The sequence below is a fragment of the bacterium genome, from assembly GCA_028821235.1.
Taxonomy (GTDB): Bacteria; Actinomycetota; Acidimicrobiia; order Spongiisociales; family Spongiisociaceae; genus Spongiisocius.
In genome coordinates this window covers 1-57,671 of record JAPPGV010000011.1, presented here as the reverse complement: position 1 = coordinate 57,671, position 57,671 = coordinate 1, and the positions used below count along the sequence as shown (strand labels likewise).

Sequence of the window (57,671 nt, the reverse complement as noted above, 5' to 3'; positions counted from 1 at the left end):
CCGGCAACGGACGAGGCCATGCGCTATATCGTGATGGAAGCCGCTGAACCCGTGTATGTGAACCCGCGCCTATCGTTCGGCATCCCGACCGTGAGGGGAGTCCGTACCGAAGTCATAGCGGAGCTGTCACTCGCCGGCGAACCGCGCTCGGCGATCATCGACATCTACAGGGACTATGGAGTCACGGGGCAGGACATCGACACGGCAGTCGACTTCGAGACGCAGTTTCTCAGGGCTGCGTGAATTGAGCGCTGGAACTGCCCCAACGGGCGCGCCGAGACGGGCCCATCCGATTCTTCTTCGACGAGAGCGCCCTTGGAATCGGTCAGGCGATGGCCGGCGGCCCGCAGCGACTGCGTGTTTCCGGGCCACCCGCGGTCGCCGATCGGGACGGGCACCGACGACGTGGACTGGATTCCGGAAGCCTCTTCACGAGGGTGGATCGTCGTCGCGCGTGACAAGAAGATTCGCTCGAGGCCGGCGGAGTGGGCAGTCTTCGCCGCATACCCGCTTCGCATGCTCGTACTCACCACGGTCGGAAACCCCGACGTGTGGGAACAGCTGCGGGTGTTCGTGGCGCGGTGGGATCGGATCGAGGAACTGTTGACGACGCCGGAGCCATGGGTGTACGCCGTAACGAAGAATGGACTTCGAGAGATGGAGTACCCGCGGTTGTAGTGGCGACGTGTGGCCAGTGGCTGGCTGGCTAGCATCAACGCCCGGTATTCAAGGTGTTCGGGTGCCCGCAGCACCCACCTGACAGCTATCCGAATAGGGGGTTCGAGATGGAGAGAGTCCACGTTGGCAGTCCTGGCGCGCACCGGTTGGGGCGGGCCTTCATCGCCCTCACCCTGGTGGCGAGCGTCCTCGCCCTGCCGGGGCCGGGAGCCGTGCTGGGGCAGGAATCGGCGGACTGCGAGGTCACAGACCTCGGGACGCTGGGCGACAACAGGTTGGAGGCGGCCGGGCACTGGACGACCGAGGATTGCGACTCACGGTTCCGCGCCGGCAGCGACGCCCGCACCTATAGGTTCGAGGTCACTACGGCAGGACGGGTCAGGATCGAGCTGACATCCGCCGGGGCGGACCCCTACCTCTACCTGCTCGCCGAGGACGGTACCCGCATCGTCGGCAACGACGACGGCGGCGCCGGGCTGGACAGCCGCGTCGAGAGAGACCTGCTGCCCGGCGTGTACATGATCGAGGCCACGACGGTCGGCGGGCGGAGCCGGGGACCGGCGGACTTCGCCGTCGCGGTCAGCTACGTATCCGGTTGCGAGCCGGTGCATCTCGGCACGCTGGAAGCGGGCGCCGATCTGACCGCATCCGGATCCTGGACGCTTGACACGTGCGGGTCGCGTTTCGTCGTCGAGCATCCGGCGCACGGTTACACGTTCAGCCTCGAGCAGGCCGGTCGCGTTCGTATCGACCTGGCATCGGAGGATGGCGACTCTGTCCTGTCCCTGGCTTCGCTGGCGGGCGGCGTGATCGGGGCCAACGACGATGGCGGGGAGGGTCGCAACGCCCGCATAGACCAGTTCCTGCCGGCCGGTGGCTACTTCATCGAGGCGACCACCTACCTCGAGCGCGATTACCAACCCCTGCGCGCCGATTTCGACCTCATCGTCCACCTGGTGGACGAGCAGGCGGAACAGGAACGAGCCCGGTTGAAGATCGAGGAAGTACGGGTCCCGGCGGAGGTCGTGGCGGGCGATCCCTTCCCCGTCCACTACCGCGCCGGGAACGTAGGCGGCGATCTCGACCCCGGCGGCTACGCCGTTCTATACGTGGTCGGCCCCCGCGTGTTCAAGCGCCACAGATCTGTTGCGGGGCATTGGCAAGCCGGAGTCTCGTATCACTCCGGGTCGGAAACGGCTAGCCCGGGCAGCACTTCGATCAGCGAAGTTTCTCCGTTCGAGGTCAGTTTCTTCCGGTCCGGCCCCACCTGGCTGTTCGTGGGAATCGTCACCTACGACCGCGCGGGCAACGAGATCGGGTTCCACGGTCAGTGGCAGAACCTGTTCGTTCTGAGCGGTCCCACGTTCGAAGCCGTAGACGTGCGTGTTGACGGCGCCCGGTACACGGTGGCCGCGGGAGCCGACAGCGACGGGGAGGTTACGACCGAGGTGAAGTCCGCTATGGACCCGGCCGGAGAGGTTGATGCGGAGGTTCGGCTCAGGGCGATCTATGCGGCCGGCGTGCGAACCCAGTTGCTGGATGGCCTATTCGAGCGGCCGGAGATAGCCGCGCTGCCAGAGGAGGCACACCCGACCGCGGTCACGGTGGCGAACCTGTCGACCAACACGCTCCGTGAGGCGTTCGCACAGCGATACACGTCCGTCGTCGGGGCATCGGGGATGCTCGACTCGCTGGAAGCCGGAGAAGCGCTCAACCCGATCACGGTCGAGGAGTCGGTGCTGCAGGTAGCCGATGCGGCCTCTTCCGAGTTCGCGTGGATGGCGTCCTCGTGGCGCTCGCTCCTGAGGCGGCTCGAGAACGGAGCGGCGCTGTCGTTCGAGGATGCGCTGGAGGTCCACTCCCAGGTCGCCTACGCCGAGAGCGTGGTGGCGGCGGCGGTGACGGCGGGAGGGATCGTCACCGCGGCCCGGGCCGCCGAAGAGGGATGGAGGGATCCCGGCGTCCGGGAGATGATGGCGGAGGCGCGCTGCCATCCGGGCTCGAAGGCCCTGCGCGACGCGCTCGAAGCGGCTGACATCGCCGACCTTGAAGGGCTAGTAGCTCTCGACGCCGAGATGCGGGCCCTCCGGCCCGTCCATGGACTGTCCGTCGACAGCGCGTTGTGCGCGGTCACGGCGTCCGGCACAGCGAACCAACGGTTCCTGCGACGCCTGTCGATATCTCACAGTCCCGAGCTTCGCTCGATGCTCGGTCTGGAGACGCCTTCCGTAACGGCGTCGAGTCCGGATCCCCATCGGCTGCGCATCATCGCGCGGTTGGGCGAGGACGGGAGCCTGGAGCACGGCGTCGAGTTTGCCGGCGGCCGCCAAGTCCTACCGCCCGAGCGCTTCCTGCGCGAAGACGTACCTACCGGCCGATGGCAGGTCAGCGGTGACGTGGAGGTGCGAGGGGACTCGATCGGGAGGATCCGGGCCCGGCGCGTTGCCGGTGGCCGGACCGAGTTGGGATTCATCGGCACCGATGGGGAGACCATCATCCCCGACATTCGCTACCTGCCGGCCGACCCACCGGTGGGTGTCTGGTTCCGCAGCAGCGAGATCGAGGTACCGGTGGCGTCGTCGATGGTTCCGGCCCCCTCTACCGAGGAGTCGGAGGAGTAGGCGGTTCGCCGGTGGGTGGCCACTAGCTCCCGGCCACCGGCCACTAGTGGTCTTGCCTGCGGAACAACCGGGTGCTCCGGCGGCCATACCACACCGCCATTACACAGACAGATCACTAGAAGTCGATGCCGCGGATGGCGCTGATGCCCTGGTCGTAGGCGTGCTTGACGGGGCGCATCTCGGTGACGGTGTCGGCGATCTCGATCAGGCCGGCGGGGGCGTCACGTCCGGTGACTACCACATTGACGTTGGCAGGCCGGTTGGCGATCGTGGAGACCACCTCCTCCTCGTCGATCCAGCCCCAGTTGATGGGGTAGGTTATCTCGTCAAGGACAACGAGGCGGTGCTTGCCCTCCTCGATTCGCATCCTGGCCAGGCGCCAGACATCGCGGTTCAGCTCGGCGGACCGTTCTAGATCCTCGCTGTCCCAGGAGAAGCCGTCGCCGCCTACGTCCCAGTCGACGCCGAGGTGGCGGCCCATCTTCTCCTCGCCCACCTTCCAGTCGCCCGACTTGATGAACTGGACTACGGCGACCTTCCATCCACGCGCCACCGATCGCATGACCATGCCCATGGCGGCGGTGCTCTTTCCCTTTCCGTCCCCGGTGTTGACAATCAACACGGAGCGGGCCCGGCGGGTGTCGGGACGGCGCGGGTCGTCGGCGAGCGGGGCGCTGGTCATCGAGTCCCGGTCCTCATGGGAACCACGGCGAGTCCTCCGTTGACGTTCACCACTTCCACGCTAGCCCGGTAGATGGCCCGGATGTGTTCGGGGGTGAGCACCTGGGCAGGAGGCCCGTCCGCCACCACCCGGCCCTCCGCCAGCAGTGTCAGGCGGTCCGGGAACTGTCCGGCCAGGGTGAGGTCGTGCATGGCCGTGATGATGGTCATCGGCCGGCGGCTGCGCAGGTGGGCGATTAACTCCAAGGCCTTCTGGCCCTGGCCGATGTCGAGCGCTCCGGTCGGCTCGTCCAGGAGCAGGACGTCCGCCTGCTGGCAGATGGCACGGGCCAGAGCGACGCGCCGCCGCTCGCCGCCGCTCAACTGCGAGAGCATGCGGCCCGCCAGGGGCTCGAGGTCGAGCATGTCCATGGCCAGCCGCGCCTGCGCCAGATCGGCGGCGCCTTCCGATCCCAGGTAGGGGAGGTGCGGGGTGCGTCCCAGCAACACGTACTCGATCACCGTCATTCCCCCCGGCATGACCGGTTCCTGCGGCACCAGGGCCACCGACCGGGCCCGGTCCCGGCGCCGGAGCGAGCCGTTGTCCGCGCCATCGAACCGGATAATGCCCCGATAGGGGAGGAGCCCGGCAATCGCCCTCAGCAGGGTGGACTTCCCGGCGCCGTTCGGCCCCAGCAGGCCCAACCACTCCCCTTCCTCCACGGTGAGCCCCACGTCCCGGAGCACCGGTTGTCCAGCCTGGTAGGTGATGGAGAGGGCCTCCACGGAGATCATGTCACGTACCGCCGGCTGGTCCGGAGAACCACCATGAAGAAAGGGGCGCCGATGAAGGCGGTGATCACGCCGATGGGGAGTTCCAGCGGGCTCAGCACCGTTCTGGCGGCCATGTCGGCGAGAATGAGGAACGCCCCGCCCGCCACGGCGGAGATCGGAATCAGGGAGCGGTAACTCGTACCCACGAGCAGCCGTACGGTGTGGGGAACCACGAGCCCGACGAACGCGATCAACCCGCTGACCGCGACCGCCGCGGCGGTGGCCAGCGTGGCCAGCACCACCACGGTGGTGCGCACCCGCGACGAGGAGACACCGAGGCTCTCGGCCTCCTCGTCGCCCACGCTCAGCACGTCGAGCAACCGCCGGTGCAGCATCAGCCCGGCGCCGCACGCCAGCGCGTACGGGACCATCACCAGCACCTCCTGCCAGCCGGTGGTGGCCAGCCGTCCGAGAATCCAGGAGTAGACCTGGCGGATGGTCTCGGAGTTCCGCTGCAGGACGAACGTCTGGAGGGCGGTGAAGAAAGCGGCCACCGCCACACCCGCGAGGATGAGCGACACCGCGCTGCGGCCGCCCACGGAACGCCCCACCGCATAGGTCAGCGCCGCCGCGGCCAGCGCCCCGGCAAAGGCCGCCAGGGGAAGGAGCCGGGTGTCGGCGGAAGGCCAGAGGACGATGACGGCGGTGGCGCCGAGGCCTCCGCCGGCCGCGACACCCAGGAGATAGGGGTCGGCGAGGGGGTTGCGGAAAACGCCCTGGTAGGAGGCCCCGGCCAGGGAGAGAAGGCTCCCCACCAGCCCGCCCAGAACGACCCGGGGCAGCCGGATGTCCCAGATGATCGCTTGCTGGGTGCCGGACAGTCCCGATCCGCCGCCGACCAGTTCGCCGATCACCTGCCCGGGCGTCAACCCGGCCGGCCCGACGGTGATACCGGCCACGGCCGAGGCGATCAACAACGCACAGGCGGCCAGGAACCAGCCCCACCGGAGCCGGGTGGGATCGCGGAGCCGGGGGGTCACGGTCGCCATGCGCTCTGTCAACCTTGCTCGAACATGGTGGCCAGCGTGCCCGCGATCAGCCGGACGAACTCGATCAGGCGGGGCCCCCACCGGCTGCTGATGTCGTCATCCACCTCGATCAGCAGACCATCTTGAACGGCGGTCAGGCCGCTCCACCCGGGGCGCCCGGCCAGGCTCTCGGCCGAGGTGCCGCACCAGACGGCGCACCCGTAGAAGATGATGTCCGGATCGGACTCCAGGATGTACTCGACCGACAGCTGCGGGTAGCCCCAGCCCTCGGTGTCGGCCGGGTCGGCGATGTTCTCGAGGCCGAACAGGGAGTAGACCTGGCCGATGAACGTGGCGGATGTAGCCGTGTAGAAGGTGTTGTCCACCTCGTGGTAGTAGGTGACGTCCTCGGCGCCGCTCTCGAACCCGGCCACCGCCCGATCGATCTCCGATCGCAGCGCCGCCACCAGGTCCGCGGCAGCCTCGGCGTGTCCGGTAGCCACGCCTAGCTCGGCCATCTGCGAGTAGGCCGTATCGATGTCGGGCGCGGCAGGATGCAGGACCACCGGGATGCCGAGAGTGCCGAGCCCGGAAACCAGCTCGCCCGGATCGAATGCGATCACCACCAGGTCGGGGTTGTGGGAGGTGATGGCCTCCAGGTTGGGGTTGAAACCGTCCAACTCCGTGACCGGTGCCTCCTCCGGGTAGCTCGATGTCCAGTCCACCGCGACCACCTGGTCACCTGCGCCGATTGCGAAGAGCGTCTCGGTGGCGGTCGGCGACAGGGACACGATCGCCACCGGACGCTCCGCGATCTCGGCGCCCGCCACCGTCACGGGGAAGGTCGGCTCCGGGGCCTCCTCCGGGGGCGGAGCGGTGGTAGTCGATGCCGCCGTCGGGGGCGGGCTGGTGGCCGGGGCCGCCGCGGTGCTCGTGGTGACCGCGCCGGGGGTGGTGGTCGTGCCCAGGGTGGTACTCGCCTGGGTGGTTGCCGTTTCCTGCCCGCCGCACGCCGTGGCGAGCAGCAGGATTACAAGTAGCAGCTGTGTCCGCCGCATAAGAAAACATCCTCCTGGTCGGAGGATGAAGAGAGATCGGCTGGGTTCTCGATTCCGAGCCCCTGCACGACCAACCCTTCCTCCGAGAGCTGATTCGTGACCATGGGGTCAGGCGTCCTGGCTCGTCCTCCCTACGCGGGAGGCATGACAGTTGCGGGACAGCGCCGGGCTTCCACCGGACTTCGCTGTTCCCCATGGCGCCCGGTTGTCTCTCCGGGCCGGCGCCTACTATAACCGGCCCGCTCTCCGGAGGCTTCCAATGACCGCCCGACCCCGAACCCTGGCCGGGGTGACGGCGCGGATCGGTCCGGCGGACCAGGCGGCAATGCGCCGGGCGGCCACCCGGCAGGACATACTGACCAAGCCCCCTGGAAGCCTGGGCCGGCTCGAGGAAGTCGCCACGCGCCTGGCCGGTATGTTCGGTACGGCGCGGCCGGTGATCCGGGGGAAGGCGGTCATCGTGGCGGCCGCCGACCATGGGGTGGTGGCACAGGGAGTCACGGGGTATCCGCAGTCCGTCACCGGCCAGATGGTGCGCAACTTCCTCGACGGGGGGGCTGCGATCAACGTGCTGTGCCGGCTGGGCGGGGTACACCGGATCGTGGTCGATGCCGGGATCGCCTCGGCTCCGCCGCCCGAGCATCCTGACCTCCGCTCCCTACGAATCGGACCCGGAACCGGCGATATCACCCTGGGCCCCGCCATGACCCGCCGCCAGGCCGTCCGGTGCATCGAGTTCGGCGCAGGCCTGGCCTCCGAGGTGATCGCCGACGGCGCCGACCTGGTCGCTACCGGCGACATGGGGATCGGCAACACCACGCCGTCCAGCGCGATCGCTGCCGCGATGACCGGTAGACCCCCCACCGAGACAACCGGGAAAGGCACCGGTCGCAGCGCCGAGGAACTGCTTCGCAAGACCGCCGTGGTGGAAGAGGCCCTCGAGGTCAACTCGCCCGATCCGGACGACCCGGTCGACGTGCTTGCCAAGGTGGGCGGGTTCGAGATCGGGGTGCTGGCCGGCGTCGTGCTGGGAACGGCCGCCGAGCGGCGGGCGGTGGTGCTGGACGGGTTCATCTCGGGTGCGGCCGCCCTCATCGCCCACCGTCTGAGCCCGGCGGTCAGCGACTACCTGATCGCCTCTCACCGCTCCGCCGAGACGGGCCACCGGGCCGTGCTGGCCTATATGCAACTCGACCCCCTCCTGGACCTGGCGATGCGGCTCGGGGAGGGAACCGGCGCGGTCCTGGCCATGGGCATCGTGGAAGCGGCCGCGTCCTGTCTCACCGAGATGGCCACATTCGAGGAGGCAGGTGTCTCGGACCGTAAGGCCCAAGGCGCACTGATGGAAGCGCCGGCGGAATGAGGGGACTGCGCGCCGCCATCGGTTTCCTGACGATCCTTCCGGCGGGACGACGGGGTCCTGCCACCGACCTGTCGAGGGCGCCCGCCTGGTTCCCGGTCGTGGGCCTCCTGCTGGGGGCGATCGTCGCCGGGGTGGACGTGCTGATTCGCCTGGCTTACGTGATTCCCTGGATCCCGGCGCGCGGCGGTGAACTCGAGTTCCTGCTGACCGGGTTCCGGGAGTTTCCGTTCTTCCTGGAGGGAGTGGTGCTCGTAGCCGTCCTGGCGCTGCTGACGCGCGGCCTCCACCTGGATGGCTTGGCGGATACCTACGATGCCCTGGCGGGTGGGCACGACCACGAGCGACGGCTGGAGATTCTGAGGGATCCCCACGTTGGCGCCTTCGGGGTCGTCGCCGTCGTCCTCCTCCTGCTCGCCAAGGTCTCCGCGCTGGTCGCGCTACCCGGGGAGAGCCGTCTCTGGACGATCGCGCTGGTTCCGTGCCTGTCGCGATGGGCCATCCTGGTCGTGATGGACCGGTTCCCATACGTACGTCGCGAGGGCCTGGGCGCGCCGTTCCTCCACGGCAGCGGCCCGCGGAGGCTGCTGGCCGGCTCCGCTGTCGCCGTGGTGGCGACCGTGGTCCTGACCGGTCCCGTGGGCCTCGTGCTCATGGCGGCGGCCGGCCTCGCCGCCGGAGCGGTCGGCATGTGGGCGAAGCAACGTATCGGCGGCGTGACCGGTGACATCTACGGAGCGGCCTGCGAGACGAGCGAGGCCGCGGTGCTCGTGCTCGCGGTGGCAATAACGCTGGGTGATCCGGGGGCACTCGCTTCACCCCTGCTCGCTCTGCTTGATGCCTACGCGTAGGTGGTTCCTCGTGCGTCACGGTGAGACGGAGTGGAACCGGGTCGGGCGGGCCCAGGGCCAAGCCGACCCGCCTCTGAACCGGGAGGGCCGGGAGCAGGCGGAGGCGGTGGCGGCCCGACTGGCCCCGGTCGTCTTCGAGGCGGCCTACTCGAGCGACCTGCGCCGGGCGGCGGAGACGGCCGCGCCCGTCATGCGTGGCCGGGACATCCCGATCGTCTACCGGCGCGACCTGAGGGAGCAGAGCTTCGGCGAGTGGGAGGGGATGACCTACGAGGAGCTGCAACTCCGGTACCCCGCCATGTTGGAGGAGTTGTTCGACGAGAGGCCGGCATTCGCTCCGCCGGGAGGGGAGAGCGACCTGGAGTTGTTCGCGCGGGCAGCCGGCGCCGCGGCCCGAATCGCGGAGCGGCACGCCGGAACCGATGGGAACATCCTGGTGGTTTCCCACGGAGGCACCCTGCGCGCCATGATGGTCTCGATGCTCGGGCTGCCGGTCGAATCGATGTGGAGGCTCCGGTTGTCGAACGCCGGGCTGTCCGTCATCACCACGTTCGACGAGGGCGGAGCGACCATCGACCTGCTCAACGACACCAGCCATCTGGGGCCGGGCTTCGATGCCTGACGGCTCGGACCGCACCGCAGCTCGCCCCGGCGAGCTGCTACTCATCCTCGGCGGGGCTCGCTCCGGAAAGAGCACCACGGCGGAACGCTTGGCGCGGGACGGGGGCAGGGTGCTCTTCATCGCCACCGCCGAAGCGCTTGACGAGGCGATGCAGAAGCGCATCGCCGCTCACCGGCGCTACCGGCCGGAGCATTGGGACACCCTCGAGGAGCCGATCCATGTCACCAGGGCGGTCCGGCCCCTCATCGATCGCTACGACACGTTCGTCCTCGACTGCCTGACCCTGTGGGTGAGCAACCTCCTCCTCCAGGATGAGGAGGCCTCCGATACCGAGGGCGCGGTCCTCGAGACGGTGGGGCGCCTGCTCGACCTGATAGACGCCGCGGACGGCAGGTGGATCCTGGTCAGCAACGAGGTCGGCCAAGGCATCGTGCCCGCATCACCGCTCGGAAGGGAGTACCGGGACGTGCTGGGCCGAGTGAACCAACTGGTCGCGTCAAGGGCGGACAAGGCCTACCTGATGGTGGCCGGCCTGGGCTTGGAGCTCAAGTCCCTCGCGCATCGCTCATCAGGTCCGGCCCAAGGGGATTCTCGCCTCGAAGCCGGGTGAAGGGCGGTCGCTTGCATATGATGTGGCTGAATAAGCCTGATCAGCGTCCGTGTGGTCAGAACATGAACGATCGGAGCTGGACGCAGACGAACCGATTGCTTCGTTCTCAGATTGTGAGGGATGGTGTTGGGTAGGCGCTGCCTTCAAGTCATCGTTGTCATGGCTATAGCTCTCTGGATCGGTTCTGGTGGTCTCCAGACCGTGGACGGGTTCGTGCCCGGGTTGGCCCCACCTGATGGTTTCCGGGTGCATCCCCCCGGCTTCAGCCCGGGTCGTATGTATGCGATCGTGTCGGGGATCGTGGAGATCGATATGGATGCCGGTTGCGTATGGCTGTCAAGTCCGAATGGGAACCGATACCCGGTGGTATGGCCGGCCGGGACTACGGCGCGGTCCGATCCATTCGAGATCAGGATCCGGAAGGGTCATCAAGTGGTGCGGCCCGGCGACTATGTGGAGGGCGGAGGCGGATACCTCCAAGCCGACTCCGAACCGCAACGTATCGGGCTGGAACCGTTCCCAAACGAGTGCCTCCAAGGAAGAGAGGCGGCCGTGTTCAATGCCGGTTCGCCGATCGACGTCACTCGGGCAGTCGGGTTGGAAGTCGTGGAGACGCTCGCGGGTTGATTCCGCTGCGGGAGTCGATGGGGTTCGACTTCGTACCAGTGGATCCCGATACCCCCAGTGACCTGAACGATGGCAGTTGGTCGGTTCGATGACTGTACGACTGCTTTCCGGCCTGCCCGACAGGAGTTCCTGCAAGTACCGAGGCAGGTTCGGGCGACACTCCTTGGAGGTCGGGCCAAGCATGCTGGGAAGCCATACCGGGCGGGTGTTCGGATAGGGTGGGGCATACCGAGCGGTGCGTCGCGCATCCGAGGAGGGACATGCAGATCACGACGTTTCGGACCGACGGATTGGGGGACAGCACCTACCTGCTGACCCACGACGGGGGTGGCGTGGTCGTCGATCCGCAGCGGGACGTGGAGCGGTTCGAGCGAGCCGTCCTCGATGCGGGCATCCGCCTCACCCATGTCCTCGAGACCCATATCCACAACGACTACGTGTCGGGCGGGCGCGACCTCGCCCACCGGACGGGCGCCCGGCTCGTGTTGCCGGCGGCCGCGGGCGTAGCGTTCGGCCACCTACCGGCCTTCCACAACGAGGAACTCCCCGGCGGCCCGGTGGCGATCCGGCCCTTGCATACGCCCGGCCATACGCCTGAGCACATGAGCTACGCGATCCTGTTGGAAGGGGAGATCGTGGCGGTGTTCTCCGGGGGGAGCCTCCTGGTGGGTTCCGCAGGGCGGACCGACCTGCTCGGGGAGGACCGGGCGTGCCAGCTCGCCCGGCTCCAGTACCTGTCGGTCCACCGGCTGGCCGGGCTTCCCGAGGAGACCGGCTTGTATCCGACCCACGGGGAGGGATCGTTCTGTACCGCGTCGGGCGCCGGGCGGACCGTCTCGACCATCGGGACGGAGCGGCGGACCAATCCGGTGCTGGCATACCCGGACGCGGAAGCCTTCGTGGCGGGGCAACTGTCCGGGCTGCAGCCATTCCCGGCCTACTACGCACACATGGGTCCGATCAACCTCATGGGACCCGAGCCCATGATGGTCTCGGAACTCGACGTGTTGGACCCATCCGATCTGCCCGACGAAGCCAGGCTGGTCGACATCCGGCCCCGCGCCGCGTACGCGGCCGGACACATCCCGGGATCGCTGGGATTGGAGATGAGCGATCAGGTGGCGGTGTGGGCCGGTTGGCTCCTGCCCTTCGACAGCCCGGTGGTCCTGGTGGCCGAGCCGGGCCAGGACGTGGAGGAAGCGGCTCGCCAGTTCGGACGGATCGGCTTCGACCACGTGCTGGGCGTCGTCTACGGAGTCTCCGGCTGGGTGGAGGCTGGAAGCCCCCTGGCGTCGTTCGAGACCAGGACCACGGGCGACTTGGCGGCGGCTATAGCGGCTGGCGAGGACCTACAGGTGCTGGATGTGCGGTCTCCGGGGGAGCGGGCGGAGTGCCACCTCGAGGGATCCGTCTACCGCTACGCGCCCCACCTCAAGGACGGCCTTCCCGGAGGCTTGGACCGGTCGAAGGAGCTATGGGTGACATGCGGGAGCGGCTACCGGGCCTTTGCCGGCAGCGCCTTCCTGGAAGCAGCGGGCCTGCAAATAGTCGTGGTGACCCCGGGCGGCGTGCCCGACGTGCTGGAGAAGCTGTCCTGGGTGGAGGCCTGACAGACCGCTCGCTAGCCCTGATTCGTCATATTCCCTTCACGCCGACGTACACAGGCACGTCAACGCCATGAATTGATGCCTGCCACTCCAACACGGGACATGTTTCAGTACCCCCCCAGCGCCGGTCCGATCTGCGAAGGCGTGTCGAGAACGAGCGCCCCTGCCTCCGCCAGCGCCCGCCTCTTCGACGCGTACGAGCCCCGGTTTCCCTGGAAGATCGCCCCGGCATGACCCATCCTTCGATCGGGGGGCGCGGCCCGGCCGGCGATGAACGCAACCACCGGCTTGCTCATACGCCGCACGTAACCCGCCCCTTCCTCCTCCATGTCGCCGCCGATCTCGCCGATCAGGACCACGGCTTGGGTGCGTTCGTCCTGCTCCAGAACCTCTAGGGCCGCACGGGTGCGGGTTCCGAGCACCGGGTCGCCTCCGATGCCGATGAACGCCGACTGGCCGGACCCGGCGCGGACGACGTTGAGGCAGGCGAGGGTTCCGAGGCTGCCGCTGCGTGAGACCACCCCGATGGGACCCGGCCGGAAGATCGACGGATCGAAGGCGGGCATGAAGCCGACGAAGCACTCGCCAGGCGTGACCAGCCCGGCCGTGTTGGGGCCGACCACCTCGGTCCCGGCCGCCCGGGCGGCAGAGACCAGGTTCATCACGTCCCGAACCGGAACATGCTCGGTGAGGATCACCAGCTTGGATGCGCCCGCCTCGATTGCGTCGAGGGCCGCCACCTCCACGCTGAGCGGGGGAACGAACAGGACCGAGACGTCGAAGCCGGTCTCCTCCATCGCCTGGCGTGCGGTCCCGTGAACCGGAACACCGCAGTGGGTGATCCCCGCCTTGCGGGGGTTCACGCCCGCCACGATCCGGGTGCCGTACTCCTGCATGCGGCCGGTCCAGTAGGTCGCCTGGCGTCCTGTGATCCCCTGGACGAGCACGCGCTCGTGGCCCCGGATGATCATGCGGCCCCGCCTTCGGCTGCCCGGATGGCCGCCTCGATCGCCTCATCCATGGTCGGGTACGGTTCGAGGCCCAGCCGGCGGCGCAGCATCCTCCTCGCCTCGGAGGAACCGGTGCCGTCGACGGTGAAGAAGGCGGGGACGCTTGGCCGGAGCTCCAGCCACGCCCCGGTCAAGCCGTCGATCATCACGTCGGTGCGGGCGAAGGCCCCGCAGAAGTTGACCACCAGGCTCCGTACCCCGTCATGGGCGAGCACGAGCTCGAGCGCCGGGCGGGCCTTCGTGTACGCGTCGCCGCCGATCTCGAGAAAGTTGGCGGGTCGCCCGCCCAGGTGAGCGATCACGTCCATGGTGGTCATGGTGAGACCGGCGCCGTTGGCGAGCACGCCGATGTCGCCGCCCAGCTCGACGAACTGGAGGCCGAGTTCCCTGGCTGCCCGCTCCCGCCCGGTAAGCGGCTCCGGCGCGGCAGCCGCGGCGAGCGAAGGCCGGCGCGGGGCGGCGGCGCCGTCCAGGACGAGCTTGCAGTCCAGCGCCACCACTCCGCCCGAACCGGTGACGGCCAGGGGGTTGACCTCCAGTAGCTCGGCATCCGAGTCCCGCTGCAGCCGGTACATCCGCACCAGGACATCGGCGACCGCCGGGGCAGCCGCACCTACTCCCGCCTCGACGGCGAAGCCCAGGGCGGTCTCCGGGTGGAGATCGGCACGGGGATCGACGTCCAGGGTCCGGATCAGTTCGGGGTCGGTACGGGCCGTGTCCTCGATGTCGACCCCGCCACGCTCCGAGAGCACCACCCGCCGCGCCGGACCGGCCGGATGGTTGAGGACCGCGGCGTAGAGCTCAGCGGCGACGGGGATCCGCTCCTCCACCAGCACACCGGCAACCCGGTGTCCTCCGAGGCGGCTCCCCAGCAGGTCGACGGCGGCCGAGAAGGCATCGTCAGGATTCCGGGAGGACCTGATGCCGCCCGCCTTCCCGCGGCCTCCCATCGGTACCTGTGCCTTGACCATCACGGGCCCGAGCCGGGAGGCAACCGGGAGCACGGCCTCCGGCGTGGTCGCCACTTCGCCGCCCGGTACCTCTACGCCCGCCTCCGCCAGTCGGGCTTTTGCTGCGTGTTCGGGGATGTTGAGGGCCATCGGTCAATGTTGGTTGGGATCGCCGCCGACCATAACGCGAACGCAAGCCCTTTCCGCGTCATGGGTCGTGTTGGCGACCCTCGCTACCCTGACGAGGCCGACGCGGGACCGCCCCAGGGAGTATCGGACCGGCAGCTCAGCCGAACGACGGTGCTGCGGGCGGCTGTTACGCGGATCCTCATGGAGACAAGGAGGTGGTTGATGGCGCAGGTGTGCAAGATCATGACCCCGGAGGAGTGGGAGGAGTCGATCGCCGCCGGTAAGGCGTACGTTGCGGTGTCCGAGGCCGATCTGAGAGACGGGTACCTTCACTGCTCGTCGGCGGAACAGGTCCCCGGCACCTTGGCCAAGTGGTACGGCGCCATGGACAGCGTGGTGGTGGCCACCTTGGACATCGCCAAGTTGGACAGTGAAGTGAAGTGGGAGCCGAATGCCGTGGGCGAGCTGTTCCCCCATATCTACGGTCCCATCGCCCCCGAGGCTGTCGCGGGTGTGGAGAAGCTGCAGCGTGATAGCACGGGCGGGCTCGTGCCGGCAGAAGGAGGAGTGTAAATGGCGTTCTACGAGTATCGGCGTTACCAGGTAGTGCATGGACGGATGGAAGAACTCAAGGAGCGCTTCGCCGAAGCCACCATTCCCATGTGGAAGAAGGCCGGGATCGAGCCGGTGGCCTTCTTCGAGCCCAGAATCGGGGACCCCAACGTTCTCCACTACCTGCTCAAGTGGGACGATCTCGGTCGCCGCGAGGATGTCTGGGAGGGGTTCCGGGTGTACCCGGAATGGGTTGCCGCCCGCACGAAGAGTGAGGAGAAAGGTCCGCTGCTCGAGGGAATGACCAACGAGATCTGGGTACCCACGGACTTCTCGCCCCTGCAGTGACAGCCCCCGTCTTAGCGCTCGTAGGCACGCTGGACACCAAGGGCGAGGAGTACGCGTACCTTCGCGACCGGATACGGGAGGCGGGGGCGTCGGCGCTACTGATCGACGCGGGGGTGTTGGGCCGTCCTGGCGTGACCCCCGACATTACCCGCCAAGCAGTGGCCGAAGCGGCCGGTCGGAAGATCGCGGACCTGGCAGCAGCCGGAGACCGGGCCGCGGCCTTGGGAGCCATGGGTGAGGGGGCCCGGGTCATCCTTGCGGATCTGGTCGAATCGGGAAGTTGCTCGGGCGTGCTGGCCGTCGGAGGTTCTGGGGGCACCTCCGTAGCGGTGCGAGCCTTCTCGCGGCTTCCGTTCGGATTCCCCAAGATGATCGTGTCTACACAGGTGGCGTCCGCCGGCGGAGCCCTCGCCGGGGGCTCGGATGTCCTGCTCATGTCGTCCGTCGCCGACATCGCCGGCTTGAATCGTCTCACTCGACGGGTCTTGTCAAACGCGGCCGCGGCCATCGTGGGCGCGGTCGGGGCCCCTCCGGTGCCGGGCGGCGCCCGGAGCCTGGCCTTCGCGACCATGCTCGGGCTCACCACCGCCGGCGTCACCGCGGCCGGGGCCCGGCTACAGGAGTCCGGCTACGAGGTGGTGACCTTCCATGCCACCGGGGAGGGGGGGCGGACCATGGAGGAGCTGATCGGGCCCATGGGGGTGAGGGCCATGCTCGACCTGACCACCGTGGAGATAGCCGACGAGGTGGTGGGCGGGACGAAGTCGGCGGGAGATGACCGGCTGAGGACGGCCGGCCGCCTCGGCGTCCCCCAGGTCGTGTCCACCGGAGGGACCGACATGGTGCGCTTCGGACCGCGGGACTCGGTTCCGGAGCATTTCGACAACCGGTTATTCCACGTTCACAACGACCTCGTCACGCTGATGCGGACCTCTCCGGAGGAGTGCCTCGAGATCGGGCGGGTGATCGGGACCCGCTTGGCGGAGGCGGTGGGCCCGGCGGTCCTCATGATCCCGATGCGCGGGTCGTCAGCGATCTCTGTCGAAGGGAGGCCCTTCCACGACCCGGTAGCGGACGAGGCTCTGGTCGATGGGCTACGGGAGTCACTCGCCGGGTCGGACGCGGAGGTCGTCCGGATGGACGCCCACATAAACGATCCGGCCTTCTCGCAAGCAGCAGCCGACAGGCTCCTTACGATCTCGGAAAGGAACGATCGTGCCGAACAGCAATGATCTGGCCGGGACCCTGGCCGCCAAGGCACGGGCCGAAGAGGTGATCGTGGTGGCCGGCGCGGGTACCGGCCTGTCCGCCAAGTGTGCGGAGGCCGGGGGAGCGGACGCCATAGTGATCTACAACTCGGGCCGGTACCGGATGGCCGGGCGGGGTTCGCTGGCCGGGTTGATGCCGTACGGGGACGCCAACCGGATCGTCCTGGACATGACGAGGGAGATCGTCACCGTGGTCGACAGGATGCCGGTGATCGCGGGAGTGTGCGGCACCGATCCGTTCCGTGACATGGGGAGGTTTCTGGACGAGTTGGCGGGGTGCGGGATCGTCGGTGTGCAGAACTTCCCGACGGTGGGCCTAATCGACGGCGAATTCCGGCGGGCGCTGGAAGCAACCGGCATGTCCTACTCGGCCGAGGTGGAGATGATCCGGTTGGCCCGCCGGCGCGGCCTCTTCACTATGCCTTACGTGTTCACCGCCGACGAGGCAAGCGCCATGGCCGACGCCGGCGCCGACATCCTGGTCGCGCACGTCGGGCTGACCACGGGGGGCATGATCGGCGCCTCCGACCGGCGGACCGTAGCCTCTCTGGCGCCGTTGCTCGAGGAGATCTGCGGGGTTGCCGACGAGGCCGGAAAGTTCGTTCCCGTCCTCTGCCATGGCGGTCCCATCTCCGCACCGTCCGACCTGGCGGAGGCGCTGCGGCTGGTTCCGAGGCTCAACGGTTTCGTGGGCGCATCCAGCATCGAGCGGCTACCCACCGAGGCGGCCATCGTCGACCGCGTGGCCCGGTTCCGGGCGGTGGGCCGACCGGCTGTCGCGTAGCCGGGCAGCTCGCAGGAAGGGCCGGCCCGCCTCGGCCGACGGAGGCCGAAAGCAAACCGCCATCCTTCCGTGCTGCCCCCGGTTGCCCGGCAGCTTACGGGTTGAGCAGGGTGCCGAGCCGCCGGCCGGCGACCATGAGTCCGACCGATCCGATCGCGATCAGATATGCCACGTGGCCGAAGATCCCCAGGTCGAAGGAGCGGAGAGTGAACGCCCGGATGAGCTCGACCCCGTGATACAGGGGTGAGAGCTGGGTGAGCGCGCGGAGTGCGGGCGGGTAGACGTCGAGCGGGTAGAACGTGGCGCTGAACAGGAACAGGGGCAACATGAACAGCATGACCAGGTCGAAGTCCTGCCAGCTACGCATGAAGGTGCTGGCAGCCATACCGACCGCTCCGAAGGCAAAGCCGATCAGGGTGGCCGCCGGTATCGCCAGGATCGCTAGCGGTGTGGCAACCAGGCCCATCGCCGCCATGACCACGACGAAGCCGGTCGAGTAGAGGACACCGCGGAGCAACGACCAGGTTATCTCGCCGATCGCGATGTCCCATGGGCGGAGGGGAGTAGCGAGGATGGCGTCGTAGATCTTGCCGTACCGGAGCTTGATGAAGACGTTGATGGTCGCCTCGAACACCGCTCCGTTCATGGCCGACGCCGCCAGGAGAGCGGGTGCTACAAAGGCCGCGTAGCTGACAGTGGTGCCCCCCGGACCGGCTACTTCACCGACCAGGCGGCCCATTCCGATCCCCAGCGAGAGCAGGTAGAAGACCGGCTCGAAGAAGCCCGACACCAGGATCATCCAGGCCCGCTTGGAGACGAGCATGTTGCGCTCGATCAGGCGCTGGGCGCGCAGCCCGACCAGCGCCGGCGGCAGGACCCGGAGCGTCAGGGTGCGGGTGGTCATACGTTCAGGCGCCGCGAGAAGAGGCGGTGGGTCAGGGCAACCCCCACGACGAACACCAGAACCAGGTATCCGACGTGTAGCCAGGCCGGAAGGGCCGAGCCATGGCCGAGGGCTATCTGCCTGGCCAGCTCGACCGCGTGCCACAGCGGCGTCAAAGTTGCCAGGGTCTGGAGCCAATCGGGTAGCTGGGTGATCGGGAAGAAGGTGCCCGAGAACAGGTACATGGGAGTGATACCGAAACGGAAGACCGCGGTCAGCGCTTCGGTGTTCTCCCGGTTGGCGGTGAAGGCGGTCATCGGCGCGGCGGTGGCCAGGCCGATGAGGATTCCGATCGGTGCGAGGGCCAGGACGGCGGCAGGTGGGATAGCCCCCAGGGCGGCCGCTACCGCCCCGAAGATCACAGAGACCATCAGCACCCGGATGGCGGTCCAGATGAAGTGACCCCCGACCAGGCCACCGGTGCCGACCGGCGAGGCGACCACCGAGTGGTAGGTGCGGGTCCACTTCATCCCGGCGATCACCGGGAACGATCCCTGCGCCGCCCCGGACTGCATGGCGCTGGCGACGAGGAGTCCGGGGGCGAGGAAGGCCACGTAGCTGAGGCCTTCGAGACCGGGGGCGCCCGCTCCCCGGTCCACCAGCGACCCGAGGCCCAGGCCCATCGCCACCAGGAACAGGGCCGGCGTGACGAACGAGGAGAACGCCGATCCCTTCCAGACCCTCCGGTACGCGATGGCGTCCGCCTCAACCACCCGCAGCACTCCAGGTAACCGCATCGGCCCGCCCGCGTCAGTCGACCAGGGTGCGGCCGGTCAGCTTGAGGAAGACGTCCTCAAGCGTGCTCCGGCGCACCAACGCGCTCTCAGGCTGGAGGCCGAGCCGGTGCACCTCTCCCAGAGCCGAGTCGGCATCGGAGGTGTAGAGAAGCGCTCGATCGGCCAGCAACTCGACCCGATCGGCCGTCTTCCGGAGCGTAGGCCCGGCCGGCTCCAACTCTCCGACCGGGAAGCGCACCTCCAACACCTCGCGGGTCGAGTGGGTCTCGATGAGACCCCGGGGCGACCCCTCGGCGACGATGCGGCCCCGGTCCATGATCACCAGCCGATCACACAGCTGCTCGGCCTCGTCCATGTAGTGGGTGGTGATGATCTGGGTCACGCCGTCCTGCTTGAGGCGGTAGAGGCGATCCCACAACACGTGCCGGGCCTGGGGGTCGAGCCCCGTGGTCGGCTCGTCGAGGAGCAGGAGGTCGGGACGGTTGATCAGGCCCCTGGCGATGGTGAGGCGCCGCTTCATCCCGCCCGAGAGCGGGTCCACCCGCGACGCACGGTGCTCTCCGAGCTGGGCGAAGTCGATCAACTCCTCGATACGCGCCCGGATCTCGCGGCGGGGGAGGTCGTAGTACCGGCCGTAGATGTACAGGTTCTCCTCCACGCTCAGTTCCATGTCGAGCGAGTCGTCCTGGGGCACCACCCCCAGGCGGGACCGGATGCGCCTGCCGTCGGTCGCCGGATCGAGACCGAACACCCTTAGCCGTCCGGACGTCACGGGCGAGACGGCGCCGATCATCCGCATGGTGGAGCTCTTGCCTGCGCCGTTGGGCCCGAGGAAGCCGAACACCTCTCCGGAGGCGACGGAGAAGCCGATCGAGTCGACTGCGGTGAAGTCACCGAAACGCTTGGTCAGATCGGTGGCTTCTACAAGTGGTTGCATGGTCGGGGAACGTTACACGCGTTATCCGACCAGGTGTCGGTAAGCCGGCGCGCGAGCCTCCCGGCTAGCGTGACCGGATTCCGGCACGTGCGCTGATCGCGGCGGACCGCTCGGCGGCGTCCCGGTACAGGGAGCGTTCCTCTACCGCTGTTATCCAGCTGAGTTGACGGTTCCTCATCACGATGTCGCCATCGATGAGCACGGTGTCGACCTCGTTCCCGTACGTCTGGAAGACCATTGCCGAGGGTAGGTGGTGGGTGGGTGTTGTCTGGGCGTGGCCGAGGTCGACCAGGATGATGTCGGCCCGCTTTCCGGCTTCGATGGAGCCGATCTCCTTCTCCATCCCGACCGCACGGGCGCCGTTGATGGTCGCCATCTCCAGCGCCTGATCGGCTGTCAGGGCCGCCGGGTCGTCTGCCAGCGCCCGGTGGACGAGGACGAGCGTCTTCATATCCGAGAAGAGGTTCACCGTTCCGTTGCAGTTCACGTCGTCGGTGCCGACGGCGAGCGGCATCCCGGCCCGCAACAGATCGGGGACCGGGGCAACCCCCATGGCCAGGAAGCAATTGGACACCACCTGGGTGCAGCCTTTTACGTCGGCGTCCCGGAGGATCCGGATGTCCCTCGGGCTGAGGCCGACGCAGTGTCCGGCCAGGAGACGGCGGTCGAGATGTCCCCGGGCGAGGAGGTCCTCGGTGCTGCTCGGACCAGGGTTCTCGACCCCGGCCGGTCCCTGCACCAGGTGGATGGTCCACATCGTGCCGTTGTCGCGGGCCAGGCGGCGGCTGGTCTCGAACATGGTGTCGGAGCAGACGAGAGTGCCCACGGGGGAAGGCCACACCTGGATCCTTCCCCCGGCCGTGCCGTTGTAGGTTCGGATCAAGCGGTCCAAGTCAGAGAGCAACCGGTCGGTGGGACGCCAGTTGTCGACATGGACGACCTGGGGCTCCTTTTGCCGCAAGGAGCGGATCATGTCGCCCAGATGGTCGGGTTGCTCGTCGAACATCATCCGGGCCACCATCGCCCGGACCCCGGCCTCGGAGTAGGCGGCGATCGCCTGGCCGATAGAGCCCACGGTGTCGTCGGGCCACGCGTCCTCGTTGTCGACGAAGCAGGTCATACCGGAACGGATCGCCTCGACGGAGTAGAGCCGCGCGGCCGTGCGGATGTCGTCCGGCCCGTACGCCGCCAGCCCCGGATGCACCACGTTGGTCAACCAGTCCCATACCCGGCGGCCCTCGTTGGCCGCATATCCACGCAGGAGGATCTGCGGGACGTGGGTATGGCAGTTGATCAGCCCCGGAAGCACCGCCATCCCCGAGGCGTCGATGATCCGGGAACCACGGGGTGGGCGGACCTCGTATGCCGGACCCACCGCAGAGATGTGCTGGTCCTCGACCACGACCACGCCGTCATCGATGATCCGGCGGTCCGGATCCATGGTGATCACGGCTCCGCCGATGATCGACTTCACCGCCATGGTGACCTCACCCGCCGGTGTGGCGCGAGCCCAGTTCTTCGACGCGGTGGCGGACCAGCAGAAGAGAAGAGATCCGCCAGACGCCATCGACCTTGCGGTATTCCTCGTGGTAGTAGCCGTATCCTCGAGAGCTGGTATACCCCGAGGCTTCCGGGTACTCGATGATGTCCACCATTGCCCAGATGCCCCGCGCGGTGGTCTCTGAGAGTATCTTGATGTCGGGCATGGAAACCCGGTGGAAGGAGTGGCGGTTGGCGAAGTCTTCGGCGGAGCCGGCAAAGCTGTCCGCACCCCGGCCCTTCTTCCAGCCCTGGAACTCGTAGACGATATCGTCGGTGAACAGGTGGCGTAGTTCTTCCCGGCGGTTCAGGTCCACGAAGCGGCAGTAGCGGGCCTTGAGGCGCTTGATGTCTTCGATCGCCTGCAGTTGCCTTAGAGCGTCCATCGGGTCCTCTGCGTCTGGTGCCGGACATCGACCGTTACGGGAGTGCTCAACACTATAAGACGGATTGCATCTCAGGGGCCGGGAGGGAAAGGCCGCCGGCGGGGTCACCTGTTCGGTTGCGGGATATTCGGGGATTCCGGCGGTAGTGTTCAGCCCCACCGCGTGTCTCCGCCCGGAGGCGCCGGCGGTCCGGCATAGAGGGAGCGCCTTGCAGTTCGGCTTCGTCATCGACCAGACGGCGTGCATCGGTTGCCACGCCTGCACCGTGGCGTGCAAGACAGAGCATGACGTCCCGCTGGGAGTGGACCGCACGTGGGTCAAGTACATCGAGAAGGGGACCTGGCCCGACACCACGCGGTCCTTCTCGGTCATGCGGTGCAACCACTGCACCGACGCACCGTGCGTGTCGATCTGCCCCACCAATGCCCTCTTCAGGCGCGAAGACGGGATAGTCGACTTCGACACCAGCCTCTGTATCGGCTGCAAGAGTTGCATGCAGGCCTGTCCCTACGACGCTCTCTACATCGATCCCCACGACAACACCGCCCAGAAGTGCAACTACTGCGTGCATAGGGTGGAGGTCGGGCTCGAACCGGCCTGCGTGGTGGTCTGTCCGGAAGGAGCGATCATCTCGGGGGATGTCCATGACCCGACCACGCCCATCTCGCAAATGGTTCATGGCGAGCGGATGCTCCAGCGGTCCCCGGAGCAGGGCACCGCGCCGAACCTGTGGTACCGGGGAGTCGAGCCGGCCGGTATCGACCCGTTGGGGGCTGTCGACCCTGGCGACGGGGGCATCTGGCGCGATCCGGCGCCGTCGTTCATGACCGTCGAACTGACGCCCCCGGCCGGGCGCAGTGGCAACGGCGGGACAGGGGGCCGACCGTCCTCACGCCGCACTAAGGAGGACCTCCCCCCGCGCGTCGTCTACAACACCGACCACCCGATGCCGTGGGGGTGGCGTGTGTCGAGTTACTTTCTCACCAAAGGCATCTCCGCGGGCATCGTCATGGTCCTGGCGCTCTCGTTGCTGGCCGGCGCCGGCACGGACAGCACCTTCGCTCGGTGGGGAGCCCCCTTGATCGCCGGCATCTTCCTGGCCCTCACCGGTGTCCTGCTGGTGGGGGACCTCAAGCGGCCCGACCGGTTCTATTACCTCCTGACCAAGGGCAACCCCGGATCGTGGCTGGTCAAGGGCGCCTGGATCCTGGCCGCCCAGGCGGCGATCCTCGGCCTCTGGTTCGTGTCCGGGCTAGCCGGCGCAGGCTTCCTCCCCGTACTCATCTGGGCGGGGGCGGTCGTCGGTCTGGGCGTGGCCGGCTACACCGCCTTCCTGTTCGGCCAGGCCGAGGGCCGGGATCTCTGGCAGAGCCCGACGCTGCTGTGGCACATGCTGGCCGGCGCTTTCGCGGCGGGTGGTGGCGCGGGACTGCTGGCCGCGCCGGTGTTCGATCTGGCGCCGACGGTCCAGCGGGTGTTCGCCTGGGCCCTCGTCGGCGGCGCCGCGGCGCTGGCGCTTGTCGCGGTGGTGGAAATCGTCTCGCGGCACCCGACCCGTAACCATGCCGCCGCGATGCACCACCTGACGAGGGGCGCCCATGCGAGGGAGTGGTGGCTCGGTGGCCAGGTGATCGGGGTGGTCATACCCCTGGTGCTGGGAGCGGTCTTCCTGGGCGGCGCCGGCGTTCCGCTCTGGGTGGCCGAGTTGGGTGGCCTGGCGGCTCTGATCGGGATCTGGTTCGCGGACGATGCGTTCGTCAGGGCGGGCCAGGCGGTGCCGCTGTCGTGAGCGGACGCGGAGATCACCATGGATAGGGACCGGCGCGCCACGGATCGCCTGCCCCGGCTGGTCCCAGGGACGGGTCTGGTTCCCTTCCCGCCGACCGAGTCCTGGGACGACTGGGAGGAGTACGACGCCAAGGCCTGGCCCGAGCGGGTCAAGCGGCGCTACCGGCTGGTGCCGACCACCTGTTTCAACTGCGAGGCCGGCTGCGGGCTGCTGGCGTACGTCGACAAGGACAGCGGCCGGGTGCGGCGCTTCGAGGGCAACCCGGAGCATCCGGGATCGAGGGGCCGTAACTGCGCCAAGGGACCGGCGACCCTCAACCAGATGTACGACCCGGAGCGGATACTGCACCCGCTGAGGAGGGTCGGGCCCCGCGGTGGAGGGGAGTGGGAGCAGGTCTCCTGGGAGGACGCCCTCGAGGACATCGCGTCGCGGATCCGCACCGCTCTGCAGGAGGACCGTCACGACGAGATCATCTACCACGTGGGACGGCCGGGCGAGGACGGCTTCATCGACCGCATCCTCCGGTCCTGGGGGGTGGACGGGCACAACAGCCACACCAACATCTGCTCGTCGGGGGCCCGCACCGGCTACGCCATGTGGATGGGGTACGACCGGCCCTCGGCCGACTTCGCCAACGCCCGCTTCATCCTCCTGCTGTCGGCCCAGCTCGAGTCCGGGCACTACTTCAACCCCCACGCCCAGCGCATCATCGAGGCCCGCCAGGCGGGGGCGCAGGTGGCGACGATCGACCCGCGCCTCTCCAACACTGCGTCGATGTCCGACCACTGGCTGTCACCGTGGCCGGGTACCGAGGCGGCCATGCTCCTGGCCATCGCCGCCCGGCTGATCGAGTGGGATGCTGTGGATCACGAGTTCATGCGCCGGTGGGTCAACTGGGAGGCCTCGCTCGAGGCAAGGGCGCCGGATCGGCCCCGCACCTACGAGAGCTTCCTCGAACTGCTGCGCGAGACCTATGCGGATTACACGATCGAATTCGCCGCCGCCGAGACCGGGGTGGATTCTGAACGTATCGAGGCGGTAGCCAGGGGCATCGCCGAAGCGGGGAGCCGCTTCGCCTCCCACACGTGGCGGGCCGCCGGGTCGGGGAACCTCGGGGGCTGGCAGGTGGCCCGCTGCCTCTTCTTCCTGCACGTGCTCACGGGATCGGTGGGTACGGAGGGGGGCACATCGCCGAGCGCGTGGGACAAGTTCAAGCCCGACCACTGGAACATGCCACCCCCGGCGAACCGCTGGAACGAGCTGATCTGGCCGGCGGAGTTCCCCCTCAGCCACTACGAGCTGAGCTACCTGCTGCCGCACTTCCTCAAGGAGGGCCGGGGACGGCTCGAGGTCTACTTCACCCGTGTCTACAACCCCATCTGGACCAACCCCGACGGCTTCACCTGGCTCGAGGCCCTCACCGACGAGGACAAGGTCGGCCTCCACGTGGCGCTCAGCCCGACCTGGTCGGAGACGGCCTGGTTCGCCGACTACGTGCTGCCGATGGGGGTGGGCGCCGAGCGTCACGACACCCACTCCTACGAGACCCATGCAGCCCGCTGGCTCGGATTCCGCCAGCCCGTGCTGCGGGTGGCGGGCGAGCGGGCCGGACAGCGGTACGAGCGCACCTACGAGGCCAACCCCGGAGAGGTGTGGGAGGAGAACGAGTTCTGGATCGACCTCTCCTGGCGGATCGACCCGGACGGCGCCCTCGGGGTGAGGCAGTGGTACGAGTCGCCGGCCGAACCGTCCCGGCCGGTGAGCGTCGACGAGTACTACGGCTGGATGTTCGACAACTCGGTGCCCGGACTTCCGGAACACGCCGGACGGGAGGGGCTCACCCCGCTCGAGTACATGCGCAAGTACGGCGCGTTCGAGATCGACCGCGAACGCTACCTGTTGAACGAGGAGGCCGTGGGCGCCGATCAGCCGGGGGTGGAGGTCGACGGGGAGCGTAGGAGCGGGTTCACCTCTCCCTCCCGCCTGCTCGAATGGCACTCCGACACGCTGGAGTCGTGGGACTGGGCGGATGCGGCCATACCCACGTACCTCAAGTCCCACGTGTACTGGCGCGATCTCGACCTCGAGGGAGACGAGCGCATCCTGCTCCCGATCTTCCGGCTGCCCACCCTCATCCACACCCGGTCGGGCAACGCCAAGTACCTGTACGAGATCAGCCACGGCCATCCGTTGTGGATGAACTCCATCGACGCCGACCAACTCGGGTTCGAAACCGGGGACCTGGTGCGCATAACCACCGACATCGGCTACTTCGTGATGCGGGCCTGGCGAACCGAGGGGATCAGGCCGGGCGTGGTGGCCGCATCCCACCACATGGGTCGATGGCGTCTTGATGCAAATATGGGCAACGAGCGCTGGTCCTCGGCCCTCGTGGACATCCAGCGGCATGACGGCGGCTGGCGGTTGAGGCACAAGACAGGCATCGAGCCGTTCCGGTCGGACGATCCCGATAGCGAGAGGATCTGGTGGCGCGACCCCGGGGTGCACCAGAACCTCGCCTTCCCCGTCCATCCCGACCCGGTGTCCGGCATGCATGCCTGGCATCAGCGGGTCACCCTAGGCCATGCGAGCCCGGAAGACCGCTACGGCGATGTCTTTGTCGACACGGCCAGATCACACGAGATCTACCAGGAGTGGATGGGCCGGACACGTCCGGGGCCAGGCCCCGGAGGCCTGCGCAGGCCCCGGTGGCTCACGAGGCCGCTGCCACCCGTCCCGGACGCCTACCAGGCGTGACTTTCAACTCGGGGGATATGGGCCAACCGCGGCTTCTCCTCCGGGGGCGGACACCGGGAAGGTCGGGAGGGCCTCCGCCAGGGCGTCCCAATCTCTGTCGGGTACCCGTTGGGTGGCGGCGGCGATATCCTCCGCCACATCCGACGGGCGCCGGGGACCGATGAGGGTTGTGGCGATGCGCTGTTCCCGCAGGCAGAACTGCATCGCGAGCGCCCGCAAATCCGCGTCCCGGTCTCCCGCCCACTCCCAGATCCGGCGGGCCCGCGCGACGTCACGGTCCCTTAGGCTCCACATGCCGGTCGCGGCCCGGATGGCTACGATGTCGTCAGGATCGACTCCTGAAAGCAGTCCGGCCAGGAACGGGGACGCGTTGACGACCCCGACCCCACGGTCGGCCGCCTGCCCGATCAGCTTCTCGGCAGTGGTACGCAGCAGGTTGTAGTCGTAGGGTGTCTGGATCACATCGAACCTTCCCGACTCGATCGCGATCCTGAGGAACTCGTGGTTCTGGACTCCGAGGCCGATGGCGCGGACCTTGCCCTCCTCCTTCAGCCGCTCGAGGGCTGCGACCGCGCCGCCTGCCTCCAACACGGGGTCCATGGCGGCCGGGTCGTGGACCAGGGCGACATCGATGGAGCCGGTGCCGATGACCTCCAGGCTCTGCTCGATGACCCAGGTAGCTGCATCGCCGGTCATGTCTCCCGGATGGGCCGGATGGCTGCCCACCTTGGTGGCCAGCACCACGCGGTCGCGCCATCCACCGCGCAGCGCCATGCCGACTCGGCGGTCGCTGTCGCCGCCCCGGTATCCGGGCGCCGTGTCGATGTAGTTCAGACCGGCGCGGAGGGCGGCGCGAAGCGTCGCCACGGCAAGTTCGTCGACGGCGTCGGGGTCGGTTACGGCCGGGTCGGCCCCCAACGATCCCGTGCCGATCCCGACCGGTGACACACGGATGCCGGTCTGTCCAAGAGGCCGCCTTGTTAGCGCATCCGTCATTGTGAATGGTCCTCAGGAGCCGAGAGATAGAGCAGTGGTTGATGGCTAGTGATGATGGTAACCCCTTCTAGCTAGCAGCTATCCACTGGTGGATTCGGGCCTCCGCCATCGACTTGAGCGATCTCGGTGCCGTGCTGTGGGAGATCGAGGCTCCGGCGATAGCGGCCATCCGCCGGTCGGAGAACCCGAACGCCTCGCGGGCCAACTCGTACTCGCTGAGCAACGAGCACCCAAACAGGAGGGAATCGTCGGCGTTGAGGCTGACACTGACTCCGGCCGCTACCAGGTCCGGAAGTGGGTGTCTGTCCAGGCTTTCGACCGCGCCGACCGCGACGTTGCTGGTCGGGCACACGTCAAGGCAGACGTCGCTGCCTGCAAGGCGCCGGAGCAGGGCGCGATCCCGCGCGGCGGCGATCCCGTGCTGGATGCGGGCCACCCCCAGACCCAAAGTGGCGGCCACCTGGTCTGGACCGCCGAACTCTCCTGAGTGGGGGACGAGGGCCAGGCCCGCGTTGGAAGCGATGGCGAGGGCTTCGCGGAAGTCTTCGATGGGGTGCGCCAACTCGTCGTTCACCAGGCCGAACGCGCCGATGACGTCGGGATCCCCGCGGGCGGCGAGGCGCGCCTGGCGCACGCCGTCCGCGGGACCCAGATCACGGTCTGCCGCCACGATCAGTCTTGCGCCGATCCCCACCCTGTCGCGGGCCCTCCGGATCGCATCCGCCACGATGTCGAGGATCAGCTCGCCCGGCCCGATTGCCTCCCTGAAGCTGTCAAGGTACAGGGTGGGCTCCACCCACACGGCACCGTCGGCAGCGGCATCCTCGACTACCTCGAAGACCAGACGGCTCAGGTGCTCGGCATTGCGAACCGCCCGGTTCGCCAGCGTGTAGGCGGTGTAGAAGTGCTTGAAGTCGACGAAGCTCTCCGGGAGAGCCATCGCCATCCCTGCCTCCTCGGCCAGCGCGGTGAGGGTCTTCGGCCGCATCGAACCAACCAGATGGAGGTGCAGGTGGGCCTTCGGCAGCTGACGGAGGTTCCTGCGCGCCGGTCCGGACTGGGGCATAATCAGGGAGCAGCCTAAGCGGTCTGCCTGTGAGATGACGGTGTGGTATGCGTCGGCAGCGGTGTTCCTCGCAAGGCCCGCTGACGAAGGCGTACGCGCTGCGGTACGTTGAGGGGGCGGAACGCAGCGAGGGACGCGAATGGCACGCAGAACACGCCAAGTTAATCCACAGACAGACCGCTAGACAGACGGGTGTCACGTATGGTCGCAGGAGGTTCGCGGTGGACGTCCGCGGGTCGATGGCGCTGGCGGCGTTCCTCTCGCACGAGTTCGCCGGCCACTGCCTTCCTCTTCCTGTTGCCTGCCCTGCTGGTCATTGGGGTATTCCACCTGTACGGGACCGGTCGCAACATCTACCTCTCGCTCACCAACTGGACCCTGGCCGGCGCCGAGTTCATCGGCCTCACGAACTACATCGACCTTGTCCAAGGTGGCGACTTCTGGAACTCGGTGAAGGTGACCTTCTTCTTCGCCTTCGTGGTGCCGGTCACTGTGATAGTGGCCATCCCGGTCGCCTACCTTCTCCACTACGTGATCCGCAAGAGCTACCTCTACCGGCTCCTGCTGTTCGTTCCCTTCATCGTTCCCACCGTCGCCACCAGCCTCGTCTGGGGACTCGTGTTCGCCCCGAGCCCGACCGGAGTCGTCAACGCGTCGCTCCAGCCATTCGGGATAAGGCGCCAGTCGTGGATCCTCGACTCGACCGGTGTCGTCGAACTGGTGGCGGGTTGGTTCGGCGCCACCGTTCCGGGTTGGGCCGAGGGCCCGAGCATCGCCATGGCCATCCTGCTGCTGGTCAGGTTCTGGCAGATGCTCGGGTTCACCGTTCTCATCCTGTACGCGGGCATGACCCGTATCGACCCGGATCTTCTGGACGCGGCCCGCGTGGACGGCGCCAGCGAACCGAAGATCCTCCGGAGGGTGGTGATCCCGGTGCTCTCCCCGACGATCCTGTTCGTGGTGGTCGTCTCCCTGGTGTTCGCCCTGCGCGAGTTCAACACGATCTTCGTCCTGACCCAGGGTGGCCCGGCCCGGACGACAGAAACCTTGTCGATGCTCATGTACCGGCAGTTCTGGGGCGACAACCTGTTCGCCTTGGGAGCGGCCACGGCCACCGCCCTGTTCCTGATCATCCTGGTGGTCACCTGGCTCCAGTTCCGGTTGAGCCGGCGGTGGGTCCACTACACGGCGGGGACGGCGTGATGGCCACCGGCCACAATGCCCCCCAGACCAGGCTGGCAGCCCACCTTGTCCTTTTCGTGCTGTGCGCCTTCGCCCTGGCGCCCCTCTACTGGATGGTGACAACCTCCCTCAAGCCCCTTGACGAGGCTTTGCTCGTACCTCCCACCATCATTCCCGAAACGGCGTCCATCATCACCTACATCGACATCTTCCGCGAGACGATGATGGCGCGCTGGATAATGAACTCCCTGTTCGTGGCCACCCTCTCGGCGAGCGGGAACGTGCTGTTCGGCGCTCTGGCGGGCTATGCGCTGGTGCGGATCCGGTTCAGGGGACGCAGGGTGATCCTGATGCTGGTTCTGGCCAGCTTCATGATCCCCTTCGAGGCCACTTTCATCGCCAACTACGTGCTCATCAACGATCTCGGCTGGTACAACACCTACGCGGCTCTGGTCGTGCCATGGATGGCCGGGGCGTTCGCGGTGTTCATGTTCCGCCAGGAGTTCCTGGGAATACCCGATGACCTGTTCGACTCGGCTTACGTGGACGGCAGCTCGGAGGCCAGGGCCTTCTGGTCGATCGGGCTTCCCCTTGTACGGGCAGCGGCGGTGACCGTCTTTCTGATCACGTTCATCTGGTCGTGGAACGCACTTCTATGGCCGCTGTTCGTCACAGCCGATGCAGAATTGCGAGTTGTTCAGCTGGGCTTGGTCTCGTTCCAGACGGAGGGCGCCGTCTTCATCAACATGTTGATGGCTGCGGCCGTCATAGGAATACTCCCCGTGGGTATCCTGTTCTTCATCGGTCAGCGGTTCGTCATAGAGGGAGTTACCCAGGGAGGCATCAAGTAGCAAGACCACGACATGGCGACCTGCGGACGGGTGAACGTACGTCGGAGAGATAAGGGAGTAGGTATGAGAGCGAGGGCCTTCCGACCCAATGGCATGGTTCTAGGAGCGCTGTTCCTGGTTCTGGCCCTGGTTGCCGCAGCTTGTGGCGACGACGAGCCGGCCGCCACTACCGCGGCACCAGCCACAACCGTCGCGCCGGCCACTTCCGCGGCGCCTGCCACTACCGCGGCGCCGGCCACTACCGAGGCGATGGAGGAGGAGACAGAGACCACCGAGGCCGCGCCCGCCACGACCGAGGCGATGGCGGAGCCGACGACCACGACGCTCGCAGAACTCGAGGCCGCCACCATCCAGTTCTGGCACGTCTACAGCGGGCCGCTGGAAGAGGCGATGAACGAGTTGGTGGCCAGGTTCGAGGCGAAGTATCCCCAGATCGACGTGGAGGCCCAGTTCACCGGTGGTTACTACCCGACCGGCCAGAAGATCGCCGGCGCGATCGAGGCCAACGACCTGCCCAACCTGACCGTCGCCTTCGAGGACGCGGCTGTCAACTGGGGGAGGGCCGGCGTCCTGCTCGACCTGACCAGCTACGTCAACGATCCGGCGATCGGCGTCGACGTGTCCGACTTCCTGCCGGTGGAGATCGCCAGGAATACCTACCTGTCCGAGGGTGGGCAGATGCTCAGCTTCCCGTGGACGGTGGCCATCGCGGTGATGTTCTACAACCTGGACATGCTGAACGGTCTGGGATTTGACGGTCCGGCAGAGACCTGGGACGAGTTCCTCGCCCAGTGCGAGGTGATCCTCAACGACCTGAACAAGAGCTGCTACTCCATACAGGTCGACGCCTCCATGTGGAACGCCACCGGCTTCACCTTCGGGGGTTTCCCGACCATCGATGTGGAGGCGAGGGCAACGAGGTACGGCGAAGAACCGTGGACAAAGGCCCTCGACCTGTTCGCGACCCTCATCGAGGAGGGATACGGCTTCCCGACGGTCGGCCGGGCCGATGAGGCGACGGCCAACCTGAGCGACTTCGCCTCCCAGCAGGTCGCCTACATCATGACCTCCAGTCGCTGGGTTCCCTTCGTTGAGGAGGGGGTGGCCGGTGCCTTCAACTGGAGCGTGGGAGCGGTTCCCCAGGAGTTCGAGGGCGCCGATCCCGTCACGGTCCTGTTCGGGCCCAACGCGGTGGCGTTCAACACCACCGAGGCCGAGAACCTGGCCACGTGGGAGTTCATCAAGTTCCTGTCGAGCCCCGAGAGCCAGGCCTACTGGGCCGAGACTTCCGGGAACCTGCCCAGCAGGTTGAGCGTCGGTGACTCGGCCGAGTACGCGGCCTTCCTGGAGACCTCGCCTCCGATGGCGGCTGCCTGGGAGATCCTGCCCTACGCCCTATCGGAGCTGCCGATGACCGATGAGGGCAACCTCGGGCCACCCCCGTTCTCCTTCCGGGTCCTCCAGCAGGACGTGCAGGCGGAACTCCTGACGGGCAACATGACCCGCGAGGAGGCGCAGCGGAAGCTCGTCGAGGACGGCGCCACCCTGCTCGGCGAGTACTACGGGAACCTCTTCGGTTCCTAGGACCGACCTGTCTCCGACCCATCCATGCCGGTCGCCCATGATGGAGCGACCGGCACCGGGGTGGACAGGAATCCGATCTGCCGGCAGGGATAAGCTTGCCGGAAGTTGATCCCGCGGGGAGAACCGTTTTGAGACGTGAAGCCATCCTGGAGGCTCTGCGGCGCCGGATTGCCACCGGCCAGGCGGTGCTGGCGGCCGGGTGCAGCGCCGGGATAATCGCTCGGTCCGCCGAGGAGGGCGGCGCCGATCTGATCGTGGTCTACAGCACGGGACGGTCCCGCCTGATGGGCCTGCCGACCTGGCGGTTCGGGGATTCGAACCAGGGCACCCTGGAGATGTCGTCCGAGATACTCAATGTCGTGTCCGACACTCCCGTCATCGGCGGTATCGAGGCCAACGACCCCACCCGCAGGGACCTCGGCGGCCTGCTGGACCGGTTCGAGGCGGCCGGATTCTCCGGAGTGATCAACTTCCCGACGCTCACCAACATGCCCGACCAGCGCCGGAGGGCCCAGATGGTGGGTTACGGGTTCCGGCGCGAGGTCGAAGCCATCGGCTTGGCGCGGAGCCGCGGCATGTTCACCATGGCTTACGTGGCCAGCGCCGATGACGCGGCGAGGATGGCAGCCGCAGGCGCCGACTGCGTGGTCACCCACTCCGGGCCCACCACCGGTGGCAGGGTCGGGTACTCGGACGACCGATCCGTCGAAGCGGTGTGCGCGTACGCCCAGTCGCTGATCGACTCCGCTGTCGCAGAGAATCCCGATGTCATCCCGCTGCTCCACGGAGGGCGCCTGGCCACGCCCGACGACGTTCGGGAGGCGCTGCCGCTCACCACGGCGGTGGGGTTCGTCGGCGCATCGAGCATCGAGCGGATCCCGGTGGAGCGGGCCGTCCGGCATACGGTCCGAACCTTCAGGAACCTGTCCACCGGCAGCGAACAGACGTAAGGAGGCGAGGCATTGAGGGTTGTGGTAACGGGGGGCGCGGGCAGGTCCGGGACCGTGATCGCGGCCTATCTGCGTTCAGCCGGTGCCGACGTACTCACCGTGGATCTGGTGGCCCCTCGCGGGGGCGACCCCGGTTCGGACATCGGTTCGCACCTCTTCGTCGACCTCGGCGACCTCGGAGAGACGGTCGAGGCCTTCCGGGGCGCTGACGCAGTACTGCATCTGGCGGGGGTCTGGGCCCAAGGGGTGCGGACGCCCACCGTCACGTTCCAGGTCAACGTGCGGACCGCGTTCAATGTGTTCGAGGCGGCGGCCATCGCGGGTGCCAAGCGGGTCATCTGGGCCTCGACGCAGGCCGTGACAGGGAATCCCTGGGGACCCGGCAACCTCCCCGAGTACCTGCCCATCAACGAGTCCCTTGCCGCGCGGCCCCGTGGGACGTATGCGCTTTCGAAACACGTGGGCGAGCAGATCGGGCCGTATTTCGCGGAAGTCCGCAATCTGGAGGTGGTCGGGCTACGGCTCGCCTGGATGATCCATGAGGGCGGATGGGACGTGGTGCCGATGTGGCAGGAGAACCCGCTGTCCCGGCGCTTCAACGCCTTCGTCTACGTAGACGTGCGTGACGTGGCGGGGGCCTGCGCCGCGGCGCTCGAGGCACCCGTCAGCGGTTCCCATGTCCTGAACATCGGCGCCGCCGACACGTGCATGGACATCCCCTCGGCGGAGTTGGCGGCCCTGGCCTTCGAGGGTGTCCCGCTCCGGCGAACTCTGGACGGGTACGAGACGCTCGTGTCCATTCGAGCAGCGCGGGAACTCATAGGTTTCCGACCCCGATTCTCGTGGCGTGATCACCTGCCTCCACAGTGAGTAGCCGGCCCAACATCGTCGTGATCCTGGCCGACGACCTGGGCTTCTCGGATCTCGGGTGCTACGGATCGGAGATATCCACGCCGGCGATCGATTCGCTCGCACGGGACGGGCTGCGTTTCACCCAGATGTACAACTCGGCCCGCTGCTGCCCGTCGAGGGCTGCGCTGCTGACGGGTCTGCACCCGCACCAGGCCGGCATCGGACACATGACGTACACGATGTCGGACACCAACCCCGCCTACCAGGGTTACCTGAACGACTCGTCCGTCACCCTCGCCGAGGTGCTGGGGGCCGCGGGCTACCGCGCGCTGATGTCGGGCAAGTGGCATGTGGCACGCCAGCGGAACATGGCCGAGCGGGACAGCTGGCCCGACGAGCGGCCGGGCTTCCCCCTTCCGAGGGAGCGGGGGTTCGACGACTTCTTCGGGACCATCGGCGGGGCCGGCTCGTACTACAAGCCCACCTACCTGATGCGCAACGAGGAGCTACTCGACCAGACCGAGCCCGACTGGTACTACACGGATCAGATCACCGACCACGGGGTACGCATGGCCACCGAAGCCATGGACGGCGGGGAACCATTCTTCCTGTACCTCTCCTACACGGCTCCCCACTGGCCGCTCCACGCCCACCCCGACGACATCGCCCGCTACGAGAGCCACTACCGGGGAGGATGGGACTCGATCAGGACCGCCCGCCACGAGGAACTCAAGGCCAGAGGCCTCGTAGATCCCCGCTGGCCGATCAGCCCCCGTGATCCCACCGCCTTCCCGTGGGAGGCGTCCACCTACCCGGAGTGGGAGGCTTACCGGATGGCGATCTACGCCGCTCAGATCGACCGCATGGATCAAGGGGTGGCCAGGCTGGTGGAGGCCCTGCGCGAGCGAAACCAGCTGGACAACACGGTCATCGTCTTCCTCTCGGACAACGGCGGAGCGGCGGAGTTCCTGGCCGAGGACGGTCCCCTCCGGCCCGGCTGGATAGCGGACACCACGCCCGACGGCCGCCCTATGCACTACGGCAACACGCCGGACATCCTGCCGGGCGGGCCTGAGACGTTCCAGAGCTACGACATCTGCTGGGCGAACGCCTCCAATACCCCGTTCCGCCGTTTCAAGGGGTGGGTGCATGAAGGGGGTATCTCCACCCCGCTCATCATCCACTGGCCCGCCGGCATCCCCGAACCCGGAGTGGTGCGTACCCCGGCCCACCTCGTGGACATCATGCCGACCTGTCTCGAGGTGGCCGACGCCGCATACCCGGCCCGCTACCGGGATAACGACATCACGCCGTTTGAGGGCCACAGCCTGGTGCCCGCCTTCCATGATCCCGGATGGGAACGTCCCGGATCACTGTTCTTCGAGCACGAGGGATACCGGGCGATCAGGCAGGGTCCGTGGAAGCTCGTGAGCGGGGAGGAAGAACGCTGGGAGCTGTACCAGATCGACGAGGATCGCACCGAGAGCACCGACCTGGCCGGCCGCGAGAAGCAGCGCGTGGGGCGGATGGCCGGCGAGTGGAACGACTGGGCTGTCCGGGTGGGAGTCAACTTCAATCTGCGTGACGACTTGCAGGAACTGTTAGCCCGGCAACGTATCGGCGTCGGCGAGGGACGAGCCAGGTTGCGTAGAGCATGAGCGGCCCCGTGCGGATAGGCGCTTCCATCTTCTTCACCGCTGACTCGATCCAGCCCGCCGAGTTGGGGGTCGAACTCGAGGCCCGCGGGTTCGAGTCCCTGTGGTTGCCGGAGCATTCCCACATGCCGCTGGCGCAGCAGGAGGAACTCGGAGACCGTCGATTGCCCGAGAAGTACGAGGTGCTCTACGACGCCTTCACGTCGCTGGCAGCGGTGGCCTCCACGACGAGCAGGATCCTGCTCGGCACCGGGATCACCCTCCTCGGCATCCGGGACCCGATCTGGACGGCCAAGGCGACCGCCACCCTGGATCGCCTCTCGGGTGGCCGGCTCCTGCTCGGGATCGGCTACGGATGGCTCCGGCGCGAGTACGAGAGCCACGGCATCCCCTTCGACCGGCGGCGGGCGATCACAAGGGAGAAGCTCCGGCTCGTCAGGGCGCTATGGACGAGCGAGACCACCGAGTTCGCGGGAGACCATGTCCAGCTGGCGCCCAGCCGCCAGGGACCCAAGCCGCTCCAGCATCCGCATCCCCCGGTTCACATCGGAGCAGCCCTGGGTCCCGGAACCAAGGCGGACCTGGCCTCGTTGGCCGACGGGTGGATCCCCCTCGGGATGTACCGGGTGACGCCCGAGGAGATCGCCGAGGTTCAGGAGGCCGCGGCCGCCAACGGCAGGGGGCCGCTGGAGGTGAGTGTCTACCTCGACTACACCGCGGCGCACCGGATCGACGAGATGGCGGAGGCCGGGTGCGACCGGGTCGTCGTGTGCCTGCCCAGCGCGGCCCGCGCCGAAGTGCTCGAGTACGTGGAGCAGATCGCCGAAGCCTGGATCACCGAGGGTGATGACATGGAGGTCAACTGACCGTGGACTTCGGCAGGTTCGAATGGCTGAGCTTCGACTGTTACGGGACTCTGGTCGATTGGGAGTCCGGCATAAGTAGGGCGGTCAGCGACGTGCTGGAGTCTCATGGAATGCGAAGGTCCAGGGCCGAGATCCTGGCCCTGTACGCAGACCTGGAGCCCCGGGCGCAGGACTCCCGGACGTTTCTGGAGTATCGCCGTGTCCTGCGCGACGTGATGGGGATGATCGCGAAGGAGTTGGGCTTCCGGTGCACCGCGTCAGAGAGGGACGCGCTGGCGGACTCCCTGCCCGGTTGGCCAGTGTTCGGTGATGTCAAGAACGCCCTCGATGCCTTGAAGGCGCACTACCGGCTGGCGGTCATCTCCAACGTGGACGACGACCTGTTCAGAGGCACGGCCCAGGCCCTGGATGTGGACTTCGACGTCGTGGTGACCGCTCAGCAGGCCCGCAGCTACAAGCCCAGCCTCAATAACTTCGAGGTCGCGGCCGCCCGCATGGCGGTCGACAAACGGGCGTGGCTGCACGTGGCCGAAAGCCTCTTCCACGACATCGGGCCGGCAAATCAACTGGGGATCTCGTCGGTATGGGTCAACCGTGCCGGCCGGGCAGGCGCCACGCGGCGAACCGATGCCATTGCCGACCTCGTCGTCCCCGACCTCGCGACCCTCGCGGCGATCGCGCTTCCGGCGTAGGGGAGTCCGTTGCCGAGAGGCCGATCGACATCTGTGCCGGGTCGGCTCGACGAGTCCTCACTGACGAGCGTCGATTACCGGTCGGGGTCCCGCTAACCACGGTTGGTTTCTCTCCCCGCCTTGTCCCGCCGCCGGCGAGCCCAGGACAGGGCCACGCTCGAGACCACCGCCATCGCGGCCGCCAGGAAGTTGAACAGGATGTCCTCGGGATCGAAGACGCGGTTGGGCAGGAACCACTGGATGCACTCGTCGATCACCCCTACGACGGACGCTGCCCCGACCGCTACCAGGGCGGGTATCGGGACGTGCCGCCCATGGGTGGTCCGCTCCTTCAGCGCCTCGTGGATGAAGACCGCCACCACCCCGTACTCGATGAGGTGGGTGCGTTCCTCCGGGAGCGCCATCCGGACCATCACCATGTAGTAGGCGGCCGCTACGCCGAGCGCTACGCCGATTTCCGTGGCCCCGGGCCGTCTCCTCAGTGCCACGACGAGAACCGTCGCTCCGACCAGGACCATCCCCAAGGCGAAGGAGGCTACGAGTATCCCCTCGTCTCGCAGCACTCCTGCCAGGGTCCTAGCCAGGCCCAGGGTCGAGTAGATGGCCACCACGACCGCCAGCGTCCACGCCCACAGCCGCCTCTCCCGATCCGAGGCGAAGACGGACCCGGTGGGTTCCTTACCGGATGCCATGGTCATCCTCCATCCGAAGCGTCGGGTAGCCGGGAAGGTTCATGCTCTGAACGGGATCCTACGACGGTTCAGCACTCTTCCCATGACCGCTCGGACGCCGTGGGGGCTGCGATCTGGCATGATGTCATCCATGCCGCATCCAGAGCCGACCGAGCCTGGTCGTTCGCCGCACGGATGGTCGGTCGCCGCGGTGACCGACGCCGGACCACGCCAGGTGAACGAAGACAGCATGTTCACGGCGGTGTCGGATGACGGCTCGTGGGTGATCGCGGTGGCCGACGGGCTAGGGGGCCATGCCCGCGGGGACGAGGCGTCACAGGCGGCCGTGGGCGGCCTGCCGGAGCGGATCGGCAGCGCGGCGGACATGGTGATGGTGTTCGCCGAGGCCAACCGACGGGCGCTCGCGCTATCCACATCGTTGCAGCAGAAGGGCTATCGGGAGCGACCCCACAGTATCCCGATGACCACCCTGTGCGTGGCGGCGTGGACTCCGGAGGGTGGTCTGCGGATCGGGTGGATGGGCGACACGATGCCCTTCGTGGCGTGGCTCGGGCCGGACGGCTACTCGGGATCCTGCTGCGGTCGTCCCCATCGAGATCCCTACGGGTTCATCCGGGTTTGCCTGGGCCAGCCGCCCGAGGACGGCGGCCACGATGCCGGGCCGGTCGACGTGGAGACGGCCGGGGTGTTCGAGGACTCAGAACTTCCGGACGCTGTGATCATCGCCAGCGACGGCGCCTGGGAACCGCTTGCGGCCGAGGGTGGCGGCATGGAGTGGTTGTGGGACGACTCGCCGGCCGGTATCGGGTCGGCCTGTGACCCTGAAGCTGACGACGCCTCCGGGATCGCCGAGAGCGTTCTCGAAACGGCTCGGAGCCTCGGTTTCAACGACAACGCCACCGTGGCGGTGGCCCACCGGCGCCGGTTGCCCGACCGGTGAGGCCCGGCGTATGACCGCTCGCACCAAGCTTCCGGGCGCCGGGGACTCGGCGGGCGAGGTCGTCGCCGCGGTGGTGGACAGGGCTCGGTCGGCGATGGCCAAGTTCGCCGACTCGGACCAGGAGCGGGTGGACGAGGTGGTCACGGCGTTGGCCTGGTCGCTCTACAAGCCTGAGCACGCCCGTGAGCTGGCGGAACTCGCGGTTCGGACCACCCGCCTCGGGAACGTCGCGGACAAGATCGTCAAGAACCGCCGCAAGACCTTCGGCACCCTCCGGGACCTGAGCCGGGCCAGGACGGTGGGCCTGATCGAGGAGGATCCCGCCCGAGGCCTGATGATCTACGCCAAGCCGGTCGGGGTGGTGGCCGCGGTCACGCCGTCCACCAATCCCGCCGCCACTCCCGTTAACAAGGCGATGATGGCCGTCAAGGGCTGCAACGCGGTCATCATCGCGCCCTCGCCGCTCGCCTACGCGACCACCTCACGGGCGGTGGAACTAATGCGGGATGCGCTGGAGGGCGTGGGCGCACCGTGCGATCTGGTCCAGATCCTCCCGGAACCGGTCACCCGACGGTCCACCACGGCATTGATGGAGGCTTGCGACCTGTCCGTGGTCACCGGGTCGCAGAACAACGTGCGCAGCGCCTACCGGAGCGGCAAGCCGGCGATCGGAGTGGGCGCAGGCAACGTGCCCGTGATCATCGACAGCACCGCCGACCTCGGGCAAGCCGCCGCGGGCATCGTGGCCTCCAAGACCTTCGACAACGCCACTTCGTGCTCCTCGGAGAACTCGCTGGTGATCCTCGACGACGTATACGACCGGGCGCTGGACGAGCTTCGTAAGGCCGGGGCCTACGTGGTCGACGGGCAGGAGAAGGGTGCCATCCGGGATGCCCTATGGGCGGGCGGGAAGCTGAACCGGGACATGATCGCTCGGGATGCGGATGTCCTCGCCCGCCGCGCCGGGCTGGGCGGCCAGGCTGCGAAGGCCCGGTTGTTCCTGGTCGAGGACGAGCTGCCGGCCACCGCCGCATCCTTCGCCGACGAAAAGCTCTCGCTAGTGCTCACCGTCTACCGGGCGGCCGGCATCCGGGAGGCCATCGAGACGGTCAGGGCCGTCCTGGAGGTCAGAGGGCGGGGGCACTCGTGCGGGGTCTACACGGCTTCGGTCGACAATGCCCGCCTCCTTGCGACCGAGCTGGACGTGGTCCGGGTGCTCGTCAACCAGGCCCACGCCATCGGGAACGGGGGCAGCTTCACCAACGGGCTTCCCTTCACCCTGACGATGGGCTGCGGAACCTGGGCAGGCAACAGCATCAGCGAGAATCTGAACTACCGCCACTTCATCAACCTGACCCACCTGTCGACCACCATCGCCGAGGACCGACCCACCGAGGAGGCCCTGTTCGGCGACCACTGGCGTCAATACGGAGAATGAGCAACCTCAACTGGGCCCTCAGGGACCGCCAAACCCCGTCCGCGGCACCTTCCGGCTCTTATCATGAACGTACTCAGCGGGGCCGAGAGACCGCTCAGTAGTGCCGTCCGATCGGACGGCAAGGTTGGTGGGTACCACAAGGAGGAGAGGCGATGGCGGCCGCCGAACGCGAGAACCGGAACGTACGCTACGAACCGGAGGAGAACCCCCCGCCCGCCGTGACGGCCGGGGCCGGTCTGCAGGCCGCCACGATAATCGTCGCGCCGATCGTCCTGACGGTGGTGATCGTCGCCAGGGTGGCGGAACAGCCGGAGTCCTACATCTCCTGGGCCGTGTTCGCAGCGCTGATCGTAAGCGGCGTGACCACCGTGCTCCAGGCCGTGAAATGGGGACGCATAGGCGCCGGGTACGTGCTCGTCATGGGAACCTCCGGGGCGTTCATAGCAGTCTGCGTCGCGGCGCTGGTGGAGGGCGGACCCGCCACGATGGCCAGCCTGATCGTGGTCTCGTCCCTGTTCCAGTACCTGATGGCAGCCCGGCTCTCGCTGCTCCGTCGCATATTCACCCCGGTCGTCTCGGGAACCGTGATCATGCTCATCACAGCCACGGTCATGCCGGTCGTGTTCGACTCGCTGACGGACGTACCCGAGGGAATGTCGTCGGCTGCCGCGCCGGCCGCTGCTGTGGCGACCCTGGTCACGGTGGCCGGGCTGGTGTTGCGGGCCCCATCGGCGGTCCGGCTGTGGTCGCCGGTCATCGGAATCGCCGTCGGTTGCGGTGTGGCGGCCCTGTTCGGACTGTATGACGTGGGACCCGTGCTGGAGGCCCCCTGGGTGGGCGTGCCATCGGGCGGCTGGCCCGGACTGGAAGTCACTCCCGGCCCCGAGTTCTGGGCGCTGCTCCCTGCGTTCGTGGTCGTGACGCTCGTGGGAGCGATAGAAACCCTGGGTGACGGGGTGGCCATCCAGCGGGTTTCCCGGCGCCGCCGGCAGGCAACCGACTTCCGCGTGGTGCAGGGGGCGCTGAACGCCGACGGAACGGGCAACCTGCTTTCCGGCCTGGCGGGAACCCTTCCCAACACGACCTACTCGTCAAGCGTCTCGCTGGCCGAGGTCACGGGCATCGCGGCGCGGAGGGTCGGCGCTGTAATCGGCATCATCTTCCTGGCCGTGGCGTTCCTGCCCAAGGCGACGGCTCTCCTGATCGGTATCCCGGCGCCGGTGGCGGCCGCGTACATCGCCGTCCTGCTCGCTCTGCTGTTCATCCAGGGCGTGAAGATCGTCCTCCAGGATGGCCTCGACCATCGCAAGGCCGTGGTGGCGGGACTGGCCTTCTGGATCGGCGTGGGCTTCCAGAACCAGGTGATCTACCCCGATCTGCTGGGTAAGGGGTTCTTGGGGGTGTTGCTCGGAAACGGGATGACGTCAGGAGCGATCGTCGCCATTCTCATGACGTCCTTCATAGAGGTGACCGGCCCCCGGCGCATGCGGTTGGAGCTCGGACTCGACTCGGAAACGCTGCCGAAACTCGGAGACTTCCTCCGCAGGTTCGCCTCCAAGGTCGGGTGGGACTCGGACTCGGCGGAGAGGCTGGTCCTGGTCGGCGAGGAGACCCTGTCCAGCCTGGAGACGGCCCAGGACCAGGCCGAGGACGAGCGCCGCCTGGCGGTGGCCGCCCGGTCCCGTGCAGAGGGGGCGGAGCTCGAGTTCGTGTGCGCGTCGGACAGGGAGAACCTGGAGGACCGCCTGTCATACCTGGGCGAAGCCTCCGAGATAACCGACGTCCGGGAGATCTCGTTCCGCCTGCTGGAGCACTACGCGTCGTCGGTACGCCACCAGAAGTACCACGGGGTGGATGTCGTCACCGTAACGGTGGACGGCCCCCGCTAGCGCACGAGGGAGCATCAGCCGTCAAACCACGGCGAGGGGGGCCATTGCCTCGACGTCGGTGACTACGTCGATGATGACGGGTCGCTCCGCCTCCAGGGCGCGGTCGAGGGCGGGGCCGATCTGGCCGGGCTCCTCCACCCGGATTCCCATCGCACCCATCCCCTCGGCGAGCGCGGCGAAGTCCACGTCGGTGAAGGTCCACAGGCGGCGTCCCTCCGGGGTTTGCTCCCCTCCGTAGGCCCGGTCGAAGCCGCGGGCGGACTGGTTGCCCGAGGAGTTGTTGTTGACCACGGTCACCGTGTTGATGCCCCACCGGACGGCGGTCTCGATCTCGGCGATGTGGTACCAGAGCCCGGCGTCGCCGGTGAAGCAGACCACGGGGCGGTCCGGGGCGGCGCACTTGGCGCCCAGCGCGGCGGGGAACGCCCAGCCGAGGTGTCCGGCGCTGCGGAGGTAGCGCTGCTCGGGTGTGCGGGTGTCGAACATGCCGCCCATCCACATCCCGGCGTGGCCGGTGTCCACCACCACGCACGCGTCGTCAGGCACGAGGTCCGTCAACTCCGTGCAGATCCGCTCCGGACGGATCGGCACCGCATCCGAGCGAAGGTGCCCCAGATGTTGCCGGCGCCACGCAGCCACCTCACCTCGGGCGGTGGCGAGCCACTCCTCCCGGCTCGCACGGGTTGGGCCGGTTCCTCCGAGAATGGCGGCGAGAGCTTCCCGGGCATCGGCGTTGATCGCGACCCGCAGCGGGTAGTTGCGACCCAGCATTTCCGGGTCGATGTCAATCTGGATGGCGGGGACCCCGGGTTCCGGAACCTGCCAGAAGTGGGTCGTCATGCTGCCGGTGCTCGACCCGACGAAACACACCAGGTCGGCCTGGTTGACGACCCGGTTGGCTGCGCTCCGCGAGTAGGTGCCCACGACACCGACGCATAGGGGATGGTTCCCTGGAATCGTGTCCTTCCCGTTGAGGGAGGTCACGACGGGGATGGAGAGCCGTTCCGCAACAGCCACCAGCTCGCCTGCGGCCCAGGAGGCTCGCACGCCACCGCCCGCCACAAGCACCGGCCGCTCGGCGCGCTCGAGCAAGTCGATCGCGGCCGCCACGGCCCGCGGGTCGGGGAGGGAACGCTCAGGCGGTACCGAGGCGAATCGTGGCTCGACAGAGGGATCGAGGTCTCCCTCCTCGAGGTCGACCTGGCCTTCGTTACCGACGAACTGGAGGTGGGCCGGGCCGGGACGGCCTGACACCGCCGAGCGGAATGCCTGCCGGACCAGATCGGGTATCCGCTCCACCGAGCCAACCTCAGCGCTGAACTTGGTGACGTTGACGAAGGCGGGGAGGTCGTCCACCTCCTGGTAGACACCCTTGCCGGTTGCTACCGGGTCGCGACCTCCTGAGAGGGCGATGACGGGAGAGCTGGCCAGATGCGCGTCCCTGAGGCCGGCGGCCAGATTCAGCGCCCCCACCGCCTGGGCCATGCATACCCCGGGCCTGCCCGACATCCTGGCGTACCCGTCGGCCATGTACGCGGCCGGCTTCTCCCCGTGGGTGTGGATGCGCCGCACCCCGAACCGCTCCAGTTCCGCAAGTGTTCGCCGTAGGACGGCCGGCACCATGAAGACATGGGTCACCCCGTACCCGTCCAGCATCTCCGCCAGGGCCCTGGCCCCCGTCATCATGCCGGGCACGTTAACGGTTACGGATCGGCCCGGGAATACATCCGCCTTTGACCTGCGCCCACTCGCCGATGTGGCCACAGGTTCCGACAATTGCTGTCGGACCGGGGCCTGGGCTAAGCCAGCCGGTTTATTGGCATATTGAACGCCGCTAAAGTGGCATATAGCTTTGCCAGGGTCTGCACAGCGGAGATCGCGAGAAAGGACAGCGGGTGGTACCGGACACGATCACGCCTACCGGCTACCTAGCCAGGATCGTGGACGGCGAGATGCGTTCTGCCCTGGAGACGATGCCCGCCGTCGTGGTGGAGGGCCCGAGGGCCTGCGGCAAGACATGGACCGGTCGAAGGTTTGCCCGGAGCGCCGTGTACCTCGACGAACGCGCGAACGAAGCCCTCTTGGCCGGTATGGAGCCCGGTGGCATCCTTGCCGGAGAGACGCCACGCCTGCTCGATGAATGGCAACTGGCGCCGGGCATCTGGAACCCCATGCGCCGGGCCTGCGATGCTCGAGGCCTCAAAGGCCAGTTCATTCTCACCGGCTCCGCCAACCCTCCGGACGACATCACCAGGCATTCGGGCGCCGGCCGGATCATCCGGGTGCGCATGCGTCCCATGAGCCTCTTCGAGTCCGGCGAGTCAGACGGAAGGATATCGCTCGGCGACATTCTGGAGGGCGGGCCCTGCCAGGCCACCGACCAGGGCTACTCCCTCGAACACGTCCTCAGGCTGGCCTGCCGAGGCGGATGGCCCCAGCACATCGGAGCGAGCGTCGACGCCGCGCGTGACGCGGCCCGGGCTTACCTGTCCGAGATCACCCGAACCGACGTGTCGAGGGTGGACGGTGTCGAGCGGAATCCTCTCAAGATGGAGCGCCTGCTGGTCTCGATAGCCAGGAACGTGGCTACAGACGTCAAACACACCACGCTGGCAGCGGACACGGCGCCCGGTAACGAACAGGCGAAGTTGGAGCGGCGCACCGTTCCCCGATACCTCGATGCGCTTGGTCGCCTGTTCGTGGTGGAGCTGGTACCGGCCTGGAGACCGCACCTGGCCTCCCGGGCGCAGGCGCGCAAGGCCCCCAAACTCCACCTTGCCGATCCCTCCCTGACGGTGGCCGTACTCGACACGGGGGTGCCTGCCCTGATGCGGGATCTGCGCTTTGCCGGCCGGCTCTTCGAATCCATGGTCACGCGCGACCTCCAGGTGTACGCGGGCGCCAACCGGGCCACTCTCTCCCACTATCGCGACAGCCAGGGTCTCGAGGTGGACCTGGTGATAACCCAACGGGACGGCCGCTGGGCGGCGGCGGAGGTCAAGCTGGGCGGCCGCGACGCCATCGACAAGGCCGCGGAAGCTCTCATCAGGCTCCGGACCAGAGTCGACAGCGCCTCGCAAGGTGCCCCGTCGCGGCTGATCGTGGTGACCGCCACCGGCTATGCGTTCGAGCGCCCCGACGGGGTGTGCGTGACACCCATCACGTCGCTGGGGCCGTGAAGCCATCACCGCGACGGAACTACATCGACGTGGAGCCGAGAATCTGTGGAACCCTCCAATTTTGACAACGTGCCTTTCAAAAAACACCCGAAATCGAAAGTGTGGCTTTCAAAATCGCAGGTTCTGTGGCGGGGAACGTGGCCACGCGCAGGGTGCTCGATACGGAGCCGCCGGACCTTATCGCAATCTCGACCTCGAAGCTCGCCTGGCTCCTCGACACTTGACCTGGGGATCTGAGCCCGGCAAGCCGGGTGGTCTGTAGACCCGGATCACGGATAGGATTTGCCGTTCACCGGACCACTCCACGGGGGCTGCATCATGTCTCGGGACACTTCACGACTGCGTGGTGGTGAAATGGGCCTCGATCGGGGCCGCATCTTTAGAGCGGTTATGGTGCTCGTGTTGCTGGCAGCGGCATGCTCGTCACAGGACGATGCTGCCGGTGGGGAGGTCGCCGAAACGGCCGGCACGACTGCGGCCTCCACGGTGAGCGAGCCGGCCACCACCACCTCTATTTCCGCCCTTAGCGAGCCGGCTACCACCACGTCCACCGCGCCCGGCGCGACGGTGACGACTGGTTCTGATCCGAGCGTGGCGACCACCATCACTTCCGTCGCAGGCACGGATGCTACGAACGACCCGGACAGACAGGCCGAAGGAGACGCGGCAGAACCGGTCGAAGAGACTAGCGCCGCGGGTAGCACGGATGGGAGCCCTGCGGTGCCTGAGCGCACCGTGCGGTGGATCGAATGTGAGTATGAGGGGCTCGAGTGCGGCGTGGTGACGGTGCCGCTCGACTACCGCGACCCGGATGCGGGAGAGTTGGCGCTCACCATCGCCGTGCACCGCGCCACCGATCCGGACCGGCGCATCGGCTACCTGGTGGTGAACCCCGGAGGACCTGGCGCCAGCGGCATCGATATGGCTGCGTGGGCGCTCGAGGGTCCCGGCGTGATCTTCACCGCACCGGTGCTCGAACGGTTCGACATCGTCGGCTTCGACCCCCGCGGCGTGGGGCGCTCGGAGCCGCCCTTCGTGTGCGGCGAGCCCGGGGCGCAGCTCGCGCTGCTGTCGCAGGTGGAACTCCCGTTCGACGCCGCCGAGGAATTCGCTGCGGCCGAGGAGGCGGCGCTGCTCTGCGTGGAGTCGATGGGCGCTGCGGCGGGACTATTGCACAGCGAGTACGTGGCCCACGATATGGACGAGATCCGCAAGGCGCTCGGAGCGGATCAGGTCAGTTACTTCGGCGTGTCATACGGCGCCGCCCTCGGCGTCTGGTACGCCACGTTGTTCCCCGAGTCGGTGCGAGCCATGGTGGTGGACGGCGCGGACAACCCGCTGGACGACGTCAGCACGGTTGAGGCGCGCGTAGCCAACGTGATCGACGAGCTCCGCCAGTTCGAAGTGCTGCTGGGGGAAGCCCTCGACGCGTGCGATCAGCCCGAATGCCCGATGTACAACGACGGCGACCCGCGCGGGTATTTCAAGGAGAACGTGGGCGCGCTCGACGCGGTGGCCGAGGCTACGGGTGGGAACCCGCTCGCCGGAGCACTGGCGATCATCACGCCGCTGTACAGCGAGGAAGCTTGGCCCTACCTCTGGATTGGCTACGCGTTACTGGTCGAGGAAGACGATCCGTCCCTCCTCGCAGAGTTGGCTCGGTTCCAACTCGGGGACAGCCACGGCGGGACCACCTTCGTGGAGCACGTCAACTGCCTCGACTCCTGGGTGCTGCACCCGCAACTCGATCGCCACGTGCGGCTGTCCGACGAGACGGCGATGGAGGAGGCGGTGCGCCGGGAGCTGCCGCTGCTGGCCCACCTCGAGTTCACGGCGCCGGGAACATGCCCGTTCTACGACCTTCTGGATCGGGCCGCGTTCGGTGGAACGCTCGACGGCGGCGATGTACCGATCGTGGTCATCGGCAACCCGCGGGATCCGGCAACGCCGCTCAGCGAGTCGGTCGAACTGGTGGAGGAGACGCTGTCGAACGGCTACCTCGTCCAAGCCGAGCACTTCGCGCACGGCGTGTATCCCAACAACGAATGCGCCAACGAGATCATCCACCGGGCCCTGATCGACCTCGTTCTTCCCGAGGAGCGCACCACGATCTGCTGAGCGGCCGGGTGGGAACGAGCCCGGTCAGGCGCAGATGGGCTGGCGGGCGTTGGCCTCCCATCGGGCGTTCAGGCGCATCGGCGTCAAGCCGTCGGCGATACGGTCCCGGGCGTCCCACCACAGGTTCGCCCACTCTTCGGGGTCCGTGACTACCTGCTCGCGGCGGGTCTGGCTGCGGGCGATGAAGCCGGGGAAGACGGATCGGCCGGTGGGTTGGCCGATGGGCTGGTAACGGAGGTCGAAACTCCACCGTATGTCGTCGCTGTGGTTGTCCAGGGAACCGTGCTCGGTCAGCTTGTGCAGGAGGATCGCGCCCCCGGCCGGCACCTCCATGGGAATGACCCGGCCGTCGTCGATGATCGACTCGGGGATGTAGATCTCGGCGGGGAAGACCTTGCCCGGACAGTGAAGGGTCATCTCCTCCCGATGGCTGCCGCGTTCCACGATCAGGCACCCGTTCTCGAGGGTGGCATCCGTCACGGCGAGCCATATCGTCAGCATGTCGGTCTCGTCGGCCTCGGTATCGATCACGGCGGAGTCCTGGTGCCACAGGGTGGCGGCGATGTTGGCGTCGAGCGCCGCCTCCGGCAGATGGCGGACGGGCGGCTTGATCCGGGTGTGCTGGACCGGGTTGGAATAGATCTCCGGTCCGAGCACCGACTCCACGATGTCGAGCAGGCGCGGGTTGGTGAGGAGGCGGAACACCTCGGGCCCGGCGTTCATGGTGTGGCCGTGGTCGAGGTCCTCGAGCAGCGGGAGGGAGATGTCGAGGTGCTGGTAGAGATCGTACATGTCGTCGAGTTGCTGCATGGCCTCGATGTAGCACTCCGAGAAGGTGGTTCCGGTAAGCGGCCGCAGCTTTCCCTCGAGGGCCAGGTCGGCTGAGACCCGATCGACGATCCTCCGGTACTCGGCTTCGATCGCGGCGAGGTCCTCTCCGGTCAGAACATCTTCTACGATCAGGTACCCGTCATCGTGGAACCGGTCCGACTGATCCGCCGTGAGCCCGGCCATCCTCTCACCTCCTCGCCTGCCGGTGAGGCGTGACTCTACATCCGCGCGCACCGCTCAGGGCGGCGCGATGGCTGTCTCGGTGAGCCGGCCTAGGGCTTGGCGAGGTGGTAGCCGACGCCGGACCGGGTGAAGATGTATGAGGGATTCCTCGCGTCATCTCCAAGCTTCTGGCGCACGTTCTTTATGAACGAGCGGAGCAGACGTTGGTCGGCCGGGTGGTCTTCGCTCCACACGCTCTGCAGAAGCTGGGCGTGGGTCAGCACCCGTCCGGGGTGCCTGGAGAGTTCGAATAGCAGCTTGTACTCGGTTGGAGTGAGGCGCACCGGCTTGCCCGACATCGTTACGGCACGCTCCAGGTGGTTGATGACCAGGTCGCCGTATGCATAAGGCTCCACCCCACCGTGCGGGTACGTTGCCGCGTGGCGCAGCGCGGCTCCGACACGAGCAACCAACTCCGCGGGTGAGAAGGGTTTGACAACGTAGTCCGCCGCACCCAACTCGAATGCCTTCGCGATGTCCTGGCCGCGCCCACGCCCGGACAGGACGATGACCGGGGTGTGCGAATCGGTACGGATTCGCGTCAAGAAGTCGAACCCGGCGACTCCGGGCAAGACCAGATTCAGCAGCACGAGTTGTGGTCTCTCCGACTGCAGCATGTCGCTCGCCTCGCCCACGTCGCCGGTCACCATCGGTGTGTAACCGGCCTCGGCGAGGGTATTGCGGACGTAACGCAGTATCTGGGGGTCATCGTCCACCACCAGTATCCGATTGCTGTTCCGGGCCGCTCGTTCAGAGTCCACCCCGTCGCCCGTGTGATCGGGTCGGAAGCTCTGGATGGAATCGTCGACAGTCGGGATCGTGAACCTGAACCGGGTTCCGCTTCCCTCCTCATCGTTCTCGGCCCAGATACGGCCTCCATGAGCCTCCACGATGCCCCGGCATATTGCGAGGCCCAGGCCGTGGCCGCCAACCCGGTGGTCTCCCCCGGCCTCGATCCGGGAGAACTTCGTGAATAAGCGAGGCAGGTGTTCGCTGGCTATGCCCGAGCCTTCGTCGCTGACCGAAATCACGACCTGGGAGTCGTGTAGCCAGGCTGTAACCCGGATGGGAGACCAGTCCCTGGAGTATTTCGACGCGTTGGAGAACAGGTTGTGCAGCACTTGGACGATCCGCTTACCGTCCGCTGCGACCCGCGGCAGGCCCGGTGTCACATCCACCTCGACACTGTTGCGGTACCCACTGCTGAGGAAGAAGTTCCTCGCCTGGTCGATCACGGCTGCGACGTCGGTGGGTTCGGTGACGACCGACAGGGTTCCCGCCTCTATGCGGCTCAGGTCCAACAGGTTGTTAATCAGGCCCCGCATATGGTCGGCCTGTTCCTCGATGATGCGGAAGAACTGGCGGGTTTCGGCAGGATCGAGCGGTGACGAGGCAGCCAGCACGGTGGCGGCGGAACCCTTGATCGAGGTCAGCGGCGTTCTCAACTCGTGGCTGACCATCGCCAGGAAGTCGGTACGGAGCCGCTCCAGTTCCTCCAGCGAGGTGATGTCCTGCATCGTGACCACGACCGCGATCAGGTCATCCTCCTCAGAGAGAACGGGAGTCGTATTGACGAGCGTGGTCACCTGGTCGCCGGATGGAGGGCCGATCACCAGCTCCTCCGCGTAAACGGTTTCGCCGGTTCTGGCAGCCCGTTCATGGGGAACCTCGCTGGTCGGTAGCAGCGTTCCGTCCAAGCGCCGGAACTGGACCCGCCCAAGAGCCTGCGCGCAGTCGGCCCCGTCTCCGGATTCGCAGCCGATGATGCGGCGCGCCTCGTGGTTGATCTTGACCACTTCCCGCGTGACGGCGTCGACGACCAGCACCCCAACCGGGGATGTGTTCACGAGGGCCTCGAGATCGGCTTTGGCCCGCCGCTCGTCGCCGTACCGGCGGGCGTTGGCTATGGCCGCTGCCGCGTGCGCGCCGAACATCTTCACGGTCTCCTCGTCCTCGAGGGTGAACTCTCCGCCTACTTCTTTTTCGCCGACGTAGATGTTGCCGACATGCCTGTCCCGATTGCGGATCTGCATGCCCAGGAAGGCCTTCACCTTGACGGGAAAACCAGGGAAGCCGGCCGCGGCGGCGTGGGCCACAAAGTCCCGGGTCCGAAGTGGTTCCCGGAGTCCCTTGAGGTATGCGACGAGGGCGGGCCCGGAATCGTAAGCGAACAGCCGCTCGGTCTCCTCTTCGCTCCAACCGGCCAACAGCACGTCCTGAAGCTCGCCCTCCGCGCTGTACGTGGTAAGCATCGCGCGACGAGCGCTTGTCAGCGATCGGACGCCGTCGACCACCTGCTGTAGGACCGTCTCGAGGTCTAGATCCTCGCTGATGCGCAGGATCGTCTCGGTCAGCCGGGAGACACGGGTCCTCAGCATCTCGTTCTCAGCCCGTAGCCGCTCGCCTTCGTCTAAGCGGGTCACGTGGCCACCGAGAGAGTCGCCTCGCGGGACTGTCCATGGCCCCTACAACGTTTCGCAGCCAGCCGCGCCACTGCCCGCCTCATTTTCACCATGCCTTCATACCTATCCTTTACTTCACGTGCCCGATTCTCCACACCGCGGCGCGGCGCTTCGCGGTTCCGTACCGGAGTTCCTGGTTGATGGCGCCCGGTAGCGCCCGGTTGGCCGCTGCGATCACCGGCTGGGCGGTCTACCGCGGAGGATTGGACCTGTCGAGACCGCGCCGCGCGCCAGCACCGACCCTCCTTCTCTCATTGTATTGGTGAGAAGCCGCAACTGATACGAAGTGAATCGATCCCCATACGTCAGCGGCAATAGTGCAGAGGAACTCACCATCGTGCATCGTGCCGGTGGGTGCCCGGCTGTTGGTCGCATGCGGCCGCCAACTCGACAACGCGGTCACCAGGATTAGACCAGCGGTTCGGGTTCGAGGGTCAGCAAGCCGGCGCGCGGGGCCTGGCCGGCGGCGAGGCCGGTTCGTTCCGGCCGCACCGGCGCCGGCACGGGAGCGCCTATCACTATGGGTGGAGTACCCTTCTGGAGCCGGGGTGGGCGAGGCGGCTCCTTGGCGTCTCATGCCGGTCCAAGAGAGAACCGGCGCGCCTCCCGGCTGCGTACGGAGGAGGAAGAAGATGGTCCGGATGACCGCCAGCGAGGCCTTTGTCGAGAGCCTTGCCGCTCAGGGAGTGACCGACGTTTTCGGCATCGTCGGGTCGGCCTTCATGGAAGCCCTCGACATTTTCGAACCGGCCGGGATCAGGTTCTGGCCGGTGGCCCACGAGCAGAACGCCGCGCACATGGCTGACGGTTACAGCCGCGTCTCGAACCGGCACGGCGTCTGTATCGGTCAGAACGGTCCGGGCATCACCAACTTCGTCACGGCCATCGCTGCTGCATTCTGGGCCCATTCGCCCGTAGTCGCCGTAACCCCGCAAGCCGGTTCCTTGGGAGAGGGTTTGGGTGGTTTTCAAGAAACGGACCAGATGCCGATTTTCTCGAAGATCACCAAGTACCAGGTCGAGGTCAAGCGCTTCGAGCGGATCGCGGAGCTCACCCATAGAGCCTTCACGTTGGCGATGGCGGAGCGGGGCCCGGTGCAGATCAACATCCCGCGGGACTTCTTCTACGGGGAAGCCGACTTCGACATCAGAGAACCGCTCGTGATAGAGCGCTCCTCGGGCGGCTCGGCCGGCCTGGCCGCCGCAACGCGGTTGCTGGCAGAGGCCCGTTTCCCGGTGTTGATGGTGGGAGGGGGCGTCGTGATGGGCGGTGGGCAGGCCGAAGCCGTGGGCCTGGCCGAATTGCTCGGTGCGCCCGTGATCTGCTCGTACCTCCACAACGACGCCTTCCCAGCCGGTCACGACCTGGCCTGCGGGCCGATCGGGTACCAGGGCTCCAAGGCGGCGATGCGGATCGTGTCCCAAGCCGACGTGATCCTGGCGCTGGGCACCAGGTTGGGACCCTTCGGCACTCTGCCCCAGTACGGGATCGAGTACTGGCCGGAGGACGCCCGCATCATCCAGGTCGACTCCGACCACCGGACCCTGGGGCTTGTGAAGCCTGCCGAGGTGGCTATCCACGGCGATGCCGGGGCCGTGGCCGCCGAGTTAACCCGGCGACTGGCCGGCGTCGAGCTCGCCTCGGACAGCACCCGCGACGACCGGATGGCCCGGATCCGGGGCGAGAAGGAATCCTGGCGGCGGGAACTGGATTCGCTCTCCTTTTCGCAGGACGTCCCCATCGCTCCCCGCACCGCCCTGCGGGAGTTGGAACTCGCCATGCCTGCCGACTCGATGGTCACCACCGACATCGGGAACGTCTGCTCCGTGGCCAACTCGTACCTGAGCTTCGACCGGCCCAACAGCATGTTCGCGGCGATGATGTTCGGGAACTGCGGCTACGCCTTCCCCACGGCTATGGGGGCGAAGGTGGCCGCGCCGGAACGGCCTGCCATTGCCTACGTAGGGGACGGCGCCTGGGGGATGAGCCTGGCGGAGGTCATGACCTGCGTGCGGGAGAACATCCCGGTGGTGGCCTGCGTGTTCAACAACCGGCAGTGGGGCGCCGAGAAGCGCAACCAGATCGACTTCTACGACGACCGCTACGTGGCGACCATGCTCGAGAACCCGAGCTTCGCGGCCATCGCCCGAGCCATGGGGGCCCGGGGCGAGGTGGTCGAGAAGCCGGGAGAGGTCGGCGACGCCCTGCGAGCGGCTGTCGAATCAGAGCGGCCCACCGTGCTCGAGATACAGGTGAGCCAGGAGTTGGGCGAACCCTTCCGTAGGGACGCCCTGCAGAAGCCGGTCCGGCTGCTGGAGAAGTACGCCAAGTACAGCAGTGAGTAGGCCGGTGGGACGGCTCGAGCCTTCCGGCGGTCCGGCCCGGCACACCCTGTGGACACCAGGATGGGCCAAGCTTCCAGATGCTGCTAGTCGGCTGCCGGCGCCGCGGCGACCACGAGCGCGTCGGGCAGTCCGGCGGCTCTGACCATTACGCTTGGAACAGATGCGACGGCCTCCTATTCGCATGCTGGATGTAGGTGGAACTCCTGCCGAGGTGGGTCGCGTCCATGGCAGCACGTTTGCGGCGGAGATCCGGGAGTACACCGAGGAGCGGATCGGGTTGGTGATGTCGGGGCTGTGGACCGGCGCGCCGGTCCGTAGACCGATGATTCTCGAACTAGCCGAAGCTTGCCTCGAAGCCCATGAGAGGCAGTCATCCGTCCTCTACACAGAGATGTCGGCGATGGCTTCGGGGGCCGGGATCAGCATGGCGGAGGCGGTGGTGGTGGGCGGATTCACCGACTTCGTGGACACGGTGCGGGCGCACCTCGGTGACGAGACCCCCGCCCCCGTAACGGTGGAGGACGACTGTACGGCGTTCATCGTGCCGGACCACCGGGCGGGAGGGGCCGGTTTCCTCGGGCAGACGTGGGACATGCACGCTTCGGCCACCGACCATGTGATCCTGATGCGCACCAGGCCTGACGACGGGCCGCGGGCCCTGATCTTCACCACCGTGGGGTGCCTCGGGCAGATCGGTATGAACGAGCACGGGGTGTGCGTGGGCATCACCAACCTGACCGCTTCCGACGGGCAGATCGGGGTGACGTGGCCTACCGTGGTCCGCCATTCTCTTCTCACCGAGACCGCTGCCGATGCCCGGGACGTGATCCTGGACGCGGATCTGGCGGGAGGACACAACTACCTGGTCTTCGACTCCGAGGGGACGGGCTTCAGCATCGAGGCGATGCCCAGCGCCAGACCTGTGACAACCCTGTCCTCCGAGACGGTGGTCCGCACCAACCACACGCTCGACGAGGCCACCCGAGCGGTCGAGACGGAGCGGCCTGCCGACCTCCAGGACAGCTCGCACCGGCGGCGGTTGGCCGCTATCGACCACCTGGACCGGGCCGACCTCAAGCAGGAAGACCTGATGGACCTCACCCGCCACGGGGTGTGCCAGGTGCCCTCGCCTCCGCATGAGGTGGAGACTTCCGGGGCTACCGTCATGCGACCCAGGACCAGGGACTTCTGGGCGGTATGGGGCCTCCCCAGCATGAATGACTACGTACCCGTCGAGTTCCTCTGACCACGGAAGGGCCGGCATGCCATCAGCTGTTCCAGCCGTAGGGCTTCATCAGATCACCAAACGGTTCGGTGACGTCATCGCCGTGGACAGCGTCGATCTAGAGATAGCCGACGGCGAGTTCTTCGCGCTGCTCGGCCCTTCCGGATGCGGGAAGACCACCACGCTCCGCCTGATTGCCGGACTCGAGTTCCCCACCACGGGCAGCCTGCGGATCTTCGGCGATGAGGTGGGCACCCTGCCGCCCAACCGGCGTCCTGTCAATACCGTCTTCCAGAACTACGCCCTCTTCCCCCACATGACCGCCGAGGAGAACGTGGCGTTCGGATTGCGGATGCGCAAGATACCCAAGGCAGAGGTCGAGCCGCGCGTCCGGGACGCCATCGCCCTGGTCCACATGGAAGGCATGGAGCAACGCCGTCCCGACCAGTTGTCGGGCGGTCAGCAGCAACGGGTGGCGCTGGCCAGGGCGCTGGTCAACAGCCCGAAGGTGCTGCTCCTCGACGAGCCCCTGGGAGCGCTCGACCTCAAGCTGCGCGAGGCCATGCAGCTCGAGCTCAAGGCGCTCCAGCGTGAGGTGGGGATCACGTTCGTGTTCGTAACCCACGACCAGGGGGAAGCCCTGGCCATGAGCGACCGGATCGGGGTCATGGACGGGGGCCGGCTTCTCCAGGTCGGCGCGCCCGAGGAGATCTACGCCCGCCCGACCAACCGCTTCGTGGCCGACTTCATCGGGCAGGCCAACCTGCTGGACGGGATGGTCACGGGACCGGATCGGGTCACCCTCACCAACGGCGTCACCATCGCCGCTCCCTCAGACATCCAACCCGGAGGTCGGGTTACGGTCAGCCTGCGTCCGGAGCAGGCTTTCCTGCACCGCCAGGGCGGGGCGCCCGAGCACCACGCGTCCGTGGACGGCCAGGTGGAGCAGGTCACCTACCTCGGTAATGCCCTGATCTACCGGGTGTCCTTCCAATGGATGCACATCGACGTCCGGGAGGAGAACCGGCCCGGCGGGGCCTCGGTCGGCGCGGGTGACGATGTGACCGTGTCCTGGGAGCCCTCCTCGGTAGCGGTGGTACAGGACTAGCGGAGTGACTCTGACCGCCGTCCCACCGCCCTCCGGCCCGGGACCGGGAGGCGCCGGCGCGGCATTGCCGGAGGCCACCCCCGAGTTCGAGCGGGCTGCCGCGCGAGCCGACTCCAGGCGGGGGTTCCTGCTGTCGCTTCCCGCCTATGTCTACCTCCTACTGTTCTTCGCCATCCCGTTCGGGATAGTCGTGATCTACTCGGTGGCGACCCGGAACACGATCGGCGGGACCGATCTGGCCGGCTGGAACCTCGACTCCTACCGGCGCCTGGCCGAGCCGATCGTCCGCGACATCCTTTTCCGGTCACTCTGGATCGCAGTGCTCACCACCCTTATCTGCCTGGTGGTGGCCTATCCCTTCTCCTATTTCATCGCTACCCGCACGCCCACGGTTCGAAACATCATGCTGGTGTTCGTGATGATCCCGTTCTGGACCAACTTCCTGGTGCGCAACTACGCGTGGCGGGTGATTCTCGGGTCGGACGGCCCCTTCGCCGCCGTCACCGAGGCGCTCGGTGTGGGGCGCCAGGAGATCCTCTTCACCCACTCGGCAGTGATCCTGGGCCTCGTGTACGGGTTCCTGCCCTTCATGGTCCTGCCGCTCTACGCAGCCATCGAGCGTATCGACGGGAGCCTTATCGAGGCCGGCCGGGACCTGTACGCGTCGGGCGCCCAGACCTTCCGGCGGGTGCTGCTACCGCTGTCGATGCCTGGGGTACTGGCCGGCTCGATCCTGGTGTTCGTGCCCAGCCTGGGCGCCTACGTCACCCCCCAGATCCTGGGCGGCGGCAAGTCCACCATGCTGGGGTCCTACATCGTGGTGCAGTTCCTGACCGCTCGTAACTGGCCCCTTGGAGCGTCCCTGTCCTTCGTGCTGATGACCGTGATGCTGACCGCCACTCTGATCTACTTCCGGGCTGGAGGACGGAACCTGTGATCCGGGGGAGGCGGCCATGATGGGCGCTACGGCCCGGCCCGGCAGCGTCACTGCGTGGGCATTGTCGGGTACGGCCTGGCTCGTGTACGCCTTCTTCTACGCCCCGATCGTCCTGCTGGTGGTGTTCTCGTTCAGCGACGACCGCAACGTGGGGCGATGGGGTGGCTTCACCCTTTCGTGGTACGAGCAGTTCATCGACCACTCGCAGCTCCAGAACAGCCTGTGGGTGTCCATCCGGGTGGCCCTGCTGTCCACCGCCATCTCGGTGGTGCTGGGGACGCTGGCTGCGCTGGCGCTGGAGCGGTTCCGGTTCCGGGGGCAGCGGGTGTTCGACGCTCTCCTCTACCTGCCGATCATCATCCCGGACGTCACCATGGCGGTGATGATGCTGCTGTTCTTCTCCGAAGGGATCCGCATCGCCGAGCTGCTGTTCGGCCTCGACCTCACCAAGGGTTTCACCACCATCACCATCAGCCACATCGCCTTCAACGTCAGCTTCGTGTCGGTGGTGGTCCGGGCCCGGCTGTCGGGTATGAACGAGCAACTCGAGGAAGCCGCCCTGGATCTCTATGCCAACCGGTGGCGCAGCTTCCGCTACGTCACCCTGCCGCAGATCGCCCCCGGCATAGCAGGCGGCGCGCTACTCGCCCTCACCCTGTCGCTCGACGATGTGGTGGTCACCCAGTTCGCCTCCGGCCCGGGTTCCACCACCCTGCCGGTGTTCGTGTTCGGCATGATCCGCCGCGGTGTCACCCCGCTCATCAACGCCGTCTCGGTCATCATGCTGGCGGCCTCGATCGCGCTGGTGATCCTGTCGCTCGCCACCCAACGCCTGCGCACCGGAGAGACCGGCCGGAGCCTGGGAGCCCGCCTGCGAAGCCGATCCGAGTAGTGGTCTGTCTGCGAAACAACCTGGCGTGGTCTGGCGGTCATCGGTGTCCCGTCGCTGCGTTCCGCTTCCTTGAC

At 67.3% G+C, this 57,671-nt stretch carries 50 protein-coding genes and 1 riboswitch (1 of these 51 running past the window's edge); of the genes, 33 read left to right on the top strand and 17 right to left on the bottom strand.

Annotated elements, in window-relative coordinates:
• The 3 genes from OXK16_00610 to OXK16_00600 all read left to right on the top strand — a co-directional run.
• Positions 1–243 carry the 3' end of a DUF433 domain-containing protein gene (locus OXK16_00610; GenBank protein MDE0374454.1) on the top strand. Its footprint begins 435 nt before the window's first position, so 243 of the gene's 678 nt are visible here — the last part of the coding sequence; its start codon lies off the left edge, out of view; it ends in the stop codon at positions 241–243.
• A gap of 72 nt (positions 244–315) precedes the next feature.
• Positions 316–678, top strand: coding sequence for a hypothetical protein (locus OXK16_00605; GenBank protein ID MDE0374453.1), 363 nt, complete (start codon positions 316–318; stop codon positions 676–678).
• 107 nt (positions 679–785) lie between these two features.
• Positions 786–3,299 carry a PPC domain-containing protein gene (locus OXK16_00600; GenBank protein ID MDE0374452.1) on the top strand — a complete coding sequence of 838 codons (2,514 nt, stop codon included), beginning with the start codon at positions 786–788 and terminating at the stop codon, positions 3,297–3,299.
• Between the two features lie 115 nt (positions 3,300–3,414).
• On the opposite strand, the gene cobO is transcribed toward OXK16_00600, so the two are convergent.
• The 4 genes from cobO to OXK16_00580 are packed head-to-tail and all read right to left on the bottom strand — an operon-like array spanning position 3,415 to position 6,819.
• Positions 3,415–3,981 (bottom strand): cob(I)yrinic acid a,c-diamide adenosyltransferase, encoded by a 567-nt coding sequence (gene cobO / locus OXK16_00595; protein ID MDE0374451.1) that lies wholly within the window; start codon positions 3,979–3,981, stop codon positions 3,415–3,417.
• Positions 3,978–4,754, bottom strand: a complete 777-nt coding sequence (locus tag OXK16_00590) for an ABC transporter ATP-binding protein (protein MDE0374450.1) — start codon at positions 4,752–4,754, stop codon at positions 3,978–3,980. Before OXK16_00590 ends, cobO begins: the two co-directional genes overlap by 4 nt.
• Positions 4,751–5,782, bottom strand: a complete 1,032-nt coding sequence (locus OXK16_00585; protein MDE0374449.1) for an iron ABC transporter permease — start codon at positions 5,780–5,782, stop codon at positions 4,751–4,753. Before OXK16_00585 ends, OXK16_00590 begins: the two co-directional genes overlap by 4 nt.
• 8 nt (positions 5,783–5,790) lie before the next feature.
• A complete protein-coding gene (locus OXK16_00580; protein MDE0374448.1) occupies positions 5,791–6,819 on the bottom strand; it encodes an ABC transporter substrate-binding protein in 1,029 nt (342 codons plus the stop codon).
• A gap of 88 nt (positions 6,820–6,907) precedes the next feature.
• Positions 6,908–7,039, bottom strand: a riboswitch (cobalamin riboswitch).
• A 39-nt stretch (positions 7,040–7,078) separates the two neighbouring features.
• On the opposite strand from OXK16_00580, the gene cobT reads away from it, so the two are divergent.
• The 6 genes from cobT (at position 7,079) to OXK16_00550 (ending at position 12,499) form a co-directional block, all read left to right on the top strand.
• Positions 7,079–8,182: a nicotinate-nucleotide--dimethylbenzimidazole phosphoribosyltransferase gene (gene cobT / locus OXK16_00575; GenBank protein MDE0374447.1), complete on the top strand. Its 1,104-nt coding sequence runs from the start codon at positions 7,079–7,081 to the stop codon at positions 8,180–8,182.
• Complete coding sequence (gene cobS, locus OXK16_00570) at positions 8,179–9,030, top strand: adenosylcobinamide-GDP ribazoletransferase (GenBank protein ID MDE0374446.1); 852 nt, start codon at positions 8,179–8,181, stop codon at positions 9,028–9,030. The genes cobT and cobS overlap by 4 nt, the downstream gene beginning before the upstream one ends.
• A 10-nt stretch (positions 9,031–9,040) precedes the next feature.
• Complete coding sequence (locus OXK16_00565; GenBank protein ID MDE0374445.1) at positions 9,041–9,652, top strand: histidine phosphatase family protein; 612 nt, start codon at positions 9,041–9,043, stop codon at positions 9,650–9,652.
• Positions 9,645–10,262 carry a bifunctional adenosylcobinamide kinase/adenosylcobinamide-phosphate guanylyltransferase gene (gene cobU / locus OXK16_00560; GenBank protein ID MDE0374444.1) on the top strand — a complete coding sequence of 206 codons (618 nt, stop codon included), beginning with the start codon at positions 9,645–9,647 and terminating at the stop codon, positions 10,260–10,262. The genes OXK16_00565 and cobU overlap by 8 nt, the downstream gene beginning before the upstream one ends.
• Positions 10,263–10,421: 159 nt before the next feature.
• The gene (locus OXK16_00555) at positions 10,422–10,889 is read left to right on the top strand and encodes a hypothetical protein (protein ID MDE0374443.1); all 468 of its coding nucleotides are present in this window, start codon (positions 10,422–10,424) and stop codon (positions 10,887–10,889) included.
• Between the two features lie 260 nt (positions 10,890–11,149).
• Positions 11,150–12,499, top strand: a complete 1,350-nt coding sequence (locus OXK16_00550) for a rhodanese-like domain-containing protein (GenBank protein MDE0374442.1) — start codon at positions 11,150–11,152, stop codon at positions 12,497–12,499.
• 104 nt (positions 12,500–12,603) lie between these two features.
• Here OXK16_00550 and OXK16_00545 read toward each other — a convergent pair whose 3' ends face one another.
• Positions 12,604–13,467, bottom strand: coding sequence for a succinyl-CoA synthetase subunit alpha (locus OXK16_00545; protein MDE0374441.1), 864 nt, complete (start codon positions 13,465–13,467; stop codon positions 12,604–12,606).
• A complete protein-coding gene (locus OXK16_00540; protein ID MDE0374440.1) occupies positions 13,464–14,606 on the bottom strand; it encodes an acetate--CoA ligase family protein in 1,143 nt (380 codons plus the stop codon). Before OXK16_00540 ends, OXK16_00545 begins: the two co-directional genes overlap by 4 nt.
• 201 nt (positions 14,607–14,807) lie before the next feature.
• Here OXK16_00540 and OXK16_00535 point away from each other — a divergent pair, with 201 nt between their 5' ends.
• The 4 genes from OXK16_00535 to OXK16_00520 are packed head-to-tail and all read left to right on the top strand — an operon-like array spanning position 14,808 to position 17,537.
• Positions 14,808–15,158, top strand: a complete 351-nt coding sequence (locus OXK16_00535; GenBank protein MDE0374439.1) for a DUF952 domain-containing protein — start codon at positions 14,808–14,810, stop codon at positions 15,156–15,158.
• On the top strand, positions 15,159–15,485 hold the full coding sequence (locus OXK16_00530) for an NIPSNAP family protein (GenBank protein ID MDE0374438.1): 327 nt from the start codon (positions 15,159–15,161) through the stop codon (positions 15,483–15,485). It abuts the gene before it with no gap.
• Positions 15,482–16,717, top strand: coding sequence for a Tm-1-like ATP-binding domain-containing protein (locus OXK16_00525; GenBank protein MDE0374437.1), 1,236 nt, complete (start codon positions 15,482–15,484; stop codon positions 16,715–16,717). Before OXK16_00530 ends, OXK16_00525 begins: the two co-directional genes overlap by 4 nt.
• A 1-nt stretch (position 16,718) precedes the next feature.
• On the top strand, positions 16,719–17,537 hold the full coding sequence (locus OXK16_00520; protein MDE0374436.1) for a phosphoenolpyruvate hydrolase family protein: 819 nt from the start codon (positions 16,719–16,721) through the stop codon (positions 17,535–17,537).
• A 94-nt stretch (positions 17,538–17,631) separates the two neighbouring features.
• Here OXK16_00520 and OXK16_00515 read toward each other — a convergent pair whose 3' ends face one another.
• From OXK16_00515 to OXK16_00495, 5 genes are all read right to left on the bottom strand, one after another.
• The gene (locus tag OXK16_00515) at positions 17,632–18,441 is read right to left on the bottom strand and encodes an ABC transporter permease (protein MDE0374435.1); all 810 of its coding nucleotides are present in this window, start codon (positions 18,439–18,441) and stop codon (positions 17,632–17,634) included.
• Entirely contained in the window at positions 18,438–19,217 is a 780-nt protein-coding gene (locus OXK16_00510) for an ABC transporter permease (GenBank protein MDE0374434.1), read from the bottom strand. Before OXK16_00510 ends, OXK16_00515 begins: the two co-directional genes overlap by 4 nt.
• Positions 19,218–19,230: 13 nt before the next feature.
• Positions 19,231–20,154 (bottom strand): ABC transporter ATP-binding protein, encoded by a 924-nt coding sequence (locus OXK16_00505; protein MDE0374433.1) that lies wholly within the window; start codon positions 20,152–20,154, stop codon positions 19,231–19,233.
• Between the two features lie 64 nt (positions 20,155–20,218).
• Positions 20,219–21,634 carry an amidohydrolase gene (locus OXK16_00500; GenBank protein ID MDE0374432.1) on the bottom strand — a complete coding sequence of 472 codons (1,416 nt, stop codon included), beginning with the start codon at positions 21,632–21,634 and terminating at the stop codon, positions 20,219–20,221.
• Between the two features lie 7 nt (positions 21,635–21,641).
• A complete protein-coding gene (locus OXK16_00495) occupies positions 21,642–22,079 on the bottom strand; it encodes a nuclear transport factor 2 family protein (protein MDE0374431.1) in 438 nt (145 codons plus the stop codon).
• Between the two features lie 208 nt (positions 22,080–22,287).
• Here OXK16_00495 and nrfD point away from each other — a divergent pair, with 208 nt between their 5' ends.
• Both nrfD and OXK16_00485 read left to right on the top strand, forming a co-directional pair.
• Complete coding sequence (gene nrfD, locus OXK16_00490; GenBank protein ID MDE0374430.1) at positions 22,288–23,868, top strand: polysulfide reductase NrfD; 1,581 nt, start codon at positions 22,288–22,290, stop codon at positions 23,866–23,868.
• 18 nt (positions 23,869–23,886) lie between these two features.
• Positions 23,887–26,625, top strand: a complete 2,739-nt coding sequence (locus tag OXK16_00485) for a molybdopterin-dependent oxidoreductase (GenBank protein MDE0374429.1) — start codon at positions 23,887–23,889, stop codon at positions 26,623–26,625.
• A 3-nt stretch (positions 26,626–26,628) separates the two neighbouring features.
• Here the strand turns inward: OXK16_00485 and OXK16_00480 are convergent, their stop codons facing one another.
• Both OXK16_00480 and add read right to left on the bottom strand, forming a co-directional pair.
• Positions 26,629–27,621: an aldo/keto reductase gene (locus tag OXK16_00480; GenBank protein ID MDE0374428.1), complete on the bottom strand. Its 993-nt coding sequence runs from the start codon at positions 27,619–27,621 to the stop codon at positions 26,629–26,631.
• A 67-nt stretch (positions 27,622–27,688) separates the two neighbouring features.
• Entirely contained in the window at positions 27,689–28,687 is a 999-nt protein-coding gene (add, locus tag OXK16_00475; protein MDE0374427.1) for an adenosine deaminase, read from the bottom strand.
• Between the two features lie 297 nt (positions 28,688–28,984).
• Between add and OXK16_00470 the strand changes: the two genes are divergently transcribed.
• The 8 genes from OXK16_00470 (at position 28,985) to OXK16_00435 (ending at position 37,319) form a co-directional block, all read left to right on the top strand.
• On the top strand, positions 28,985–29,890 hold the full coding sequence (locus OXK16_00470; GenBank protein MDE0374426.1) for a sugar ABC transporter permease: 906 nt from the start codon (positions 28,985–28,987) through the stop codon (positions 29,888–29,890).
• Entirely contained in the window at positions 29,860–30,720 is an 861-nt protein-coding gene (locus tag OXK16_00465; GenBank protein MDE0374425.1) for a carbohydrate ABC transporter permease, read from the top strand. The genes OXK16_00470 and OXK16_00465 overlap by 31 nt, the downstream gene beginning before the upstream one ends.
• Before the next feature lie 63 nt (positions 30,721–30,783).
• A complete protein-coding gene (locus OXK16_00460; GenBank protein MDE0374424.1) occupies positions 30,784–32,304 on the top strand; it encodes an extracellular solute-binding protein in 1,521 nt (506 codons plus the stop codon).
• A gap of 128 nt (positions 32,305–32,432) precedes the next feature.
• Positions 32,433–33,254, top strand: coding sequence for a phosphoenolpyruvate hydrolase family protein (locus tag OXK16_00455; GenBank protein ID MDE0374423.1), 822 nt, complete (start codon positions 32,433–32,435; stop codon positions 33,252–33,254).
• Between the two features lie 21 nt (positions 33,255–33,275).
• Positions 33,276–34,124, top strand: coding sequence for an NAD(P)-dependent oxidoreductase (locus OXK16_00450; GenBank protein MDE0374422.1), 849 nt, complete (start codon positions 33,276–33,278; stop codon positions 34,122–34,124).
• Positions 34,121–35,764, top strand: a complete 1,644-nt coding sequence (locus OXK16_00445; GenBank protein MDE0374421.1) for an arylsulfatase — start codon at positions 34,121–34,123, stop codon at positions 35,762–35,764. The genes OXK16_00450 and OXK16_00445 overlap by 4 nt, the downstream gene beginning before the upstream one ends.
• Positions 35,761–36,627, top strand: a complete 867-nt coding sequence (locus OXK16_00440; GenBank protein ID MDE0374420.1) for a TIGR03619 family F420-dependent LLM class oxidoreductase — start codon at positions 35,761–35,763, stop codon at positions 36,625–36,627. The genes OXK16_00445 and OXK16_00440 overlap by 4 nt, the downstream gene beginning before the upstream one ends.
• A gap of 2 nt (positions 36,628–36,629) precedes the next feature.
• Positions 36,630–37,319, top strand: coding sequence for a haloacid dehalogenase type II (locus OXK16_00435; protein ID MDE0374419.1), 690 nt, complete (start codon positions 36,630–36,632; stop codon positions 37,317–37,319).
• A 92-nt stretch (positions 37,320–37,411) separates the two neighbouring features.
• Here OXK16_00435 and OXK16_00430 read toward each other — a convergent pair whose 3' ends face one another.
• A complete protein-coding gene (locus tag OXK16_00430) occupies positions 37,412–38,011 on the bottom strand; it encodes a VanZ family protein (protein ID MDE0374418.1) in 600 nt (199 codons plus the stop codon).
• A gap of 214 nt (positions 38,012–38,225) precedes the next feature.
• Between OXK16_00430 and OXK16_00425 the strand changes: the two genes are divergently transcribed.
• From OXK16_00425 to OXK16_00415, 3 genes are all read left to right on the top strand, one after another.
• A complete protein-coding gene (locus tag OXK16_00425) occupies positions 38,226–38,951 on the top strand; it encodes a protein phosphatase 2C domain-containing protein (protein ID MDE0374417.1) in 726 nt (241 codons plus the stop codon).
• 10 nt (positions 38,952–38,961) lie between these two features.
• Positions 38,962–40,389, top strand: a complete 1,428-nt coding sequence (locus OXK16_00420; protein MDE0374416.1) for an aldehyde dehydrogenase family protein — start codon at positions 38,962–38,964, stop codon at positions 40,387–40,389.
• A 152-nt stretch (positions 40,390–40,541) separates the two neighbouring features.
• Entirely contained in the window at positions 40,542–42,278 is a 1,737-nt protein-coding gene (locus OXK16_00415; GenBank protein ID MDE0374415.1) for a hypothetical protein, read from the top strand.
• Positions 42,279–42,299: 21 nt separating this feature from the next.
• On the opposite strand, the gene OXK16_00410 is transcribed toward OXK16_00415, so the two are convergent.
• Positions 42,300–43,964: a thiamine pyrophosphate-binding protein gene (locus OXK16_00410; protein ID MDE0374414.1), complete on the bottom strand. Its 1,665-nt coding sequence runs from the start codon at positions 43,962–43,964 to the stop codon at positions 42,300–42,302.
• A gap of 209 nt (positions 43,965–44,173) precedes the next feature.
• On the opposite strand from OXK16_00410, the gene OXK16_00405 reads away from it, so the two are divergent.
• Together OXK16_00405 and OXK16_00400 are read left to right on the top strand one after the other, a co-directional pair.
• Positions 44,174–45,457: a DUF4143 domain-containing protein gene (locus OXK16_00405; protein ID MDE0374413.1), complete on the top strand. Its 1,284-nt coding sequence runs from the start codon at positions 44,174–44,176 to the stop codon at positions 45,455–45,457.
• 720 nt (positions 45,458–46,177) lie between these two features.
• Positions 46,178–47,575, top strand: coding sequence for an alpha/beta fold hydrolase (locus tag OXK16_00400; GenBank protein MDE0374412.1), 1,398 nt, complete (start codon positions 46,178–46,180; stop codon positions 47,573–47,575).
• 24 nt (positions 47,576–47,599) lie between these two features.
• Here the strand turns inward: OXK16_00400 and OXK16_00395 are convergent, their stop codons facing one another.
• Entirely contained in the window at positions 47,600–48,589 is a 990-nt protein-coding gene (locus OXK16_00395; GenBank protein MDE0374411.1) for a phytanoyl-CoA dioxygenase family protein, read from the bottom strand.
• A gap of 89 nt (positions 48,590–48,678) precedes the next feature.
• Positions 48,679–51,051: an ATP-binding protein gene (locus OXK16_00390; GenBank protein ID MDE0374410.1), complete on the bottom strand. Its 2,373-nt coding sequence runs from the start codon at positions 51,049–51,051 to the stop codon at positions 48,679–48,681.
• A gap of 671 nt (positions 51,052–51,722) precedes the next feature.
• Between OXK16_00390 and xsc the strand changes: the two genes are divergently transcribed.
• From xsc to OXK16_00365, 5 genes are all read left to right on the top strand, one after another.
• Positions 51,723–53,435 carry a sulfoacetaldehyde acetyltransferase gene (gene xsc, locus OXK16_00385; protein MDE0374409.1) on the top strand — a complete coding sequence of 571 codons (1,713 nt, stop codon included), beginning with the start codon at positions 51,723–51,725 and terminating at the stop codon, positions 53,433–53,435.
• A 160-nt stretch (positions 53,436–53,595) separates the two neighbouring features.
• The gene (locus OXK16_00380; protein MDE0374408.1) at positions 53,596–54,681 is read left to right on the top strand and encodes a C45 family autoproteolytic acyltransferase/hydrolase; all 1,086 of its coding nucleotides are present in this window, start codon (positions 53,596–53,598) and stop codon (positions 54,679–54,681) included.
• Positions 54,682–54,697: 16 nt separating this feature from the next.
• Complete coding sequence (locus tag OXK16_00375) at positions 54,698–55,768, top strand: ABC transporter ATP-binding protein (GenBank protein MDE0374407.1); 1,071 nt, start codon at positions 54,698–54,700, stop codon at positions 55,766–55,768.
• A 4-nt stretch (positions 55,769–55,772) separates the two neighbouring features.
• Complete coding sequence (locus tag OXK16_00370; protein ID MDE0374406.1) at positions 55,773–56,705, top strand: ABC transporter permease; 933 nt, start codon at positions 55,773–55,775, stop codon at positions 56,703–56,705.
• A gap of 16 nt (positions 56,706–56,721) precedes the next feature.
• Entirely contained in the window at positions 56,722–57,597 is an 876-nt protein-coding gene (locus OXK16_00365) for an ABC transporter permease (protein MDE0374405.1), read from the top strand.
• The last annotated feature ends 74 nt before the right edge of the window (positions 57,598–57,671 follow it).

What these genes read in the sequence shown, in the direction of transcription:
- cobO (MDE0374451.1), bottom strand. Translation starts at nt 3,981, where the DNA reads ATGACCAGCGCCCCGCTCGCCGACGACCCGCGCCGTCCCGACACCCGC.
- OXK16_00430 (MDE0374418.1), bottom strand. Translation starts at nt 38,011, where the DNA reads ATGGCATCCGGTAAGGAACCCACCGGGTCCGTCTTCGCCTCGGATCGG.
- OXK16_00505 (MDE0374433.1), bottom strand. Translation starts at nt 20,154, where the DNA reads ATGCAACCACTTGTAGAAGCCACCGATCTGACCAAGCGTTTCGGTGAC.
- OXK16_00545 (MDE0374441.1), bottom strand. Translation starts at nt 13,467, where the DNA reads ATGATCATCCGGGGCCACGAGCGCGTGCTCGTCCAGGGGATCACAGGA.
- OXK16_00375 (MDE0374407.1), top strand. Translation starts at nt 54,698, where the DNA reads ATGCCATCAGCTGTTCCAGCCGTAGGGCTTCATCAGATCACCAAACGG.
- OXK16_00535 (MDE0374439.1), top strand. Translation starts at nt 14,808, where the DNA reads ATGGCGCAGGTGTGCAAGATCATGACCCCGGAGGAGTGGGAGGAGTCG.
- OXK16_00410 (MDE0374414.1), bottom strand. Translation starts at nt 43,964, where the DNA reads ATGATGACGGGGGCCAGGGCCCTGGCGGAGATGCTGGACGGGTACGGG.
- cobT (MDE0374447.1), top strand. Translation starts at nt 7,079, where the DNA reads ATGACCGCCCGACCCCGAACCCTGGCCGGGGTGACGGCGCGGATCGGT.
- OXK16_00540 (MDE0374440.1), bottom strand. Translation starts at nt 14,606, where the DNA reads ATGGCCCTCAACATCCCCGAACACGCAGCAAAAGCCCGACTGGCGGAG.
- OXK16_00510 (MDE0374434.1), bottom strand. Translation starts at nt 19,217, where the DNA reads ATGCGGTTACCTGGAGTGCTGCGGGTGGTTGAGGCGGACGCCATCGCG.
- OXK16_00515 (MDE0374435.1), bottom strand. Translation starts at nt 18,441, where the DNA reads ATGACCACCCGCACCCTGACGCTCCGGGTCCTGCCGCCGGCGCTGGTC.
- OXK16_00440 (MDE0374420.1), top strand. Translation starts at nt 35,761, where the DNA reads ATGAGCGGCCCCGTGCGGATAGGCGCTTCCATCTTCTTCACCGCTGAC.
- OXK16_00600 (MDE0374452.1), top strand. Translation starts at nt 786, where the DNA reads ATGGAGAGAGTCCACGTTGGCAGTCCTGGCGCGCACCGGTTGGGGCGG.
- OXK16_00480 (MDE0374428.1), bottom strand. Translation starts at nt 27,621, where the DNA reads ATGACGGATGCGCTAACAAGGCGGCCTCTTGGACAGACCGGCATCCGT.
- OXK16_00365 (MDE0374405.1), top strand. Translation starts at nt 56,722, where the DNA reads ATGATGGGCGCTACGGCCCGGCCCGGCAGCGTCACTGCGTGGGCATTG.
- OXK16_00590 (MDE0374450.1), bottom strand. Translation starts at nt 4,754, where the DNA reads ATGATCTCCGTGGAGGCCCTCTCCATCACCTACCAGGCTGGACAACCG.
- OXK16_00460 (MDE0374424.1), top strand. Translation starts at nt 30,784, where the DNA reads ATGAGAGCGAGGGCCTTCCGACCCAATGGCATGGTTCTAGGAGCGCTG.
- cobU (MDE0374444.1), top strand. Translation starts at nt 9,645, where the DNA reads ATGCCTGACGGCTCGGACCGCACCGCAGCTCGCCCCGGCGAGCTGCTA.
- OXK16_00395 (MDE0374411.1), bottom strand. Translation starts at nt 48,589, where the DNA reads ATGGCCGGGCTCACGGCGGATCAGTCGGACCGGTTCCACGATGACGGG.
- OXK16_00415 (MDE0374415.1), top strand. Translation starts at nt 40,542, where the DNA reads ATGGCGGCCGCCGAACGCGAGAACCGGAACGTACGCTACGAACCGGAG.
- OXK16_00580 (MDE0374448.1), bottom strand. Translation starts at nt 6,819, where the DNA reads ATGCGGCGGACACAGCTGCTACTTGTAATCCTGCTGCTCGCCACGGCG.
- OXK16_00495 (MDE0374431.1), bottom strand. Translation starts at nt 22,079, where the DNA reads ATGGACGCTCTAAGGCAACTGCAGGCGATCGAAGACATCAAGCGCCTC.
- OXK16_00380 (MDE0374408.1), top strand. Translation starts at nt 53,596, where the DNA reads ATGCGACGGCCTCCTATTCGCATGCTGGATGTAGGTGGAACTCCTGCC.
- OXK16_00500 (MDE0374432.1), bottom strand. Translation starts at nt 21,634, where the DNA reads ATGGCGGTGAAGTCGATCATCGGCGGAGCCGTGATCACCATGGATCCG.
- OXK16_00585 (MDE0374449.1), bottom strand. Translation starts at nt 5,782, where the DNA reads ATGGCGACCGTGACCCCCCGGCTCCGCGATCCCACCCGGCTCCGGTGG.
- cobS (MDE0374446.1), top strand. Translation starts at nt 8,179, where the DNA reads ATGAGGGGACTGCGCGCCGCCATCGGTTTCCTGACGATCCTTCCGGCG.
- OXK16_00555 (MDE0374443.1), top strand. Translation starts at nt 10,422, where the DNA reads ATGGCTATAGCTCTCTGGATCGGTTCTGGTGGTCTCCAGACCGTGGAC.
- OXK16_00550 (MDE0374442.1), top strand. Translation starts at nt 11,150, where the DNA reads ATGCAGATCACGACGTTTCGGACCGACGGATTGGGGGACAGCACCTAC.
- add (MDE0374427.1), bottom strand. Translation starts at nt 28,687, where the DNA reads ATGCCCCAGTCCGGACCGGCGCGCAGGAACCTCCGTCAGCTGCCGAAG.
- OXK16_00420 (MDE0374416.1), top strand. Translation starts at nt 38,962, where the DNA reads ATGACCGCTCGCACCAAGCTTCCGGGCGCCGGGGACTCGGCGGGCGAG.
- OXK16_00485 (MDE0374429.1), top strand. Translation starts at nt 23,887, where the DNA reads ATGGATAGGGACCGGCGCGCCACGGATCGCCTGCCCCGGCTGGTCCCA.
- xsc (MDE0374409.1), top strand. Translation starts at nt 51,723, where the DNA reads ATGGTCCGGATGACCGCCAGCGAGGCCTTTGTCGAGAGCCTTGCCGCT.
- OXK16_00530 (MDE0374438.1), top strand. Translation starts at nt 15,159, where the DNA reads ATGGCGTTCTACGAGTATCGGCGTTACCAGGTAGTGCATGGACGGATG.